The organism is Zunongwangia sp. L-65 (genome assembly GCF_056859415.1).
Genome location: NZ_JBSXOK010000073.1, coordinates 1 through 56,250, shown reverse-complemented (window position 1 = coordinate 56,250; position 56,250 = coordinate 1). Strand labels below are relative to the sequence as shown.

Annotated in this window: 34 protein-coding genes and 1 pseudogene; 16 read left to right on the top strand and 19 right to left on the bottom strand. The window is 35.5% G+C overall.

Annotation, left to right across the window (positions count from 1 at the left end):
* Positions 1 to 211: pseudogene (locus AC13DP_RS16010) on the bottom strand (IS4 family transposase); the annotation flags it as partial.
* Between the two features lie 243 nt (positions 212 to 454).
* Entirely contained in the window at positions 455 to 1,072 is a 618-nt protein-coding gene (locus AC13DP_RS16005) for a toxin-antitoxin system YwqK family antitoxin (protein ID WP_347406613.1), read from the bottom strand.
* A gap of 274 nt (positions 1,073 to 1,346) precedes the next feature.
* Here AC13DP_RS16005 and AC13DP_RS16000 point away from each other — a divergent pair, with 274 nt between their 5' ends.
* Positions 1,347 to 2,321, top strand: coding sequence for a fasciclin domain-containing protein (locus AC13DP_RS16000; RefSeq protein ID WP_347406614.1), 975 nt, complete (start codon positions 1,347 to 1,349; stop codon positions 2,319 to 2,321).
* Between the two features lie 177 nt (positions 2,322 to 2,498).
* Here AC13DP_RS16000 and AC13DP_RS15995 read toward each other — a convergent pair whose 3' ends face one another.
* Positions 2,499 to 2,792, bottom strand: coding sequence for a hypothetical protein (locus tag AC13DP_RS15995; protein ID WP_013072342.1), 294 nt, complete (start codon positions 2,790 to 2,792; stop codon positions 2,499 to 2,501).
* An 83-nt stretch (positions 2,793 to 2,875) separates the two neighbouring features.
* Here AC13DP_RS15995 and AC13DP_RS15990 point away from each other — a divergent pair, with 83 nt between their 5' ends.
* A complete protein-coding gene (locus tag AC13DP_RS15990; protein ID WP_347406615.1) occupies positions 2,876 to 3,799 on the top strand; it encodes a LysR family transcriptional regulator in 924 nt (307 codons plus the stop codon).
* Between the two features lie 138 nt (positions 3,800 to 3,937).
* Here the strand turns inward: AC13DP_RS15990 and AC13DP_RS15985 are convergent, their stop codons facing one another.
* From AC13DP_RS15985 to bshC, 4 genes are all read right to left on the bottom strand, one after another.
* Complete coding sequence (locus AC13DP_RS15985) at positions 3,938 to 6,268, bottom strand: DUF2309 domain-containing protein (RefSeq protein ID WP_347406616.1); 2,331 nt, start codon at positions 6,266 to 6,268, stop codon at positions 3,938 to 3,940.
* Between the two features lie 120 nt (positions 6,269 to 6,388).
* Positions 6,389 to 7,819 (bottom strand): proton-conducting transporter transmembrane domain-containing protein, encoded by a 1,431-nt coding sequence (locus tag AC13DP_RS15980; RefSeq protein WP_347406617.1) that lies wholly within the window; start codon positions 7,817 to 7,819, stop codon positions 6,389 to 6,391.
* A 737-nt stretch (positions 7,820 to 8,556) separates the two neighbouring features.
* On the bottom strand, positions 8,557 to 9,921 hold the full coding sequence (locus AC13DP_RS15975; protein ID WP_272959162.1) for a pyridoxal phosphate-dependent decarboxylase family protein: 1,365 nt from the start codon (positions 9,919 to 9,921) through the stop codon (positions 8,557 to 8,559).
* A 1-nt stretch (position 9,922) separates the two neighbouring features.
* Positions 9,923 to 11,539 carry a bacillithiol biosynthesis cysteine-adding enzyme BshC gene (gene bshC, locus AC13DP_RS15970; protein WP_483068104.1) on the bottom strand — a complete coding sequence of 539 codons (1,617 nt, stop codon included), beginning with the start codon at positions 11,537 to 11,539 and terminating at the stop codon, positions 9,923 to 9,925.
* A gap of 116 nt (positions 11,540 to 11,655) precedes the next feature.
* Between bshC and AC13DP_RS15965 the strand changes: the two genes are divergently transcribed.
* From AC13DP_RS15965 to AC13DP_RS15935, 7 genes are all read left to right on the top strand, one after another.
* On the top strand, positions 11,656 to 14,127 hold the full coding sequence (locus AC13DP_RS15965) for a M14 family metallopeptidase (RefSeq protein WP_483068103.1): 2,472 nt from the start codon (positions 11,656 to 11,658) through the stop codon (positions 14,125 to 14,127).
* Between the two features lie 75 nt (positions 14,128 to 14,202).
* Positions 14,203 to 14,745 carry a hypothetical protein gene (locus AC13DP_RS15960; RefSeq protein ID WP_228251208.1) on the top strand — a complete coding sequence of 181 codons (543 nt, stop codon included), beginning with the start codon at positions 14,203 to 14,205 and terminating at the stop codon, positions 14,743 to 14,745.
* 203 nt (positions 14,746 to 14,948) lie between these two features.
* Complete coding sequence (locus AC13DP_RS15955) at positions 14,949 to 17,765, top strand: M16 family metallopeptidase (protein WP_483068102.1); 2,817 nt, start codon at positions 14,949 to 14,951, stop codon at positions 17,763 to 17,765.
* A 527-nt stretch (positions 17,766 to 18,292) separates the two neighbouring features.
* Positions 18,293 to 22,075 carry a hybrid sensor histidine kinase/response regulator transcription factor gene (locus AC13DP_RS15950; RefSeq protein WP_347406011.1) on the top strand — a complete coding sequence of 1,261 codons (3,783 nt, stop codon included), beginning with the start codon at positions 18,293 to 18,295 and terminating at the stop codon, positions 22,073 to 22,075.
* Between the two features lie 101 nt (positions 22,076 to 22,176).
* Entirely contained in the window at positions 22,177 to 24,567 is a 2,391-nt protein-coding gene (locus tag AC13DP_RS15945; RefSeq protein ID WP_347406010.1) for a glycoside hydrolase family 31 protein, read from the top strand.
* Between the two features lie 397 nt (positions 24,568 to 24,964).
* A complete protein-coding gene (locus AC13DP_RS15940) occupies positions 24,965 to 27,955 on the top strand; it encodes a SusC/RagA family TonB-linked outer membrane protein (protein ID WP_483068101.1) in 2,991 nt (996 codons plus the stop codon).
* Positions 27,956 to 27,973: 18 nt separating this feature from the next.
* On the top strand, positions 27,974 to 29,569 hold the full coding sequence (locus AC13DP_RS15935; protein ID WP_483068100.1) for a RagB/SusD family nutrient uptake outer membrane protein: 1,596 nt from the start codon (positions 27,974 to 27,976) through the stop codon (positions 29,567 to 29,569).
* A 260-nt stretch (positions 29,570 to 29,829) separates the two neighbouring features.
* Here AC13DP_RS15935 and AC13DP_RS15930 read toward each other — a convergent pair whose 3' ends face one another.
* Together AC13DP_RS15930 and AC13DP_RS15925 are read right to left on the bottom strand one after the other, a co-directional pair.
* Complete coding sequence (locus tag AC13DP_RS15930) at positions 29,830 to 31,683, bottom strand: glycoside hydrolase family 2 protein (RefSeq protein WP_483068099.1); 1,854 nt, start codon at positions 31,681 to 31,683, stop codon at positions 29,830 to 29,832.
* A gap of 364 nt (positions 31,684 to 32,047) precedes the next feature.
* Positions 32,048 to 32,710 carry an SDR family oxidoreductase gene (locus tag AC13DP_RS15925; RefSeq protein WP_483068098.1) on the bottom strand — a complete coding sequence of 221 codons (663 nt, stop codon included), beginning with the start codon at positions 32,708 to 32,710 and terminating at the stop codon, positions 32,048 to 32,050.
* A gap of 214 nt (positions 32,711 to 32,924) precedes the next feature.
* Here AC13DP_RS15925 and AC13DP_RS15920 point away from each other — a divergent pair, with 214 nt between their 5' ends.
* Together AC13DP_RS15920 and AC13DP_RS15915 are read left to right on the top strand one after the other, a co-directional pair.
* Entirely contained in the window at positions 32,925 to 33,344 is a 420-nt protein-coding gene (locus tag AC13DP_RS15920) for a hypothetical protein (RefSeq protein ID WP_228251215.1), read from the top strand.
* A 147-nt stretch (positions 33,345 to 33,491) separates the two neighbouring features.
* Positions 33,492 to 33,905, top strand: coding sequence for a hypothetical protein (locus AC13DP_RS15915; protein ID WP_347406005.1), 414 nt, complete (start codon positions 33,492 to 33,494; stop codon positions 33,903 to 33,905).
* Between the two features lie 97 nt (positions 33,906 to 34,002).
* Here the strand turns inward: AC13DP_RS15915 and AC13DP_RS15910 are convergent, their stop codons facing one another.
* Both AC13DP_RS15910 and AC13DP_RS15905 read right to left on the bottom strand, forming a co-directional pair.
* Positions 34,003 to 35,697 carry a ribonucleoside-diphosphate reductase subunit alpha gene (locus tag AC13DP_RS15910; protein ID WP_013072360.1) on the bottom strand — a complete coding sequence of 565 codons (1,695 nt, stop codon included), beginning with the start codon at positions 35,695 to 35,697 and terminating at the stop codon, positions 34,003 to 34,005.
* 34 nt (positions 35,698 to 35,731) lie between these two features.
* On the bottom strand, positions 35,732 to 36,706 hold the full coding sequence (locus AC13DP_RS15905) for a ribonucleotide-diphosphate reductase subunit beta (protein ID WP_013072361.1): 975 nt from the start codon (positions 36,704 to 36,706) through the stop codon (positions 35,732 to 35,734).
* A gap of 641 nt (positions 36,707 to 37,347) precedes the next feature.
* On the opposite strand from AC13DP_RS15905, the gene AC13DP_RS15900 reads away from it, so the two are divergent.
* The 4 genes from AC13DP_RS15900 to AC13DP_RS15885 all read left to right on the top strand — a co-directional run bounded on the left by AC13DP_RS15900 (position 37,348) and on the right by AC13DP_RS15885 (position 42,273).
* Positions 37,348 to 37,521 (top strand): hypothetical protein, encoded by a 174-nt coding sequence (locus AC13DP_RS15900; RefSeq protein WP_483068097.1) that lies wholly within the window; start codon positions 37,348 to 37,350, stop codon positions 37,519 to 37,521.
* Between the two features lie 344 nt (positions 37,522 to 37,865).
* Positions 37,866 to 39,470: an ABC transporter transmembrane domain-containing protein gene (locus AC13DP_RS15895; protein WP_228251216.1), complete on the top strand. Its 1,605-nt coding sequence runs from the start codon at positions 37,866 to 37,868 to the stop codon at positions 39,468 to 39,470.
* Positions 39,471 to 39,485: 15 nt separating this feature from the next.
* The gene (locus AC13DP_RS15890) at positions 39,486 to 40,868 is read left to right on the top strand and encodes an HlyD family secretion protein (protein ID WP_483068096.1); all 1,383 of its coding nucleotides are present in this window, start codon (positions 39,486 to 39,488) and stop codon (positions 40,866 to 40,868) included.
* Position 40,869: 1 nt separating this feature from the next.
* Complete coding sequence (locus AC13DP_RS15885) at positions 40,870 to 42,273, top strand: TolC family protein (RefSeq protein ID WP_228251217.1); 1,404 nt, start codon at positions 40,870 to 40,872, stop codon at positions 42,271 to 42,273.
* A 229-nt stretch (positions 42,274 to 42,502) separates the two neighbouring features.
* Here the strand turns inward: AC13DP_RS15885 and AC13DP_RS15880 are convergent, their stop codons facing one another.
* Positions 42,503 to 45,898 (bottom strand): VCBS repeat-containing protein, encoded by a 3,396-nt coding sequence (locus AC13DP_RS15880; protein ID WP_483068095.1) that lies wholly within the window; start codon positions 45,896 to 45,898, stop codon positions 42,503 to 42,505.
* A 532-nt stretch (positions 45,899 to 46,430) separates the two neighbouring features.
* On the bottom strand, positions 46,431 to 46,832 hold the full coding sequence (locus AC13DP_RS15875; RefSeq protein WP_483068094.1) for a carboxypeptidase-like regulatory domain-containing protein: 402 nt from the start codon (positions 46,830 to 46,832) through the stop codon (positions 46,431 to 46,433).
* A 403-nt stretch (positions 46,833 to 47,235) separates the two neighbouring features.
* Between AC13DP_RS15875 and AC13DP_RS15870 the strand changes: the two genes are divergently transcribed.
* Positions 47,236 to 48,255, top strand: a complete 1,020-nt coding sequence (locus AC13DP_RS15870) for a LacI family DNA-binding transcriptional regulator (protein ID WP_013072368.1) — start codon at positions 47,236 to 47,238, stop codon at positions 48,253 to 48,255.
* On the opposite strand, the gene AC13DP_RS15865 is transcribed toward AC13DP_RS15870, so the two are convergent.
* The 6 genes from AC13DP_RS15865 to AC13DP_RS15840 all read right to left on the bottom strand — a co-directional run bounded on the left by AC13DP_RS15865 (position 48,250) and on the right by AC13DP_RS15840 (position 54,903).
* Positions 48,250 to 49,866 (bottom strand): UxaA family hydrolase, encoded by a 1,617-nt coding sequence (locus tag AC13DP_RS15865; protein WP_483068093.1) that lies wholly within the window; start codon positions 49,864 to 49,866, stop codon positions 48,250 to 48,252. The two genes, AC13DP_RS15870 and AC13DP_RS15865, sit on opposite strands and share 6 nt — an antisense overlap.
* Positions 49,867 to 50,019: 153 nt before the next feature.
* Positions 50,020 to 51,462: a tagaturonate reductase gene (locus tag AC13DP_RS15860; protein WP_483068092.1), complete on the bottom strand. Its 1,443-nt coding sequence runs from the start codon at positions 51,460 to 51,462 to the stop codon at positions 50,020 to 50,022.
* A 23-nt stretch (positions 51,463 to 51,485) separates the two neighbouring features.
* A complete protein-coding gene (locus tag AC13DP_RS15855; protein WP_483068091.1) occupies positions 51,486 to 52,775 on the bottom strand; it encodes a TRAP transporter large permease in 1,290 nt (429 codons plus the stop codon).
* Complete coding sequence (locus AC13DP_RS15850) at positions 52,772 to 53,242, bottom strand: TRAP transporter small permease (RefSeq protein WP_013072372.1); 471 nt, start codon at positions 53,240 to 53,242, stop codon at positions 52,772 to 52,774. The genes AC13DP_RS15855 and AC13DP_RS15850 overlap by 4 nt, the downstream gene beginning before the upstream one ends.
* A 6-nt stretch (positions 53,243 to 53,248) precedes the next feature.
* Positions 53,249 to 54,235: a TRAP transporter substrate-binding protein gene (locus AC13DP_RS15845; protein ID WP_347405995.1), complete on the bottom strand. Its 987-nt coding sequence runs from the start codon at positions 54,233 to 54,235 to the stop codon at positions 53,249 to 53,251.
* Positions 54,232 to 54,903, bottom strand: coding sequence for a bifunctional 4-hydroxy-2-oxoglutarate aldolase/2-dehydro-3-deoxy-phosphogluconate aldolase (locus tag AC13DP_RS15840; protein ID WP_347405994.1), 672 nt, complete (start codon positions 54,901 to 54,903; stop codon positions 54,232 to 54,234). Before AC13DP_RS15840 ends, AC13DP_RS15845 begins: the two co-directional genes overlap by 4 nt.
* Positions 54,904 to 56,250 lie beyond the last annotated feature (1,347 nt).

Here is a 56,250-nt window from a genome sequence, read left to right as displayed (position 1 = left end):
CAGAATCATTGAAGGTATCCTCTAGCGTACGTTGGCTCAATTTTTCATTATCCAGGATCCCGAACAATAAAAGATAAAACATTTTTTTACCATGAAGGACCTTTGAATAATGATCGACTTTCGTCTGGGTAGCTAGTTGGGGTAACAGGGCTTCAGGTATAACTTGAAGTAACTCATTTACAGTTACCTTATGATCTTTAAAAACTGACATATAAGACTGATTATCAATATTAAAGATACAAAAAACAAAGAATAAAAGCAAGTTATTTATCTGATAATCAGTAGGTTATTCATATATTTCCTTCGGTATTATAATTAAGAAAAAAGTCTTTATAACAAAAAAGTCGGAAGAATAATCTTCCGACCATGACTGGACGAAAGCCACCTTTTGATTTGTATCTAATTTTACTCGATAATCATGATCACCGGGTTGAGTTAGGCCTGAATGATATTATTATTTTCTTTGTTGATCTTCAATTCGTCTCCCGTTTTTATAATCACCTTCTGCCACTAAACTACCTTCAGGATTATAATAAGTTTGATGACCGTCTAATTCTCCATTTTTATAATTAAGATCTTGTAAAAGCTGCCCATTATCTGCGTAAATCTGACTGCTTCCATTTTTAATTCCGTTAAGGTAATTTGTCTTTTCTCCTACTTTTCCATTTTTAAAATAAGTGGTTTGCAAACCATTTAACTCATCATTTTTGTAATATTCCGTCATCATTATTTGGTCACTTTTATGATGGTACGTGATCCATTTGCCCGCTCTTTTTTTATTCAGCATCATTCCCTCGCTAATTACCTCTCCCTGCTGGGTGTAATACTTTACCGCAATAGAATCGCTACCAGTATCAAAATCCATAATTGCACTTGGATGCTTTTCGTAACCTTTTTTATAGAATTTGAACTTTCCCGTTTCCTTTCCATGATTAAAGGTTCCTTCGAATTTAGTTTGATTGCTTCCAGGAAAATTTACTTTCCATTCGCCGTGCCTTTTGCCCTGCGCATCATTCAAATTTGGTCCCTCCTGAGCATTTAAGTTTTGCAGAGTCAAAAAAAGTAAGCTCAAAATTGCGATTTTAGATATTAGCCTTTTTGAAGTTAAATGAAATAAGCTCATTATTTTGTTGATTTTTAAGCGAATAAATTTAGTTTAAACATTGGGTTTTGAAAAATTGAATCTTTCAATATAGCTTTAACTCTTCGAAACCAATATTTTATCAAGATGGGTATAATTGGTTTTCCAATTTTAAAAGCCTCAATCAGGTTTTTCATATTAACAGAGATTACACAAATATTAATTATTCTCTGCTTATTTTAGTCTTTATTTAAAACTAAAATTGATGAAATTTATTCTGAAATTAGCAAAGATCATACTAATTTTTATTTTTTGCAGCATAATAATCTCCTGCGGTACATCAGATGATCCCGGCGATGTCATTATTCCTGATAATACGATAAACAATTTTATTCTTAATAATTCTAATTATTCGGTTTTAGCCACTGCTTTAAATCGCACGAGCCTGGATTCAGTTTTAAATAGTACGATGCAACAGTACACAATTTTCGCCCCAAATAATTCGGCATTCAATAGTTTCCTTTCTGAAAATGATTATACCAATATCAATGACGTTCCTCTAAAGGAACTAGAAAATTATCTTCGTTATCATATACAGCCGGGAGCGAGTAAGTTAAGTGAATTTCCAGATGGGTATATACGAAGTCTGGGGACTGGGAATGCTTCAGATAGATTGCTTAGCATGTATACTTCAACTTTAGATGATAGCTTTTATATCAATAATGAAGCTGAAGTAGTAGTATCTCAGGGTAATATTTTACTGGATAATGGATATCTGAACCCTATCAGTACTTTTTTGTCCTTACCCAGTATAACTGATTTTTTATTGGTTAGCCAGCAAAGTTCAGATGATAGTTTTGCCAATATTTTATCTGAATCCACTTCTGAAAATTATTTGGCCCGATTGGAAGATGAAGATGCGGTGTTCACTATTCTTCAGGCCTCAGAAGAAGCTATCGCAAATTACTTATCAGAAAACAATTATGCTGTTATTAACGATATTCCACAGGCTAACCTGCAAAAAATTATTGATAATCATATCATTCCGCAAGAAAATGTACGGACCGAAGCTATTGAAGATTCACTGCAGGTTACTGCAAATAGTGGTGCACTACTGAACTTTTACGAAGATAACGGTCCAAAAATCAAATTGGAAAATAATGAGATCATAAATATTATTACGCCAAATATTCAGGCTGTAAATGGAGTAATTCAGATAGTTGATCGTGTAATTGAATAATTGTTATACAAAAGAATATGCTGTTATTATTTAGCTTTTGTATGCGCGATTATCAACAGCTTTGTTTTGTCAGATCTGATAGAAGATGTTTTCAATAAAGACTTGCTACTAAATTTTGATGTATTTTGGTAGTAAAACTCCATGCATTAGATGTTGAAAAAACATTTTCATAATTTTTTAGTTATCTGTAATTTCCGGCTTCTCTTTAATAACAATAGAACTTTCTATACTTAAGATTTTATTTTCCGCTTTGCTACGATTAATAATAGCTGCGATTTTGTCTTTAGACTGCTGTAGTTCCTCTATCCTCTTGTTATAGCGTTCTGCTCCGTCGATCCCACGTTCTTCATAACTAAATATTTGCCTGCTGTTAAAGCGTATCTTATCTTCAATAATGCTAAATAAAATTTCTTCGGCTTCGCCGGGCTTAAATTCCCCGGTGATTAACTTAACTTCATTAAAGTCGTCCATATCTGCTTTTTTAAGAAGTAAATATAATGATGAAATTCATAAGTTATTATTTATATTTACTATACGATACATTAATTAATTTTATGAACTATACTTTAAATCAACTAAAGATATTTTTAAAAATAGCGGAGTTGAAAAGTATTACAAAAGCTTCAGAATCGCTGCATCTTACGCAGCCCGCAGTTTCCATTCAGCTAAAAAATTTTCAGGATCAGTTTGATATCCCACTAACCGAAGTTATTGGCAGACAATTATACGTTACCCCTTATGGTGAAGAAATTGCCAAAGCCGCTGAAAAAATTTTATTGGAGGTTGAAAATATGAAGTATAAATCTTTGGCTTTTAAAGGTAAACTGGCAGGACAACTTACTATAGCCGTAGTTTCTACAGGCAAATATGTGATGCCTTTTTATTTAGCTCCCTTTTTAAGCAAACATAATGGTGTCAACCTGTTTATGGATGTAACCAACCGTTATCAGGTATTGGAAGCTTTAGAAAGAAATGAAGTAGATTTTGCTTTGGTTTCTGTACTACCGGAAAATTTACAAGTCGAAAAAAGAACCTTTATAGACAATAAACTTTTCTTGTTTGGTAGTCCTTCTTTAATAAAATCGGTGCCAATCAAAGGCCAAATAATTCCTGAAAACTTACCTCTGATTTATAGGGAAGAAGGTTCTGCTACCCGACAGGCTATGGAAAAATTTATAAGTCAGAATAAAATTCCAGTAACCAAAAAAATTCAGCTTACTTCTAATGAAGCGGTAAAACAAGCGGTCTTGGCGGGACTGGGCTATAGCATTATGCCTATAATTGGTTTAGAGAATGAAATAAAGAACAACCAGATACAAATTGTGCCTATCCAAAAACTACCCATTGTAACCTCATGGAATTTAATCTGGTTAAAAGGCAAAAAATTTTCACCTGCGGCTGTCGCATATTTAGATTTTCTTACCAAACATATTGAAAGTATTAATGAAGCAAATTTTTCCTGGTTATCTACTTATTAGATTACCAGGAAAAATTTTATATTATGAATAGACCATTGTATTGATTTTGTATCAAAATGGAAGCTTCTATATAAAATCTTTTACACAGATTTCACTCTGTCTCTGGTGCTTCTTAAATCCAACTCAGGTTTATACGATTTAAACAGCAAGTTTTACATCGTCAGTTGTCGAATTGTTATCCAGGTTTTCCCAGTTTAAACCAGGAGCATAACGCTTTATTTCACGGTTTTCTTCAGGATTGATTACCAGTAAGTAAATCCATTCGTTATCCAGTAAGTTTTTTAAGTGAGGTTGTTCTTCTAAAATCTTTTCTACCCTATTCGTAGGTGTTTCAATTACGACCGATAATCGTAAAGGCTGATGATACATCTCTGAATCACTACGCTTTAAAGATTGCAAGGGTAAACCTTTGGTTAAATCACTTCCATTCCCCTGCATCACCCCAAACTTGCCGGTTATATTATGGGTAATTTTAGAGCCTGCACCAAATTTTTCATTGTCTACTGTGCTAAAGTAATAGTGATTATTAATCCATTGGGTAACCACCATAGGTCCTTGCATGATTGCAGATAAAGCAGTTCCGTCTTTATCGGTTTTCCAATCGTAAGATTGCAGAAAACATCTCCCGTTTAAATTGAGCCCTTTGGTAAGTCCCCTTGGGGCAATGATAAAACTGGCATTTTTGGCCAAGCCCCATTCAGGTCTGGTTTCCGACCAGTTATGTGATTTTTTGTGAGCTAACTTTAAACTCTCTTTTTTGCTTCCCAGTCGTTCGCGGCTCGCTTCTAGCTGTGCCAGCTTCAGACTTTCAGTAATTTTCAAAAGTGCTTCTTTATGATTTGGAGCAAATTCGGTATCAAAGATCTCTATTTCATCGGTAACCGTATTATGCTCGGCTCCCAGGAAAATTGTATTTTCCGGTATATCGATTCCAAAATTATTTTTTAATGCTAGCCTTACTTCTTTTTCATTAGCAATAGAGGCTAAAGTCCGTGCATTGTGCCTTCCAGGGTTTCCTGCACAGGCACCGCAATCTAAACTGGAAGCAAATGGATTATTAGAAGTGTGACTACCGTGACCGGTAAAAATGATAACGGGAGCAAAGATTTTCCAACCGGTTAAATCAAAAGTGGCTTTTACAAGGCTTACTTTTTCTTCTAAAGAAATATCGTGTTTATGCTCCTTTTTTGCCAGTTTAGGCTCGTAGCTTTTTTCTGAAGCTATCTTATCACCGTTCATTAGTTTATGGTATTTGGTAGGTAGCAAGGTTCTACCAAGCAAAGACAAACCATAAAGAATTCCTGTCCCCTCTACATACCCAAAGGCAGAAGGCAGCATATTTTTCAATCTTTTAAAGAAATAGTTTTTAAACTTGATTTTTTTGAGTTGCTTTTTATAAGCTTTTGCCTGAGTCTCTTTTCCTGGTTTTACATCATAAGAAACCTTGTAAGCAGAATTCAGAATTGGAGGGCAGGATTTTCTTGTTAAACCATCTTCAGTGCTTTTATAATCCATTGCGATGCCAAAGAAACCTGCATATCCAAATGTTTCATAATTGCCTGTTTCTTCAATTTTTCTTCTTATCAGTTCAGACCGTGTATCGATACAAAACACCATTTGTGCATCTGGTATGTTATTGTTTGTTTCAGGCACTCGATTATGGATATATTTTTCAGTAAGCTCTTTTTGCCAGCTTATTTCCCAGGCTTTTAGAAACAAATAAGACAGTTCCTGTTGTTCATTGGCAGTTTCAAAAGCAGGTGCTACATCTATAAGTAAGTTTAATTTTTCTGCAATCGTAAGCCTAACCGCCAAGTACTCCAAAATAGTAATGGGCGCTTTTTTTCTCCATCCCGAGTCTGAAGTTTGGCGTTGTTTGATATACCCCACCCATCCCGGCAGACTGGTTAAATGAAACTGAATGCTATTTTGTACCTCTTCTTTAGAAAAATTCTGAAATAATTGGTCTAAAGCTGCAGTAGCTGTTTGTGGCGTATCTTTATATATTTGATAGTCCTTGTCGTATTTGGCTAAACCTAACCAGGCTTTATAAAAACCCTTTTCCCTGTTGGGCATAGGCCATTCTGCCACGCCTTCATCCATAAAAATAGAAAGCCACTTGAGCATTAATCTATTTAGTTTTAAGTTATCCGGCTGTTCTTTTATTGCTGAAACCTGACCAAGAATCTTTAGATAAGCTTCTATAGAATCCTGATAGCCATTTTCTATTAATAAATTCTCTAATTCAGCACTATAAAGTTCTCTGCTATCCAGCGCTTCCCTGAATACTTCGGCATTAGGATATCCATGCGCATTATAAAATGTGGAAGCTCTGCTTACGGCTTCCTTAAAATGATATTCCTCAAAACCTGAAAGTTGATTGGAGGTTATATAAGCATATAATGGCGAAGTTTTATCTACGATTTTAGAGATTTCTTCCAGGGATTTTTTCCATTCAGTTGTTTTCACGAGAATACATTTAGATTAAACATTGGATGCTAAACTTTTAAAGCGATCAATAGATATTAATTGGTTTATTGCTTTTCACTAGTTTCAGATAATCATCGGGATATGAATAAGGTTCGCATCCTAATTATTTTTTGAATTGAAAATAGTTTTATGATGGGGTTGCGAATCATTGATTAACTTGAGGTAAAGCCAGGGATATTTTTGGTAAACCCCTAATTTCATTAAGAAAAAGCCAATTAAAAATACAATTCCAAAAACGATATGGACCCAAGAAATATCTACAGGATTATCAATTAGTGGTAATGGATGCATTAAGTAGGTAACCGCATTATAAAGCCCTGCATACAAAACGATACCCAACACAAACATGAGTGTGGGATAAAATACTTTTTGATAGGTTGTCAAACTCTTCTCTTTAAAAATGTTATAAGCTACTTGACCTACCGTTATGGCTACAACCAGCGTTAAAATAATTCCGCTATCGGCACTGGTCCCTTTACCGGTTAAGAAAGAAAACAGAATGGCACCCAAACTTCCAAAAATTAGTACCGCAAACGCCTCTGCTGCTTTTATTTTTATTTTTAATCTTGAAGAAGGTTCACTTTTTTTAATTTCTTCACCTGCTGAAAGGAATAGATAAGCCTTGTAAAAGCCGTGTAAAATAAGGTGAGCTACAGCCGCATTAAAAAACCCCAAACCACATTGCATAATCATAAAGCCCATTTGTGCGATGGTAGAACAAGCTAATTTTTGCTTGATATTTACCTGCAGAAGTTTGGTAAACTGCGCCGTAACTGCGGTAATACCGCCTACCACAAAAAGGATCGTTAAGGTGTTAGAAGCAAAAAGCAAGCTTGAAAAGAAGGCCAGTAAAATTCCGCCTCCGTTCACAAAACCGGCGTGCATTAAGGCTGAAGCTGGCGTAGGTGAAGTCATCACCGACATTAACCAGCGCTGAAACGGAAATATGGCTGATTGAATAATGGCTGCTAATATTAGGGCTAAGGCTGCACCAATTTTGGCAAATAAAGGTAAATCATCTACCTGCTCACTTATTTGTACGATGGTATATTCATTGGTATACCAGGCCAATAAAAATAATCCCACCCCAAGGCAAAAAGAACCTAAGAGAAAAAATTTCTGCGCGTAAATTGCAGCCGCTTTGGCCTCCGGCCAATCTTTATTAACACCTATTAAATTGGCCATAAAAACTCCCATAAACACCCAACAGCCTAAAAACAGGAGGATATGATTAGCCATAACCAGACTTATAACTGAAAGTGTAAAGCCCAAACAATTTAAAATAAAACTTCTCCTAAATTTAAATCCTACCAGGTAATTTTTGGAATAGCTAGTGATAAGTGCCGCAAAGAATAATACAACTGTCCAGATTAGAAAACTAAAACTATTGATATAAATAATCCCTCCAAATTTCCATTCCGGTAAGTTAGAGTAAGAAATAATTATAAATAACAGATTAGCCGCAAAAAGTGCCCAAAGCACCAGGTTTGCTAATGAAAAAAGGCCCGTAGATTTTTTGTTTGCGTTCACTTGTTGAGCTTTCACGAATATTTTCAGATTTAAATTATTTATCGTTGCAAATGTCTAAAACATAATTTATATATTTTTATTTATATATTCTATATAAATCATTAATTAAATTTATGCTTTTATTTTTACGGATTTTAAGTTAAAACATTTCTGAAGAAAACTATGCTTTTTTAAAAATTAAGAAGACATAAAATAGTATCATAAATCATGTACTTTATAAAAAATAGTCATTATTAACCGCTAGCTACTTTAATAGTTCCCGGGTATAAACCGAAAAATATTAAAACTTTCGAAGTGACATCGATATTCATCGGCACCGGAATATTCTAACTTTTATCGATATTCATAAAACAAAGGCTATCTAAGAAAGATGATCATCTTTTATTATATACACAATTTTATTTATATCTAATGATCTATAAATAAATCTGGTTATATTCCTCATGTTATGGATTAACACAACGCAATGATTATGAATCGGACTTTCTGAGCAACGATGTAAAAGAAAAAATTAAAAAATCTCTCCATTTAGGTCGTTTTATGGATAAGGCAGGATATATTATAATTATAAAAGCTCTAACGTGAAGGAACCAAGAAGCCTCCAACGAGGACTTTACTTTTAAATGAACAAAAACATCAAAAGCTTTATTATGCACAAAAAATTGATCGCAACCTCAAGAAAGATCAAGGTTGGAGCTGAGTTTATTAGTTAAATGCTTTATTGCTTCAACCGAATCCTATTTCATCGATGCTAGGATCTTATCGATATCGTCTTCCGTTGTATCTGGATTGATAAAGCAGAAACGCGCTACTGTTTCTTTTTTCCAGGTGGTTGGCGTAACCAATGCGAAACCAGAATTGTGATTTTTATAGGTCCAGTCTTTATATTGATCTGGCGTCCAGTCTTTTCTTCTAAATAAAACCACCGATAAGCTAGAAGGTCGCACCACCTCAACATGCTCGCTTTCATTTATTTTGTTCTCAGCAATTTTAGCAAGCTCAATACCTCGTTCAATGGCCTGCTTATATTTATCTGTTCCGTGCATGGCCAAAGAAAACCACAAAGGCATACCGCGTACACGACGTGTTAATTGAATTTGATAATCTGCTGGATTAAAGCCCTGTGCCCCTTCATCTTTAAAAATTTCTAAATACGCTCCTTTTTGAGAATGGGCATTTTTGGCATGTTTTAAATCCTTATAAATTACCGCCCCACAATCATAGGGAGAAAAAAGCCATTTATGAGGATCTATCGTAATGCTATCGGCTTTTTCGATACCGTTAAATAAATGTCGAACTGAATTTGCTGCTAAAGCGCCACCACCGTAAGCACAGTCTACATGAAACCAAACATTTTCCTGTTCGCAAACACTAGCTATAGAATCCAGTTCATCTATTATTCCGGCATTGGTTGTTCCTCCGGTAGCCACAACCGCAAATAAACGTTTTCTATCTTTTTCTTCAAGCTCTTCAATCGCTCTACGAAGTTCTGCGCCAGTGATCCTTTCATCGTGATTATCGATCATCACTACATCGGCATCAATAACCTTAGCCATAGCCTGTACCGAACTATGTGCCCCATCTGAAGTTAATAGCAATCCGCGTACACTTACATTATCTGAAGATCTTCTTCGCCATTCTTCCCTTGCCGCAACCATAGCCGAGAGATTTGCTGCCGTACCGCCACTGGTAAAAACCCCAAATGCGGTTTCCGGCAAACCGGTAAGAGAAACCAGCCATTTCATCGCCTGGTTTTCACAAAAAATTCCACCGGCACCTTCCATCCAATATGCGCCATGAATACTGGAAGCCGAGGTTACCAAATCGAACATAATAGCTGCCCGGGTTGGTGCTGCAGGAACAAAAGCTAAATGCCTTGGATGATCAATAGGCACACAGGCCTTTACCAGAACATCTTTAAAAAGTTTAAAGGCATTCTCCCCTCCAATCCCATTGGGTGTGATGGTCTCCCCTACAATTCGTAATAATTCTTCTTCCTTTTTAGGAGCGCCAAGCTCTGGTGTTATATTCGAGATACGATCTATGGTATATTTCATAACGTCTAGCGTCATTTCTACCAGATCCATATCTATCGTATGCATCTTATTTTGTTCCAAAAGTGAGAATTTTAAAATGTTGTTCTAAAGGATTTAAATGCTCAAAAAGTGTATCTAAAAGCTCCTGACCGTACATGGCATAAACTTCAGAAAAATTGGTTTGTCGCTCTTGTAAACTCTTATTGGGGAAAAGTTGATTTTGTAAAGCTGCGATTCGGCTTACCTCATCTTTTAATTTTCGTTTTTGCGCTTTCAGCAATCGTTTTTCCAGATGATCTAATCCTTTTAATTGTTTTACTTCCTGTGCCTTGACTGCACCAAGAAAAGATTTATCGGTTTTTTCAGCTAAATCGTACATTTCTTGAAACTGATTTACCAAATATTCCTTTTGTTTGCTGAAATCAATATCGATATTCGATATTTTACGAACTTTTCTATTGATTAATTCGTGCTGCTTTAAAAAAAGTTCTTTGTTAGAAATATCTAATTTCTTCCGCTTTTCTTTTTGCTTTTCGGTTTGTAGTAAGGCTGAATTTCGCAGCAGTAGCATCGGGAAAGGCACGTTTTCAGCTTCAAAATAATCTTTTAATTCCATCCAGTAAGCCAATTCGCCGCCACCACCGATATAACATAAGTTAGGCAAAATAACTTCCTGAAAAAGTGGTCGCATCATCACGTTTGGGCTAAAATGCTGCGGTTGCTCATGCAACTCAGCAATAATCTCCTCTTTAGTCCATTCTATTTGCTTCTCGTGTACATAAAATCTTCCGTCTCGTTTTATAATACGTTCACGATACCCATTATTTAAATAGAAAAGGTTGATTTCACGTGGATTCACCTGTACATTATAGCCTAGATTGGATAATTTTTCGGTGTTTTCTTTAGTTGTTTTAAAAGAGCGTTGCTCAAGCAATTCATTTTCAGCAAAAGGAATAAACAATTTTTTAAGTTCGGGTTGTTGTGCGCCCATAATGACTAGCCCATATTCCTTAAAAAGTTCATTGGCCAGATAACGTGTTGCCTCAGTTAAATTGCTGTGTTTTAAATAGGTGTTTTTAAACAAGAATTTCAAATATTCAGCATCCTTACCACCCCCAATTTCTGAGGAAAACAGTTCAAAAACCTCCTTCAGGCCTTCCGTTGATAAATAACCTACCGCATCAATACCCGCACCTTTTTCTGTAGAATTCCATTGAAATTTCTTCCCGTTTAAATTAAAATAATTAATTTCAGCAAAATCATGATCTTCAGTAGCCATCCAGTAAATCGGTACAAAATCATATTCCGGATGCTTCTTTTTAAGGATTTTAGTAAGATTGATTACTGAAATGATCTTATATAAAAAATACAGCGGCCCGGTAAACAAATTTAGTTGATGTCCGGTGGTGATGGTAAATGTAGTGTCTTTAGAAAGTGCTTCAATATTGTCCAAGGTAGCATCAGAAATTTCAACTCCGTTGTATTGTTTCTTAAGGCTTTCTACCAGAACCTTTCTATTTTCCGAAGAAAAACTTTGTTGCTTTTCTTTAATTTGAGCTTCAAAATTTCCAATTTCAGGAAATCGATGATAAAATGGAGATAATTCTTCCTTCTTTTCCAGGTAATCCAAAATAAGTTTGGAAAAATAATTGGTTTCGGAATACGAAATACAATCAGTAGGCATACACTTTTTTTGAGTTTGCTAAGATACCGAAGATATAACTTTTATCCACTAAATTTTAGTTAATTCCCCTGTCTACCCTATCTTTACTACAATTAATTAAACCCCTCACTCATTTTATGAAGAATAAATTACTCCTAATTACCTTTACGATCCTGAGTTTTGTAAATGTAAAAGCACAGGTAAAATCACCCTCAGATTTTTTAGGATATGAACTTGGAAGCCAATTTTCAAGACATGCCGATGTTGTAGATTATTTTAAATATATCGCAGAAAAATCTCCTTTAGTTACTTATCACACTTACGGTAAAACCAATGAAAGACGACCACTTACCTATGCCGTGATTTCTACAAAAGAAAATCTTGGAAACATCGAGGAAATCAGAAAAAATCACTTGCGCCAAACCGGCATCTTAGACGGCACTCCCACAACCGATAAAGCCATCGTTTGGTTAAGTTATAACGTGCATGGTAATGAAGCATCTAGTACGGAAGCTTCGATGAAAACCCTTTATAATCTTATTACTGAAAAGCAGGACTGGTTAAAAAACACCATCGTTATTATCGATCCTTGTGTGAATCCCGATGGACGTGATCGTTATGCCAACTGGTATAACCAGGTAAAGCAAACGCCATTTAGTACTTCACAAGATGCTGCTGAACATTACGAGCCATGGCCCGGTGGCAGGCCTAACCATTATTTATACGACCTAAACCGTGATTGGGTTTGGGCCACACAGGTTGAAACAAAAAGCCGTTTAAAAATCTATAATCAGTGGATGCCGCATATTCATGTCGATTTTCATGAACAGGGAATTAACAACCCCTATTATTTTGCTCCCGCAGCCGAGCCATTCCATGATATTATTACGCCTTTTCAAAGAGACTTCCAGACAAGAATTGGTAAAAACAACGCTAAATATTTTGATAAAGAAGGATGGTTATTTTTCACTAAAGAAAGTTTTGATTTGCTTTATCCAAGTTATGGTGACACCTATCCAACATATATGGGAGCTATTGGGATGACCTACGAACAGGCAGGTCATGGCCGTGGCGGATTAGGAATCAAAACCGACCAGGGTTATATTTTAACCTTAAAAGACCGAATTGAACACCATTTTACTACAGGAATATCGACCATAGAAATGGCGTCAAAAAATGCAGAAGAACTTTCACAAGAATTCAGTAATTATTTTAGCGATCTTGATAGAAAATATCAAACTTTTGCACTTAATGGCGATAAAGACAAAATTGATGCTTTAAAAGAATTATTAGATCGTCATGAAATTAAATATTCTAACGCCAGATCTGGCGAAAAAATATCAGGGTACAGCTTTACTGAAAACAAAGATGGAAATTTAATCACCACAGATCAAACCTTACTGGTGAGCACCCAACAACCAAAAGGACATATGGTTGAAGTACTTTTTGAACCTAAAACAAAATTAAACGACTCGATCACCTATGACATCACGGCATGGAGCTTAGCTTATGCCTATGGTTTAAATGCTGTTGCAAGTACTAAAGCTTATTCCGGAAAAAATACTACGGAAACATCGAATATAAATAATACAGTAAATGCTGAAGGTGCAGGATATATCGCCAAATGGAATAGCATGAAAGATGCCGAATTTTTAGCGGCTTTATTAAAGCAGAATGTAAAAGTTAGGTTTAGCGAACTTCCTTTTTCTTCGGAAGGGAAAAAATTTAGTGCTGGTAGTTTAATTATTACAAAAAGTGATAATAAAAATCTCGAAGATTTTAATGAAATTGTGATTGCAACCGCAAATGAATTAAAAAGAGAACTGACCATAGCCAATACAAGTTTTGTAACCAGCGGACCCGATTTTGGATCTCCAGATGTAAAATTAATCGGTAATCCTAAAATTGCCATTCTTCGCGGTGAAGGGACTTCTTCCCTTAATTACGGGGAAATCTGGTATTTCTTTGAGCAGGAATTAGATTATCCTGTAACCGCTATCGGTACCGATTATTTTAACCGAATCGATCTTGATTCTTACGATATTTTAATAATCCCGGAAGGTTATTACGCAAGCGTGTTAGGTGAAAATGCTGTAAAAAAGATACAAGACTTTGTTCGCGCTGGTGGAAAAATGATCACCATTGGAAGAGCTGTTGGTTATTTTGCGGGTAAAGATGGTTTTAATATCAAACAAAATCATGATGAGGAAAATAAAGATGATGCTGATAAGCCGAATCTTACGCCTTACAGCATGAGACAACGAGAAAGCATTAAAAATAATAGTCCAGGAAGTATTGTTAAAACCACAGTTGATAATACGCATCCACTGGCTTTTGGATATGATAAAACGTATTTCAGTCTTAAACTGGGCAGTAGTAATTATGGAATACTTAGCAAAGGTTATAATGTTGCTTATATGCAGGAACCTCAGGTAGTTTCTGGATTTGTAGGAAGCGAAGCCTATAAAACACTTGAGAATTCTGTTGTTTTTGCTGAAGAAAATATGGGGCGCGGTAGCGTAATCTACATGGTAGATAATCCATTATTCAGATCGTTCTGGCAGAATGGTAAATTGTTTTTTGCTAATGCCTTATTTATGGTTGATTAGTTATTAATTAATTCAGCTTTCCTCGATGCTCAGTACTTGGCACTATCATTAAAAAAACATATAAACACTTTAAATTTGAATTTAAAAATAATAATAATTTCAGTATTACTTTGCTTTCCTTTATTCACTCAAGCCCAAGAAGATAAAAAAATTTACACTTCTACAAATATCCTAGAAATTTATAAAAACACAGAAGGAACTTTGATTCATCAACAAAATAAGCTTAATAAAGGGTGGGGTTTTGAATTGAATTCTCTTCACGGGATTTTTATTTTGAAAAAATTTATTTTGTCTGCAGGAATTGGAATAAATTTTAATATTGATGAAGAATACAAATCGATTCCAGCTATATTGGAAGTTAGGTTCAACCTTTATGATTACGGACTTAACAGTCCTTTCGTTCTATTGAATACAGGGAAAAACATAAAAATCGGTAGCTTTTTACCGGGTCAGACTGCCAAATTAGGTGTAGGCTATAATTTCGAGAGTGATTACAATTTTCAGTATACAATCGAAATTTTCAAAAAATCTAAAACCTATTATACCAGCGAAGTCCAGGATGTTAACTATAATTATCCTGCCGACGGCTATGGAGTTTCTGTGGGAATAACGTTTTAACTAGCTGATCCAAAAGAAATATGCACCAAAACTGATATGAGCAAGCAATTCTTAAATTAGTTTTTAGCTGAATCTCTGAGTTGGCGTTCATCACTTAATTGAGTATATTTTATAATTCGGAAAGCAAATCAAAATTACATAAATACTTTATACTTTTTACTGGCTAACTGTAAACTGTTAACCGTTCACTGAAAACTCAAACAATGACATTAAAAAAAATACTTATACTTTTTTATGTGCTATTCGTTTATACGCTAAATGCGCAGGAAGATAGTTCGCTAAAAGTAAACTTTGAAAGTTTTACATTGCCTAATGGCCTTACCGTTATTATGCATACCGATCATTCAGATCCTGTAGTTGCAGTGGCGCTAACTGCACACGTAGGATCGGCGAGAGAGAAAGAGAATCGTACCGGTTTTGCTCATTTATTCGAGCATTTATTATTTCTGGAATCTGAGAACCTGGGTAAAGGCGGACTCGATAAAATGAGTGCAAGAATTGGTGGTTCTGGTGCCAATGGATCGACTAGTCGCGATCGCACCAACTTTTTTCAAACAGTACCTAAAGATGCTCTTGAAAAAATGATCTGGGCAGAAGCCGATAAATTAGGCTTCTTTATCAATACGGTAACCAAACCGGTCTTGGCCAAAGAAAAGCAGGTGGTTAAAAACGAAAAAAGACAGAGTTATGATAACCGGCCTTATGGACATACGATGTATGTTATCGACAAAAATCTTTATCCTAAAGATCATCCATACAACTGGCAGGTCATTGGTAGTTTAGAGGATCTTCAAAATGCTACACTTCAGGATGTAAAAGATTTCTATAATCAATGGTATGTCCCTAATAATGTGATTTTAACGATTGCCGGTGATTTTGATAAAGAAAAGGCAAAACAATGGGTGCATAAATATTTTGATGAAATCCCTTCTGGAGAAGAAATTAAAAGACAGGAAAAGCAATTAGTAGATCTCGAGGAGACCAAAAAATTGTATTACGAGGACAACTTTGCGCGTCTGCCCGAATTAACTATGGCTTGGCCTAGCGTTTATTCGTATCATGAAGATTCTTATGCCCTCTCTATTCTGGCTGAATATTTAAGTAGCGGAAAAAATGCGCCTTTGTACAAAAAACTTGTAGAAGAAAAAGAATTCACGGGATCTGTTAACATGTACAATTATAGCTCTGAACTTGCCGGGGAACTATTGCTTCAGGTTAGAGCTTACGAGGGAAAAGATTTAGATAGTGTAGCTGCGGCAATCGAAGAAACTTTTGCTGAATTTGCCAAAAACGGAATTTCAGATAAAGACCTTAAACGTATAAAAGCCGGACAGGAAACCAGTTTTTATAATAGTATTAGTAGCGTCCTGGGAAAAGGCTTTAAGCTAGCCCAATATCAGATTTTTGCCAACGATCCTAACTTTATCAATAAAGAAATGAACAAGCTCCTGGCGGTAAGCAAGGAAGACGTGATGCAAGTTTTTAATAAATACATCAAAGATCAGAATTATGTGGCTACAAGTTTTGTACCTAAAGGGCAAAAAACATTAGCACTGGAAAATTCTAAACCCGCAGAAATTGATGAAGAGCAAATCGTTGAAGGGGCTGAAGAGGATTTTGATGCCTCCCAACAAGCCGATTACGAAAAAACTCCATCCAGCTTTGATAGAAGTCTTGAGCCTCCCTATGCTGCCACACCACAGCTTACTACTCCTGCAGTTTGGAAAGATTTTATGCCTTCAGGAATGCAGGTTTATGGAATCACTAATAGCGAGGTTCCCCTAGTGAAATTTGAATTTCAGTTGGAGGGTGGATTACTCTTGGAAAACCCAAACAAAACTGGAGTCTCTAATTTACTGGCAGAAATTTTAGGGGAAGGAACAGCGAATAAAACCCCGGAAGAATTAGAAGAAGCCATCGCTTTGTTAGGTGCCCATATCAGGATTAATTCGAGCAAAACTCAAATTAGTGTTTCCGGTAGTACTTTGGCTAAAAACTTTACAGAAACTATCGCTCTGGTTGAAGAAATATTATTGCGCCCAAGATGGGACGAAGAAGAATTTAAACTGGCAAAACAGCAGGTGCTTAACCAGCTTGAAGAAGAAAAAGCAAATCCAGACGTTATCGCCAATATGGAATTTCAAAAACTGATCTATGGCGAAAGAAATATACTATCTAAAAATATACTTGGAACTAAGTCTAGTGTTGAGGCTATTAACATTCAGGATCTAAAGGATTATTACCAAGAAAATTTGACACCACAGCGCACCAAATTTTTAGTGGTGGGTGCGGTGGATAAAAGTCAGGCCACCGATGCTTTAAAATCAATTTCGGCAAACTGGCCGGCAAAAAATGTGCAGTTGCCCAGGATTACCAAACCTGAACTTCCAAAAAAATCGAAGGTATATTTCTATGATATTCCGGGAGCGAAACAATCTGTTTTTAGGTTTGGCTCACCGGCGATGGCAGCTACCAGTAAAGATTTTTATCCGGCAGAAGTAATGAATTACCGGTTGGGCGGTGGTAGTTTTGCTTCCCAGCTTACCCAGCAATTACGGGAAGGTAAAGGCTATACATATGGCATTAGATCGGGATTTTTTGGAGATAAATATGCAGGTTCGTTTATGATTTCTACCGGTGTAAGAACCAATATTACAGATGATGCTGCTAAACTTGTAAAGAATATATTGCAAAATTATCCAGAGAATTTTAATCAGTATGACCTGGAGGTTACTAAAAGCTATATGATAAAGAGTAACATGCGTAAATTTGAAACTTTAGATGCTAAACTTAATATGCTTAGTGAAATTAGTAATTACGATCGTGATTACGATTATATTAAGCAAAGAGAAGAACTGGTTAATAAGTTGGATATTCTTAATATTCAGGATTTAGCAAAAAAATATATCAATCCAAACCGGATGTATTATTTAATTGTTGGTGATGCTAAGACTCAACTAGATAAACTAGGGCAACTGGGCTTTGGAAACCCCATACTTTTAAACCCTGAACAGGAATAAGTTTAATCAAAATTCGTAAAATATGCCCCATTCTTTAATTATTAAGAATGGGGCTTGTTATTTAAAAAAATAATATATTAAAAGCTTATGCATTGAGATAACATCATATTTTATATTTTGTAATACTAATCTTCCTCTTTTGTACTGATTTGGAGAAGAGAAAAACAGCATTCAATGTTTAGACTTCCTAAAGACTGTTCTATAATAACACTTTAAACTTTCTAAAAAATAAATGTTTAAATAACATTTGTATATTTAACCTAAGCATCTGAAGCATTTTAAGGATCTTAAAATAAAACGCTGCAAAAAATCGCTATCTAATTTTAATACATTTTTGCGCACACCTAATAGAAAAATTTAAAGTGTATATTTCTAACCCTACATCATCATATCTCCTTAAGGAGCGATTTCGGCCGACTTTAAAATTTTTTATTTTTTTATTTTTTTCTGTTGAATTTTTATACCCACAATCCCCCCAATATGTCTTTTCAGAAATAAATGCGAGTGACGGCTTATCGGGAAATAAGGTGCGTAGCATCGGTCAGTTAAGTGATGGCAGGATGGTTATTGTTACAGAGGGTCTGGTAGACATTTATAACGGGAGCTCTTTTACTTATATGCACTATAATGAAGATAAAGATTATGAATTATCCGATTATTCCGGTTATCACCGCCTTTACATAGGTCCTAACGACGGTATCTGGCTGAAGAATACATACTCGCTTAAGTATATCGACATGAAAAAAGAAAAATTGATTACCGATGTGGATCAAATTTTTCAAAAATTGGGAATAAATGAAAAAGTGACTGATTTTTTTATTGATCCTAATAAAGACTTTTGGTATAAAGGAGAAAGCGGAAAGTTATTTTTTAAACCCAGGGATAAAGAAAAGGCTTCGGTTTTTATAGATAAACTGCCTAAAAACGATCCGCTTTATGACCTTACGGTAGCTAAAAATCAGGTTTTTCTATTTTATCGCTCAGGACAGGTAGACGCTCACCATCTCACTTCAAAAAAAATTAGGCATTTTAAAAATTCCATTCAAAATAAACCTTATCACAATACTTTATTGGTCGTTCCAGATAAACATTACATCTATCAATTAAGAAATGGGGATAGCTTGGGAATTGCACATCGGCTAAATATGAACAGTGGAGAATGGGAGATGCTTCTTAAAACCGATTATTTTCTAAATACATTGAGCATCGATTGGAATCGCAATATTTGGATTACCAATCCTAAAGGAATTATGCAAATAGATACTTCACTATTCCACAAAAGAACCATAGAAAAACTTAAACTGCTAAATGGAGATGTCATTAATTCTGAAATAAGTACTATTTTCTTTGACAAGAATAAAGGGGTATGGATCGGTACATTAAACAGAGGGCTTTTATATTATCACCGGGACCGTTTTAAATTTAAAAATATCGGACATAAGTTCTTTCCTCATACCTCAGAAAAAGATATCGTAATAAATGGGTTTTCTGAATTTGAGAATAAAGTTTTAGTAGCTACTGATAACGGAGTTTTTTTATATTATCCAAAAAACCAAAAAATAGAGCGATTTTCAAGATTTACAACTCCATTAAAATGCAGGTTTATTTTTACCGAGGAGGATGATTGCTGGATTGGCACATCCAATGGTCTCTATATTTCCAATAAAAAGACTTTCCAAAAACTAAAAACCCCATTCTCACAAGTTTACCAGTATCTTGACGCTTCAATTCATCAATATTTGTTGGCTACAGATCAGGGTTTGTTTTTATTGAACTCTAAAAATAATGCTATAACACAGGTAACAGAAAAATTAGCTCCAATTTTTAATATTTCAAGGATTGATTCTAATAAGTATGCCGGAGTTTCCAGGGAAGGCCTGTTTTTTTATAATCTTAAAGAAGATTGTCTCCAAACAGCAAAAACCAATACTGAAATTCGCTTTTTTCATCAAAAGAACCAGGCCATCAATGATTTGTATACGGATAGTCGTGGATGGTTATGGACCGCTTCTCAGGATGGATTAAGTGTTTGGTTTCCTAAAAAAAATAAACTTAAACATTTCTATGCAAAAGATGGCTTGGTAAACAACAGTATCCAATCGATTATAGAAGATGATAAACAACAAATTTGGGTAGCTACTTCTAACGGGTTGTCTTGTGTACATATATCTGAAGAAAAAAAGGACCCGGCCTTCTTTTTTACAAATTATAACCAATATGATGGTGTTGTAGATTATGAATTTGTAAAAAATTCAGTACTAAAAATGAACAATGGTAGTTTGTTATGGGGCGGCTTGGATGGTTTTAATATTTTTAATCCTGCCAATAATCTTTTAGAAAAAACCAAATTAGAGATACCAATTTTCACGCAGTTCGAATTATTTGGGAAGCTTATATCACCAGGGCAGGAATTTAACGGTAAAACCATTTTAGATAAAGCAATACAATACACCTCAGCAATTAAACTGAAGCACCGACAAAATTTCTTTTCGTTAAGTTTTTCTGGATTAAATTACACCAATGTATCGAAAACAAAATACAAATATAGGCTTGAGGGAATCGACGAAAACTGGCAGGAAATAGCACCGGATAATGGATTAGGAAAAGCTTCTTATACCGATTTAAGCCCGGGAGACTATACCTTAAAAGTGACCTCTTCTGCTAACGGAACAATATGGAGTGACATGGCCACTCTACATATTATCATTTTACCCCCATGGTGGAAAACCTGGCCGGCCTACCTGGGTTACATAGTATTGATTTTGTTCATTATATATCTATGTTTCCACTTACTTTTAAAATTTCAAAAGGAAAAACTTAAAGCAAAACAGTCGGAAGAATTACGGACTTTAAAAGATCAGTTTTTCACCAATGTAAGTCATGAACTAAAAACGCCCCTTAGCCTTATCATTACTCCTTTAGCCTCTATTCTAAAAACCGAAAATAGTTCGAATCGCTCTAAATTGACTAAAATTCATCAAAGTGCTATAGAATTGCTACAATTGGTAAATCAATTACTGGACGTTCGCAAAATCGAAACTACCGGGAAACTATCTGTAAATTCTGATTGCTGCCAGCTTAATCAGCTTTTAAACAACGTTACTCAGCCTTTTGATGAATTAGCACAGCATAAGGGAATACGTTTTAAAAGAGAAATTTCTAAAGAAGAAACCTTAATATTTATAGATAATGAAAAGTTTAAAAAAATAGTAAGTAACCTGTTATCTAACGCATTTAAATTTACACCGCAAGAGGGCAAAGTGAGCTTTATCGGGGAACTAGATGGAGAAATCCTTAAAATACAGGTTACGGATAATGGTAAGGGGATTGCAAAGGAAGAAGTACCAAAAATTTTTGAACGCTATTATCGATCTAATCCTGAAGGTGAGAATACCGGTACCGGTATTGGCTTGCATCTGGTTAAATCTTACCTGGAATTATTAGGGGGAACGGTAAATGTAACCAGTGCACCAGCTAAGGGAAGCACGTTTACCGTAAGGATTCCGGTAAGGATAAATATTCCTGCCCAACCTAAAATCCTAACTTCTTATAAAGATCCCAATGAGCGCTTTTCCATTTTAATTGTAGAGGATCATCCAGATTTTCAGGATTTCTTGTTTTCTGAACTTAAAGAGGATTTTAATATTTATACGGCAAAGAATGGGTTAGAAGGTTTAGAACAAGTAAAAAAACATCATCCCGATCTTGTGATTAGTGATATAATGATGCCCATAATGACGGGAATAACTTTATGCCATAATATTAAAAGTGATATTGAAATCTCTCATATCCCGGTGATTTTACTTAGCGCACGATCTTCAGAAGAATCTAAATTAAAAGGTTTTGAAGCTAAGGCCGATGCTTATATGGATAAACCTTTCAATCTGGAAATCCTTAAACAACGTATTGAAAATCTGGTACAGGAACAACAATCCCGAAAAGAAGTTTTTAAAAATTCGGCTGAAATTAAGCCAGACGAAATAACGATCGGTAAAACCGATAGCTTATTCATGGAAAAAGCGCTACAGAAGGTTCATGAAAATATGGAAAACACAGCTTATTCTGTTAAGCAATTAAGTAGTGATCTTAACATGGATCGTACCGGACTTTTCAGAAAAATAAAAGCTATTACTGGCCTATCTCCTACTGCCTTTATTCGCTCCATAAAATTAAAACATGCTCGCCAACTTTTGGATGAAGGAAAATCAGTTTCCGAAGTATCTGTTAAAGTAGGTTTTTCCAGCCTTAGCTATTTTGGAAAATGTTTCCAGCAGGAATATGGAAAAAAACCATCGGATTATAAAAACTGAGAAATTACAACGAAAATTCAACCAATATGATAATTGTTGCAACATTTGCACTACTCATTTTATGTATTTAAAAATAAATTTGATTCATAAAATTATTCTAAATGACTCATATTAAATACTTTTTAATGGGAATAGCATGTATTGCTTTTACCTTTACTTCTCTTGCTTTTAACAACGATCCTAATTATGAGAAAACCAAATTAGGCATAAAATTAAGTCTGGAAAATGCTAATCTTGAGATTCAGTTCTATACATCTTCCATGGTTAGGGTTATAAAAACCCCAAAGAATTCTTCTTTTGAAAAGAAAAGTCTTTCAGTTGTTTTAGAGCCTAAAAAAACATCATTTAAAATTGAAGAAAAAAAGAATGAACTCCTATTGAGAAGTGAAAAACTGGAGATCGCTATTAATACCAAAACAGGTAATATACGTTACAATTCTCCAGATCACTCGCTTCTTTTAAAAGAGAAAACAGGCGATCCTTTATTTACTCCATTTACAGATGTAGATCAGGACACCTACACGGTAAGCCAAAGCTTTAATTTAGATCCCAAGGAGACTATTTATGGCCTTGGGATTTTACAAAATGGCAAAATGTCACAACGCAACCTGGAAGTTAAAATGGTCCAGGCAAACCGCGAAGATTATATTCCGTTTTTCCAATCGGTTAAAGGATATGGTTTATTTTGGGACAATTACTCTCCTACTACGTTTAGCGACGATACAAGCGCCACTTCTTTTACCTCAGAAGTTGGTGATGGAATAGATTATTACTTTATGTATGGCGGTAATGCCGATGGTGTGATTGCTCACATGCGACAATTAACGGGACAGGCGCCTATGTTCCCACTATGGACATACGGCTACTGGCAAAGTAAAGAGCGCTATAAAAGTCAGGAAGAAACCGTTGGTGTTGTGAAAAAATATCGTGATTTAGGAGTTCCATTAGATGGTATAATCCAGGATTGGCAGTATTGGGGAGATAATTACCATTGGAATGCCATGGAATTTTTAAATGAAGAATTCCCAAATCCTCAAAAAATGGTAGACGATATCCATGCATTGAATGCACATATTATTATTTCAATATGGTCTTCTTTTGGACCAAAAACCCAACCTTATAAAGAATTGGAAAAAGATAACATGTTGTTCAACTTTTCTACATGGCCACAATCTGGTAAAAGTGACTGGCCACCAAACATGGATTATCCTTCAGGCGTAAGGGTCTATGATCCTTATAATCCAAAAGCACGAGATATCTATTGGAAATATCTAAAAAAAGGTTTATTCTCACTGGGCATCGATGGCTGGTGGATGGACTCTACAGAACCAGATCATTTAGATATCACACCTGAAGATTTTGATGAAAAAACCTATCTAGGCTCTTTTAGAAAAGTACGTAATGCTTTCCCATTAATGACGGTAGGCGGTGTATATAAGCATATGCGTGAAGCTACCTCAGATAAGCGGGTATTTATTTTAACGCGTTCGGCTTTTGCCGGCCAGCAACGCTATGCTGCCAATACCTGGTCTGGCGATACCGAAGCTTCCTGGAAAACACTAAAAGACCAGATATCCTCAGGACTTAATTTTTCACTTACGGGCATCCCATATTGGAATAGCGATATTGGAGGTTTCTTTATATGGGAGTTTAAGGATAAATTAGACGATCCGGAATATAGGGAACTCTATGCAAGATGGCTTCAGTTCGCAACCTTCACACCAATGATGCGATCCCATGGAGCCGATGCTCCACGCGAAATTTACCAATTTGGTAAAAAAGGAGAACCCGTATATGATGCCCTGGAAAAATATATTAATTTACGCTACAGCCTACTTCCGTATATCTATTCTGAGGCATGGCAGATTACAAATCAACAATCAAGCTTAATGCGTGCTTTGGTAATGGATTTCCCTAACGATGAAAAGGTCTTAGATCTTAATGATCAATATATGTTTGGACATTCCTTTTTAGTCGCTCCGGTTTTGAAATCGATGTATACCGAAGATAAAAAAGAAAACTTTCAACAAGATGGATATCGTCAAGTATACCTGCCAAAAGGAACAGAATGGTTTGATTACTGGACTGGAGAACGTTTTTCTGGTGGACAAACTATCGATAAAAAAGCGCCAATAGATATTCTTCCTTTATATGTGAAAGCAGGGAGTATCGTTCCCGTAGGCCCTAAAGTTGATTATGCTGAACAAAAAGACTGGTCTAACTTAAAAATAAATATATATCCCGGTGCTGATGCTGAATTTACTCTATATGAAGATGAGAACGATAATTATAATTACGAAAAGGGAGCCTATAGCGAAATAAAATTCGTTTGGGATAATAACAAACAACAGTTAACGATCGAAAAGCGTCAAGGAAAGTTTGAGGGAATGCTTAAAGATAGATCATTCCAACTACATATAGAAACTGCTGAAACAACCAAAACTACAAAGAAAATCACTTACAAGGGCGATAAGATGGTTATAGCATTTTAAAAGAAAAAAGAACCTCGCGGAATTCCCCCCTCTAATAGGGATTGAAAAATACACTTAAAATCATCCCCTCTATTTTAAGTTAAAATTTATAACCCGATCCGGCTTTGCGTATTTGCTTAAAAATTAAGCGGCCCGAAGCCGGGGTTATAATAAGTTTCTAAAATAAGCGCCTACAACGTCAATTTTAGTAGTCCCAAATAAGCTAGCATATACTTTTAAGTCATCTGGCAGAACATGATACCTACAATACAAAAAAAGCATGAAAAACGAAAAGGTTTTCGTTTCGATCATTGATATAATAACATAATCAAAACGTAAAACTTAAAGATTAAACAATAGACTATTAATTTAAATCAATTTTTTTATGTGTAAATTTTATTTTTTTACTCATTACGTTATGTCAAGGTATACTCTCTCCTTGCTTGTCGTAATGCTTGTATGTTTCAACCATGAAGCCCAGGCAAAAATAGTAGATTTCTCCCATCAGAATGTTCAGGAACCAATAACGGGTAAGGTGACTTCAGAAAATGATGGTATGCCATTGGCCGGTGCTAATATTGTAGTTAAAGGAACACAAATAGCAACTTCTACAGATTTTGACGGCAACTATACCCTGGACGCTCCTGAAGGATCTATTTTGGTAGTGACTTATGTGGGTTTTGCTACTCAGGAAATCGCTGTAGGAAAAGATAGAGTAGTTAATATCTCCCTGCAAGAAGATACCAATGCCCTGGAAGAAATCGTACTTATAGGATATGGAAAACAAAAAGCAGGAGATGTGACCAGTGCTGTAGCTAATGTTAAAGCCGAGGATTTTAATAAAGGGCAACTAACCGATGCCGGACAATTGATACAGGGAAAAGTTGCTGGGCTGGCGGTTACCAATGCTAATGGAGATCCTACAGCAACAAGCTCAATCAAATTAAGAGGAAACAATACGCTATCTGGTGCATATTCAGACCCTCTGGTACTTATCGACGGTATACCAGGAGCTTTAAACACGGTTGCTCCAGAAGACATCGAAACCATAGATGTTTTAAAAGATGGATCTGCCGCAGCAATATATGGTGTTAGGGGAACGAATGGCGTTGTTTTAATTACTACAAAAAGGGCGAAAGGTGCGAAGATAAATACGGTAGAATATTCTGGATATATAAGCACTGCCAAAATTGCCAGAGAACTCGATTTTTTAAGTGCAGGACAGTTTCGGGAATTATATCCGGAATCAGATTTAGGGGCCAGTACCAACTGGCTGGACGAAATCACCAGAACCCCTATAACCCATGTGCATAATATTACGCTTAGAGGAGGCAGTTCACAAACCAATTATATTGCAAACATTAATTATAATTCACAGCAAGGCATCTTTTTAAAGTCAGATAACCAAACCTTTAGAGGACGCTTAGAAGTAAATCACAAGATGTTTGACGATAAATTGCATCTGCGATTTTCTTTATTAGGAAGAGAGAATAAATATACCTCTACCGGAGCAGGAAGTAGCTTTAGGCCCTGGATCTACTATCAGGCTATGCGTTATAATCCCACAGCACCTATTAAAAACGAAGATGGAAGTTGGTATCAGAACATCAGTAAATTAGGATACGAAAACCCGCTTTCCCTAATTAAAGAATCTGACGGAAATGTAAAAACTTCTGAAATGCGTTACGTTGGAACAGTAACCTATAATCCTATAGAAGCGCTTACGCTAAATGGTAACTTCTCGTTGACAAGGGAGCCAAGCACCAACGGTTACTCTGAAACTTTAAATCACGTTTCCAATATAAGGGATGGTTTTGCGGGCTACTCCAACATAGGAGGCTATACTGATACCGATAGGCAAATAGAGTTAACCGCAACCTATGATAAAGATTTGGAAAATCATGAGTTCTCAGTGCTTTTAGGGTACAGCTACTTAAGTAATGAAAGCGAATGGTATGGTATGAATAATTTTGGATTTCAGGACGATTATTTTGGTGGATGGCATAATATAGGCGTTGGAAATGCGCTTCAGGAAGGTTTTGCAGGAATGAGTTCTGGAAAATTCAAAAAAAATCTGATTAGTTTCTTTTCTCGTGCCACCTATTCCTATAAAGATAGATACCTGCTTATGGCCAGTATCAGACATGAAGGTGCAAGTCAGCTCTGGGGAACCAACAATGCCTGGGGAACTTTCCCTGCAGCTTCTATTGGTTGGAAAATCACAAATGAAGAATTTATGAGTGACCAGAATCTTTTTAATGAAATTAAATTGAGAGCAGGCTATGGGGTGACCGGTTCCCAACCAGCAGATTCTTTTTTAGGTATAGGAATGCTTAAATATGGAGATTATGCCTATGTAAATGGTCAATGGTTAAGAACTGTTGTTCCTGCCTCTAACCCTAATCCCGATTTAAAATGGGAAGAAAAAAGAGAAACCAACCTTGGGGTGGATTTCTCACTTAAAAACGGTCGGCTTTCGGGTTCAATAGATGCTTACGAACGCAATGTGGTAGGCCTTTTATATTCTTACAACGTTTCTATGCCTCCTTACCTATATCCTACGATAATGGCCAACGGTGGAAATATGGTAAATCGCGGAATTGAAGTTTTGATTAATACTACACCTGTAGAAACCGAAGATTTTAGTTGGAATAGTACCATTACCTATTCTGTTAACGAAAATAAATTGAAAAGCCTAAATGGCAGTGTATTCAAAACCGATTACGACTTTTTTGATACAGGAGATGTTTATTACGAAGGACAAACGACAAGGTCCCATCGTGTCCAGGTAGGACAATCTATAGGAAATTTCTATGGATTCAGAGTAACAGATGTAGATCAGGATGGAAAATGGATATATGAAGATGCCAATGGGAATCCCGTAGCTTACGATGATTTTAGCCATGCTCCGGAAGACCGCCATTATATAGGTAATGGTATCCCTAAATGGTACGCCGGTTTCAATAACACTTTCCGTTATAAAAACCTGGATTTAACGGTAAATATGAGAGGGGCGTTTAATTTCCAGATTATAAATGAAGCTAAAATGAACTTTGAAGGTACTCAAAACGGATATAGGGACAATCGTCTTTCTTCGGTTACTGACAAAGTATTCGGAAAAACAACGCTTAGCCCAGAAGTACAGGCAGAATATAATAGTTACTATGTTGAAGATGGAGATTACTGGAAAATCGATAATATCGCTTTAGGGTATACTATAGATAAATTTAATACTGAAATTATCAAATCTCTAAGGGTATATGGATCGGTGAATAATGCATTTACGATAACCGGCTATAATGGTATCGATCCAGAAGTAAATACTTCAGGATTAAACCCGGGAATAGATCGAAGGGAGAAATTCCCCACCGTAACCACTTTTACTTTAGGTCTTAGTGCCAGATTTTAAAATTAAAAAGCAATTCTAATGAAAACTAAAAAAATAAGTGTAGCCATTGGTATTTTACTGATAATGTTTAACATATCCTGTACCGAACTTTATGATGATAGCTATGGCAGTGTAGTAAGCGAAAATTTTAATCCTGAATCAGAAGATGATATTAGCGCATTGGTAAATGCTGCCTATGTTCCCTGGCGTAAAACAATGCTCTTATGGAATGGCGTGGTTAGAGCTCAGGAATTAAGTGCAGATCAGGATGTAATTCCTGCACGTATTGGAATAGGATGGATCGATGGATATATTTATAAAAGATGGCATCAACATACCTGGACCACCAACGATGATAGTGTTTACCAATCCTGGAGCAGGACTTTTGAAGGGATAAATACCGTAAACCGATTATTATATCAAATTGATCAGGGCGTTATCGTTTTACCTGATGGAGATACCCAAAATGCCTTAATATCTGAGTTAAAAGTACTAAGGGCGTCATATTACTATATTTTAGTAGATCTTTATGGCAATGTTCCTATTGTAACCGATTACAGCGACACAAGTTTACCACAACAGTCCAAGCGTTCTGAAGTTTTTGATTTTATCATTGAAGAAATCACAAATAATATCGACAATTTATCTGAAGAAGCCAGAGGCTATTATTATGGACGAATGAATAAATGGGTTGCCCACACCCTACTTGCTAAAATGTACCTTAATGCAGAGGTTTGGAAAGGAGAGGCAATGTGGCAAAAATGTATCGAAGAATGTAATGCGGTAATGGCCTCCGGAAACTATAATCTAGAAGCTAATCAAAAAAATGTATTCATTACCGAAAATCAAGATTCCAGAGAAATAATTTTTGCGCTACCCATGGACGAAAAATATGTAACTGACTGGAATGCCTTCGATTTCCATATGTACACATTAGCGCAAGAAAATCAACAAACCTACGATATGGCATACGCGCCCTGGGGTGGTGTTTGCGCAACCCCTCAGTTTATAGATTCTTTTAATCCTAATGATAAAAGGTTAAAAGAAAATTATATAAAAGGGCAACAATATGCTTTATCGGGAGAGGAATTATCTATAAACTACACCAACTCGGTACCTTCTATCGACGAATCTGATAAAGACGATGGCTATCGCTGGGGTAAATTTGAATATAAAATAGGCAGTACCAACAGACTTGGTAATGATTTTCCTGTATTTAGATACGCAGATATTTTACTAATGAAAGCTGAAGCTTTAATGCGGTCAGGGCAGTCTGGCGCAGGAGAACTAGTTAGCGAAGTTAGGATGAGAGATTTTGACTCAGCTCAGGAAGCCACAGTTACCGATGCGGAACTTAGCATGGGAAGTAACTATGATTACGGACGTAGAGATAGCTACTCCCAGACCTTTGAAGGCGGTTCAAATATTACTTATGGTCGGTTTTTAGATGAACTTGGATGGGAGTTTTGCCAGGAAGGAAGACGCCGACAGGATTTGATAAGATTCGGAGTTTTTACTACAAAATCCTGGTTTTCTCATGATGCCTCAGATATCAATAAGCAATTATATCCTATCCCATACGATGTCATGCTTACCAATAGTAATCTGAAACAAAATCCTGGGTATAGCGAATAATCCAAAAAATAAAACTAATCTAAAGCATCTGTTTTTAAAACCACATATTCTTTCTAAAAAACCAAACCTTCAAAGCTTTTAAATTGAGCGGCCTGTTAGTAAGTATGGGAATGTGAAGAATCTCCCTCTATTTAAAGATTAAAAATTAAGCTAAAGTAAATCCTACTATTTTATATCCTGAAAACGAAAGCAGGCTTCCAAAATTAAAAGCCCGATTTTCAAGTTGAAAATCGGGCTTTAACTATTCATAAATAGTACTATTATCTCTTCTTGTACTCCTCTTCTTTTTTCTCATAGTACTTTTTTAGCGTAAAAAAGGCCTTCTTTTTATTTCCTTTATCGTCTATTAAACCTTTGCGGTTCCAGCCCTCCTGATATTTAGGATTGTTACGCTTTGGGGATCTAAAATCTACCAGAATCCATGGAGACAAGCCCGTAAAATTCGCTGGCATATTTTCCATCATTTTAAGGGTCTCTTCAAAATACCATTCCTGAAACTCTTCACTCCATCTGGTTTCTTTATCAGCATGAAATCCTCCTTTTGCACCTGCTCCTGTTTCACTAAAAAACAGGGGTTTATCATAAGCTGTTTCCCATTTTGATTTTACTTTAGCGTGAGGTAAATCACCATACCAACCTAAATATTCATTTACAGAAACAATATCTGTATATTCCCCAAGAGGATCATCGATATAATTTCTACCACGATTATAACCAACTTCTAATGCCGCTGAAATCAATCGTGTATCATCCTTTTCTTTAGCATGCATCACCAAACTTTTCATGAATTTAGTTCTGGCTTCACTAACCGGAGTTTCGTTACCAACAGACCAGATTATTACAGAGGCTTTATTTTGATCTCTGATAATCATTTCATCCAATTGTTTTTTAGCTTTTTCTAAAACCTCATCATTCTTAAAATCAATGGTCCAGTACACCGGAATTTCGCTCCAAACCAAAAGCCCCAAAGAATCTGCCGCACGTGTCATATATTCGTTATGCGGATAATGTGCCAGGCGAACCATATTAACGTTTAAATCTTTAGCCCAACCAAAAAGCTTATCTGCATCTGCACTATTTTTAGCTCTACGAATTTCAGGAGCTATTTCTTCGTGAATACTAATTCCGCGCATAAAGATTTCCTTACCGTTAAGCAACACATCTTTACCAGAAACTTCCACCTTTCTAAATCCGATTTTATCGGTTAAAGTATGTTCTCCCAACGTAAACATTACTTTGTAAAGCTTTGGATTTTCTGGTGACCATAACTCTAATTTTTTCGCTTCCAAATCAAAAGAGCCTTCAGAATCACGAATATCCACATCCTCTTTAAATCCAATTTCTGGAATTTCTATCGTTATTTTTTCTTCAGCAGCAGTAGTATTTAATTTGAAGTAACCCGAAATATTAAATCTCTTACGCTTTAAAGATTTTTCTATATCCTGTGACTGTTTTAAGTGTATCGCGTATTGCTGAATGAAATTTTGTGGCGTAATTATTAGTTTGACATCACGGGTTATTCCGCCGTAATTCCACCAATCAGTATTTAATGTAGGAACTTCGTCTGCATAGCGTTTATTATCTACTTTAACCACCAAAAAATTACTTTTATCTTTCAGCATTCCTGGTGATATTTCAAAATTAAACGGTGTAAATCCGCCTTTATGCATTCCCAGCTTTTTGCCATTTAAATACACATGAGCCTCATAATTTACCGCACCGAAGTATAAAAAAATGCGTTCATTTTCATCTAATTTCGGCTTATCAAATTCTCTTTGATACCAAACGGTACCTTCATAATACTTAAACACATCGTCCTGCGAATTCCAATCTCCGGGAACCTGAATGCTGTAATCATTATTGTAACCATGCTCTTTTCGATCGGTTTTTCCATTGGGTTCCGGATTGTTCCAATAAGCTTCAGCATCTTTTTCACCTTTCTCCTTATATCTATAATCATAAAAACCGGTTTCATAAGGATCGATAATGTAATGCCAGGTGCCGTTTAAAGAAACCTGTTTACGATTCTGTGTATTAACAATCAAATTTTCCTGAGCAAATGCAGTAACAGCGCATAATACTAAAAATGTAACAATAATTTTTTTAAATATCATTTAAAACAGAATTTGGTTATAATACTTTTTAGGTTTAAAAAGTAAAAAAAACTAAAAAGATAAATGTAAATTTTACATTTACTAATATAATAAAATTATTGAATTCGCAATCGATATATTTTTTAGAGATTACGTCTTGATTATGTAGAGAAGTAGTAGGAAAAATCAAGAATCTTGGGACAAGCCTTTTGAGGTGTAAAAAAACCTTTTCTACAATTTCGAGGCAAGCAACGGTGTCTTATACACTTTTAGCGGTACCGATAAAGATTTGAAGGTCATTTGTATAATTTCCTGGAAGGCTGATAATCAAAAAACTCCTGCCAAATTATCAGCAGGAGTTCCCGGTAGACTTTACAACTAGGAGCTATGACAAAAATTTTGCTAAAGCTTCAGCTATTTCATCGTCTCCTTTACTCATTTCGATTACTTTGCCATAGGTTTTCGAATCTTTTAGCACCTCTAAAACTGTTTCTGCGACAGCTTGCCTTGGAATTTTAGAATTTACTTTATCCGGATTACTGGTCATTATTACTTTCCCGGCTTCATCATTATCAGTTAAAGTTACCGGACGTAAAATGGTGTAATCCAACGTACTTCTTTTCAGCTCTAAATCGGCATAATGTTTTGCCGTATAATAAGGCTTCATTCCATCTACTTTTCCCCAATAAGAGCGATCGTCACTATGTGAAGCGCTTATCATTACAAAACGTTTAACGCCATGTTTATCGGCTTGATTAATCGACTTAATTGCACCATCCAAATCTATCTCTATGGTTTTATCATCACCGGTTTTCCCGCCAGAACCTGCGCTAAATACCACAGCATCATAATTTTTAATCACTTCGCCAATGGCTTCAGGAGTATTTTCTAAACTTTCTACAGCTGTATTTACGCCCATTTCTTCAAAAATCGGTTGTTGCTCTTCTTTTCTAATAAAGGCGGTAGGTTCAAAATCTTCAGAAGCACTCATCGCTTTTGCTATGCGTTGTCCAACTTTTCCGTGTGCTCCAATAATTAAAACTTTCATATCAATTTTTCTTTTTCGTTTATTCTCAAGTTAGGTGTTCCTGAAAGATATTAGACTTAAAATTCTATTAAAACTAAGTTTAACTAAATTATAGGTTGAGTTTACCATACAAATCACCTTCCAGTGATAAAACAAATGAAGATAAAATACATTACAGCGAATACTATTTTATACGGTAGCGCTAAATATTATTTTTTATTATATTTAAAGGACTATGAAGCGAATACTATTTGACAGACTAGATAATTGGTTCAATACCACCATAGTATTTATTTCTATAGCGCTATTATTTACTTCGGCTATTTTTGGAGAACGTCTTGGGGTTTATGAAATTATCATTGATAAAGCTTTCTTTATTTTCCAGCTGATGTTTTTTGGGAAATATTTTATTCATAAACGCACGGTAAATTGGAACAAAGCCGGAATAAACATTCGGCTAAAATGGTTTAAAGATGCAAACATTCCATTTTCAAAGATAGCATCCTGTACCTACCATAACGAAATCCTGGAAGTTATAAAAACAAATGCTAAAAGATATCAATTTGATTTATCTCAAGTTCATCCTGATGATAAAGAAAAATTAGTTGAAATTTTTAAGCGGTATACACCGAATCATAAATTCAAATTTGTTTAAAATCTAAATCATTTTAAAATTATCAGAATATGTTAGTCTTTACAGAATTGCTTATATTAACTCTATAAATAACTTTAACAAGTTATTTTTTGAATCCGATTTAAATACTCAAAAAAGTATTATAAAGATTTATTTTAAAATTAGATTTTGAAAAAAAATTTAGCTATCCTCATTATAGTTTGCCTTTTCTTAACTTCATGTAAAGAAGAAAAAAAGTACTCAGACTATAAAAAAGATGATTTTTACGAAGTTCAAGGTATTGTTACTCATGCGCCACCTACAGATGATCCTTTTGACCTTTCTGTTGCAAAAGATGTGCATTATGAATATTTCATTAATCGCGAGAAACCGCTTAAAGGAATTGAAGAAAATTTAGAAATTCTAGAAAACGTAAATGGCTATCCTGTCGTAATACTTGTACATAAAGATAATGAAACGATAAATTTTTATAGCCGAATTGGTCTTACTGAAAATTTAACAATGGATGAAAAAAAGGTTTTGGAAAAACATTTTCAAGAACAAATGGATTTAGAAAAGAAGAAAATAAATAAGGGGATTTAAAATTGCCCTTTAGCAGTACAAATAAATAAACCTATTCTTTTAAAATAAAAAAGCCATCTGAATCAGATGGCTTTTTTATTGTTATTTTGACTTAAAATCAAGCTTCACAGCTTGAACAATTTACAATGTTAGATACAAATTCTTTAGAAACGCTCTGGCTTCTTTGATAATATAAAGTTTTCACCCCTAATTTCCAGGCTTCGATCATTAGCTGGTTTACATCTCTTACCGGAACTCCTGCTGGAATATTAAGATTTAAACTTTGCGCCTGATCGATAAATTTTTGCCTAACCGATGCCTGTTGAATAATTTCTAACTGGCTAATTTCTTTAAAGGTTTTAAAAATATCTTTTTCTTCCTGTGTTAAGGTTTCTAAGTGCTGAACACTACCATGATGTAGCATGATACTTCTCCAGGTATCTTCGTTATCCAGTCCTTTTTCTTCCAATAATTGCTTCAGGTATTTATTCTTACGCATAAAGTTTCCTTTAGCAAGACCGGCCTTATAATAATTACTACTAAAAGGCTCTATCCCTGGTGAAGTTTGTCCTAAAATTGCCGAAGACGAAGTGGTAGGTGCAATCGCCATTAAAGTGGTATTTCTTAGACCATAACCTTTAAGCATTTCTGGTTCTCCATAAATAGTTGCCAGTTCTTTACTCGCTTTGGTTGCCTTAGCACTAATATCTTCAAATATTTGATGTGTTAAACCTTTAGCGCGCATTCCTTCAAACGGAATTCTGTTTTTCTGCAAATAAGAGTGCCATCCCATAGCTCCTAAACCAAGTGCTCTGTGATTTTTGGCAAACCTATTGGCTGAAGCTAAGTAATGATTTCCTTCGGTTTTAGCGATAAATTCCTGAAGAACTCCGTCTAAGAAATAGATTGCTAATTTCACCGCTTCAGTATCTTTCCATTCATCGTAAAGCTCCAGGTTCATGGAAGACAAACAACAGATAAAAGATTCATCTTCAGTAGAAGGTAATGCAATTTCAGAACATAGATTACTGGAGTGAATAGTTCTGTTTTTATCTTTATAAACCTGAGGTTTAAAGCGGTTGATATTGTCTTTAAATAAAATATAGGGTAACCCTTTTTGCTGGCGACTTTCTAAAACCTTAGCCCAGATTTCACGTTTTTCCATATCACCTTCAATCATCTCCTGCATCCAGTAATCTGGTACACAAACCCCATAAAATAAATTCTGAATGGGGTTACCGATATTTTTAATTTCCAGAAATTCTTTAATATCCGGATGATCGATATCTAAATAAGCAGCAAAAGCTCCACGACGTACACCACCTTGAGAGATTGTATCCATTGCCGTATCGAAAAGCTTCATAAAACTGGTTGCTCCACTACTCTTTCCATTATCGGTAACGGCACTACCACGACCACGTAATTCTCCAAAATATCCAGACGTTCCTCCACCAATTTTTGTTTGCATAATAACCTCACCAAGCTTGTGGGTAATTCCTTCAATATTATCTGGCACATAGACATTGAAACATGAGATGGGTAAACCACGCTCGGTCCCCATATTTGCCCAAATTGGTGAACTTAAACTCATCCAACCACGCTCGATCATTTCGATAAAAGCTTCGGCTAATTCCGGCTTATATAATCTTTTAGCCGAGGCATTTGCTATACGTTCGATAGCCGATTTCACGGTTTCTCCTTTTAGTAAATATCCACGGTTAAGGATTTGCTGACTTTCATCATTAAGCCACCAAAGTCTTTTATTTTTTGGTTCGTCTGCGATTAAAGGCTGAGTTTCTACGTTCGTTGTCATGGGAGTTTCGGGTATTTAGTGTTTGGCGATTATTTTAAAAAAGGTCTGATGCAGTAATACTTTTATCGTGTTTGGTATAATCTACAGGACGTCTGGCAAAGAAATCATCTAAACTATTGGCAAAAACTTCTTCTTCAAACCAAAGCATTGGCTGATATTCAGCTGCAGTAATATTGTATTGCTTCGGGAGTCCTATGCTTTTTAAACTATCATCTAATCTAAATTTCATAAAATCCATTAGATTCTTTTTATTGATATTTTCTAACTGCCCGTTTTCAAAGATCCAGTCCAGAATTTCTTCTTCTACTTCAATAGATCTGGTTACCACATCTGTTAATTTACGGGTCATTTCTTCATTAAAATAATCCGGATATTCCTCGCGAATCTGATTAATGATATAAATTCCGGCATTAGCATGAATCTGCTCGTCTACTGAAGTCCAAGCGATAATATTGCTCACATTCTTCATTACTCCCTTAAAACGGTTAAAGGATAACACAATGGCAAACTGACTAAACAGGGATACATTTTCAATCAAAATTGAAAATAAAATCAAAGAAGACACATAATCCTTGGGATCCTCAGCTTTGGTATGCTCCAAAGCTTCGGTTAAATAAGCAATACGTTTTTTAATAGCAGGAACTTCTACCACTTTGGCAAATTCATTATTATACCCCAACACTTCTAAAAGTCTTGAATAGGCTTGTGAATGTCTAAATTCACATTCGGCAAAAGTACTTCCTAATCCATTAAATTCCGGTTTTGGTAAATGTTTATATAAATCACCCCAAAACGATTTTACAGCAACTTCAATTTGTGCAATTGCCAGTAAACTTTTCTTTACCACATCCTTCTCTCCTGTGGTTAAATGCGAATGAAAATCCTGTACATCTGCGGTAAAATCCACCTCAGAATGTACCCAAAACGATTGATTAATAGCATCTGTAAAATCTAAAACTCCCGGATACTCAAAAGGCTTATAATTTAGCCGCTTGTCAAAAATACTCATACTGCTGTTGTGTTGTTAATGAAACAAAAAACCAAGGGCATAAAATAAAATGGAAGGATGCTATTCGATAAAATTTTGTTCTAAAAAACTCGAATCTTAATATCCACGACCATCACTTTTTATGCGAAAGCAAAAGTCATTGAAACGAAAAACAAGGTATTCTGGCTTATCAGCAACGCTAATTTACAGTTGCGCAACAGCTCATGATTTGCACATGATTCCCCTAAATTTTCAATGAAATTTCGTTCAATAATTTCAAATCAAAATTACAATCTAAGAGCACACTTTTTTCAAAAATCTTATCATACTTATTCACAATTTTGTAAACAATTTAGAACCTTCTGATTTTTAAAGTTTTACGTTTTATTTTATAAAAAACTAGAAATAAGCATTTTACAAACGAAGCAATAACAAATTGTTTACAAAAAATGTAAACTTTTTGTAATGTAAATATTTTATAACTTAAAATAATGGATATTTAATTATCTGGAAAGAAATACGCAAGCGCAGTACAAATATAGAAAATCCTATCCTTGAAATTCGTTATTATAAAGCTAAAATTTTATAAAAAATAGACCGCAAAATACACTTGTCTAATTCTAAACATTTTATAGCACTTACAAATTAAAAATTAGTTTAAAATGAAGAGCGTCTTTTTTGTAAACCATGCAGCCGAATACAAAAATATGGCCAATGCCAATGCGGTTAAAAAATTTACAATTTTTTTAGATACCTTTCAACCAGAAATGTTTTTTTCAACGGCATCATTTATAATAATCAAAAACCTATTTTACCATTTAAGAGCACAGGGATAATTTCGGTACTAAGGCATCATCTAACTTTTAGGATGCCAATAAAAGAAATAGTATACGCTCGCTACTATGTTAATAAATCGTAAGTTTACCTTATTTAGATGTTATACCAAAAAACCCAGATAAAAACAGGGAGTAAACAAAAAATTTAATGCTTATTAAGAAATTCTAATGGTATTTTAATCTCGATATAAAGAATTTTTAATAATCCCATTCTATTTTCGCACACGGATAAGGAATGTTATAAAATTCTGAAGCTTTAGACAAGGACGCAACTTTTAATTACATTTACAGATTCGAAATCTATATCGATCATTTTTAAATAGTTACAAATCACTTAATAATATATGGCCAAAAGTTCAATTTCACCCTGGACTAAACTATGGAATCTGCTAAAACTCGAAAAACGGGATATTTTACACGTTTTATACTATGCGATTTTTGCAGGTCTTATTAGCTTAACCCTTCCCTTAGGAATACAGGCAATCATTAATCTTATTCAGGGTGCTGAAGTTTCTACTTCCTGGATTTTATTAACCTGTCTGGTAACTCTTGGAGTTGGATTTAACGGCGCTTTACAGGTGCTACAGCTCGATCTTGTAGAGAATATTCAGGAAAAAGTATTTACCCGTGCTTCTTTCGAATTTATCTACCGGTTCCCAAAAATGCGTGTGAGGGAATTAGAAAATTACTATCCTCCTGAATTATCCAATCGGTTTTTTGATGTGCTCACGCTTCAAAAAGGATTGCAGAAATTACTATTGGATTTTCCGGCAGCGGTAATCCAAATTATTTTTGGCCTTCTATTACTGTCGTTTTATCACCCGTTTTTTATTGCTTTTGCTATCCTATTGATAGTGCTTATTTATATTATCTTTAAATTCAGTCTTTCAAAAGCTTTAGAAACAAGCATTCTGGAATCCAAAAAGAAATACCATATCGCTTTTTGGATTCAGCAGGTCGCTGCAAATTTTAGAACTTTTAAAATTTTTCCAGACGAATACGAACAAAATAAAAATAACCATCTTGTAGAGAAATACTTAGAGAACAGACAGTCGCATTTTGGTACGGTTAAAAATCAGTACAAACAAATGGTCGTTTTTAAAGTTATCGTGACTTTAGGATTACTTTTAATAGGTGGTTTGCTGGTGATTAATCAACAAATGAATATTGGCCAATTTGTTGCCGCTGAAATTATTATCGTCCTCGTCATAAATTCTGTAGAAAAAATAGGGCTTAGTCTTGAAACTATTTACGACGTTGTAACCGCTGTTGAAAAAATTAGTGAAGTAACTTCAAAAAAATTAGATCGTAAAACAGGTGTTCATGAAAACGATGTGCATCTTTTCCCTATTAAGATAGAAAATCTTCATATTGAAGAAAGCGTGGTACCAGATATTGTGGTCAACAAAGGTGATCTTATCAATATCGTGGGCGCAGAAGTTGTTATAAATGACTTTTTCCATTACCTCTCTGGAATGAAGAAAACCAAGAATGGAAGAATTTATTTTAACCGTGAAGAGATTGCAAATGTTAACCTGGACAGCTATCGCAATAAAATCGCGTTACTTTTAAATACCGATAGTATTTTTGAAGGCACCATCTGGGAGAACTTAACCCTTAGTAATCCTAATATGAGCTCAGACCGGGTATACCAAATGCTGGAAGATTTTAATGTCTTAGACCATATTAATAAACTCCCAGAATCTTTAAACACTTATATCTTTTCTGGAAATAAAAAAATAGGCGCTAAAACAGCTAAAAAGATTTGTTTGATAAGAGCTTTACTTAAGGACCCTAAACTTCTGATGATAGAGAAAGGCTATATTATTTCAGAAAATGATAAGAAAGCACTAATGAAACATGTAAACAGGGAAGACACCTGTATTTTCCTTGCAGATGATGCGCATCGATTAGACGAATTTGAACCGCTTTACCTAGAACACAAATAAAAAATTAAACAATAAATGCTTAATCTTTCTAATACAAAATTGGGCGAAAAGATAAAACTCGAAGAGTTTAGTGCTTTTTCGCTGATCGTGAAGAGAAGTCATCACAAGCTTCTTTCCAGGATTTTATTAGGAACTTTTGTGTTTTTACTAATTCTACTGTTTTTCCCATGGACGCAAACCATAAGCGGTAGAGGTTACGTAACTACCCTAAAACCTGATCAAAGACCCCAAACACTGCAATCACCCATCCCGGGACAAATCCAAAAATGGTATGTTCAGGAAGGTGATTATGTAGAAAAAGGGGATACTATCTTACATATTACTGAAGTAAAAAACGAATATTTTGACCCCCTTTTGGTGGAAAGGACAGGAGATCAATTAGCTTCAAAAAGTAATTCCTTCGCATCTTATGGACAAAAGATTGATGCCTTACAACGACAGTTGGCGGCTATACAACGTGAAAGAGAATTAAAATTAGAACAAACCAGGAATAAAAGAAAACAGGCCGAACTTAAAATTAATAGTGACAGTATTTCTTTAGAAGCTGCCAGGGTAAACTTAAGTATTGCCGATAGGCAATATACCCGTACTACCGAATTATACGAAGAGGGCTTAAAATCAAGACTGGATTTAGAAACCAAACAATCAAAATTTCAGGAATCCCAGGCCAAAGTTATCGACCTGGAAAATAAATTATTAAGCAGTAGAAACGAGTTGCTTAATGCGATTATGGAGGTTAATCGTATAGAAGCCAATTATATCGATAAAATCAATAAGATTGAGGGAGAGATCTCTACGGCTAATTCATCGAGGTTTGATGCCCAGGCACAAGTCTCTAAATTAGAAAATTCGCTATCCAATTATCAAATCCGAAAAAATCTGCTTTATATCCGTGCGCCGCAAAATGGATACATTAACCGCGCCTTAATTAAAGGTTTGGGAGAAACCTTTAAAGAAGGTGAAAAACTGGTGACTATTATGCCATCAGACATTGATATTGCCGTGGAAACTTATGTAAAACCTATCGATTTACCATTAATAAGTATCGGTGATCATGTAAGGGTTCAGTTTGACGGATGGCCAGCAATCGTATTTAGTGGATGGCCTAATGCTTCTTACGGTACATATGGAGCAAAAGTCGTGGCGATAGAAAATTTTATAAGCGATAATGGTAAATATCGAATTCTACTTGCCCCAGATCTAAAAGAACGAGAAAAACACGCATGGCCGGAGGCTTTACGTGTAGGCTCTGGTGCAAGAACCCTGGCTTTACTGGAAGATGTTCCAATTTGGTATGAGCTTTGGAGAAATTTAAATGGATTCCCTCCAAACTATTATACCAGCGCGGAAAAAGAAAAAGACGGAAAGAAAAGCGATTCGAAAGATGCTAAGAAGTAATATGCGAAAATTTATTTGTTTATTTTACTTTTCTGTTTTTTGTATTTTCTTCGGAAATGCGCAAGAACAAGAATCGGAAATCTTTACGCTGGAAGAGTTCCTTGCTATGGTAAAACGCTACCACCCGATCGTAGCACAAGCTAATCTTGAACTCTCAGGTGCCGAAGCAAAATTATTAAAATCGAGAGGGGCTTTTGATCCCAAGCTTGAAGGCGGAATGAAAGAAAAAAACTTTCATGGAACTGAATATTACTCACTATGGCACGGAACTTTTAAAATTCCTACCTGGTATGGTATTGATCTTAAAGCAGGCTACGAACAGAATGAAGGATATTATCTAAACCCGGAAAATAACACGCCCGACGATGGTTTGTGGAGTGCCGGAGTAAATATTAGGCTTGCGCAGGGATTGCTTTATAACGAAAGAATGAACAATCTTAAACAGGCAAAAATCTTTCAGCAGCAATCACAATTAGAGCGGAACATCCAGGTAAACCAGGTGCTGGCCGATGCTACAAAAGCTTATGCAGATTGGGTTTACTATTTTCAAAACACATCGGTTTACGAAGAGTTTTTAGAAAATGCCCTAATTCGGTTTGAAGGTATTGCTACATCCAGCCGACTTGGGGAAACCCCAGCTATAGATACCGTAGAAACCATGATTACGGTGCGAAGCAGGAAACTAGATCTTAAGCAGGCAGAACTAAAACTTCAAAAAGCCAAACTTGCCTTAAGTAACTATCTCTGGATAGAAGATATCCCGTTGGAACTGGAAGATCAAATGAAACCGTCTCCCGAGACCGTAGATTTTACTTCAGTTTTAGGAATCGAACAGCTATTAGGCAATGCCACAACTATAGAAGACCACCCAAAATTACAGTCTTTAAATTATGATTTAGAAGCTTATGATCTTGATATTAGACTCAAAAGAAATAAACTTCTTCCAAAAATCGATGTAGAGTATAACTTTCTTTCCGAAGAGATAAACGAGCCGGACTATATAAATACAAATAATTATAAAGCCGGAGTTAAAGTGAGCTTTCCATTATTTCTACGGAAAGAACGTGGAGATTTAAGGCTTTCTAAAGTTAAAAGAGAACAGGCAGAATTTAAGTTATCTGAGAGTGCCTGGAAATTGAGCAACAAAATAAAAGCTACAGAGAGGGAGATTCTTAGTTTACAAGAACAAATGGCCATAGTAAGCAATATCGTAAACGAAAGCGAAATTATGGTAGAAGCTGAAAAACGCTTATTCGAAATGGGCGAAAGTTCTATATTCTACATCAACACAAGGGAAAATAAGCTTATAGATTCTATTCTTAAAATGAACAAAATCAACAACGAACTAAATATTGCGATCGCAAAATTATTTGAAACATTGCGAATTGAATATGAGAATGACTAATTCTTTTTATTGAAAATAAAGACTGAGGCGCATTTTTAGAATATTAAAATTCTAAATTTCATTTTTAGAAATCCAATACCACTATAGTTCTAAAACGATTTTTATATCAATTAAAATTGATTTCGTCAATTTGAATATAGAACATAGATATTTTCGCATAGCGTATCATCCTGCAAAATCTAAAAACTTTTCAATTCCAATAAATGAAAACCATTCTCATATATCCGGTTTAATAAGTAAACAGGCCAGGACGGTCATTATTTCGCGAAACCAGCAATTGTTTTTTACCTGATTTATGCTTTAAAATATGGAGGGACTTAATATCACCATCTAACCAAAGCTTATCTGATTGGGGCATAAGTCCGAAATTATTCTTATTGAATTTTAAAAATGCTCCGAAAGAGGCATCAAGTGCCCCCTGGCTTACTCTAAATGGGAATAAATTGCCAGCGGTAAGGACCTCAGCATTACCATCTCCATCAAAATCAGAATACACAAAATCCTGAATAGCAGAATCCTGAATAGGTTTTGGCAGGGATTTTACACTAAAAGTCCCATCGCCATTGTTCTCTATAAAAGAAGAGGCCAGTGTATAAATTTCTAAGGTAAAACGAGGCTCTATATTATTGATTTTTAAAAATTGATCGGTATTGGTTTTTGCATAACTATCGTAAGAAACGTATTGCTTTTTTAGGGATGAAACCTGCGCCATTAATTCATCACGTGTAGGCCATGGATAGCTCACTCCATCAATATAATAGGTTAAAATGGGATCAATACGTCCATTATTATCAATATCCTGAATATAATAACGCATAGGCTCTGTAACCGAAGCTCTAAACTGAGTATTTTCTCCAAGATTACCTGCCAAAAAATCAATATCACCATCGTTATCAAAATCACCCGCTTCCAAACTAAACCACCATCCATTTGAGTTTTGGAGACCTGCTTCCTCAGTTTGATTTTTTAAAACACCTCGATTATTTTTAAAGATGCTTACAGGCATCCATTCTCCGGTTAAAACCAAATCGGGCCAGGTATCACCATCCAGATCTACCCATTCTGCATCGGTCACCATCCCCACCTGCTCGAGATCATAGCTTCGGTTGACACTAAATTTTACTGTAGTTTCTGTACTTTCATTTTTAAGCAAGGTACTTCTAGGCGGCATTGGATAATTTCCACCGGAAATTCTTCCCCCCACAAACAAATCCAGGTCACCATCTTTATCATAGTCTGCTGCTTTAACAACACCTCCGCTAAACTTCATATCAGGTAAGGCATTTTCATTTTTGCTGAATATTCCATTACCCTCATTAAGGTATAGGCGATCCTGATAATAGTTATCGCCATTAAACTCTTCATTTCCTCCGCTTACCACATACAAATCCAGATCACCATCACCATCAGCATCAAAAAACAGAGCATCGTAATCCTCATGCACAATATCTTCAGCACTACCCCATGGTTGATTGGCATTAAAATCTTTAAACTTTCCATTCTCAAGCCCTAAATATAACTTAGAAGCCTGTCCCCTTGCTCCCAGGAAAAAGATATCATCATTACCGTCATTGTTGACGTCACCTACAGCTACCTTCCCACCGGTTTTAGATACCTGATACGGAATAAGACTTTCATAATTAAAATCGACATACGCATTTTCCTTATGTGCAAAATCTATATTAGAAGTTGCGGTAATGTCTTTAAAAAATCCATCTGAAGAAATGGTATCGTATTGATAAATATCGGTTGCATCTGCTTCATTTAATGAAAGCAGTTGATTGATCTGCACATTTTCAATATGGCTAAGCTTTTTAGAAGGCCAGATCACATCGAGACTTTCCAGACTTCTGCTCCTACCCAAGCCAATGTTCATTTTAGGTTCTACCGAAGATTGAAAACCTCTTATATAATAGGCCTCCTGATAGATATGGCTTCCGTCTGCAAAATTAAGAATCACCTTAGTACCTAAAGCTTGTGTATTTTTACCTTCGCCTCTCAAGGTTAGCGAAAGAAAGTTATTTGAAAACTGCTCATTTTCGAGGTTTTCATAAAACAAAATCGGATCATTAAGATTATTGATAATTAGATCAAGATCACCATCATTATCAAAATCGGCATAAGCCATAGCATTAGAAACCGTCTTAAGCTTAAGCCCCCAGTCTTCAGTTTTATTTTCAAAAAGTAGCCCATCAACATTTTTATAGATATAATTGGAAACCTTAGTAGAAGGAATTTTACTGATCAACAGTCCTAAATCGAGCTTTTCCCCGGTAGACTGAGCACGTGCATAGGCTTCATGGACCGTATAATTGTTGAAATCGAGGTTGCTATAATCTCTAAGATATCCATTACTAATAATAACATCTTTAAATCCGTCATTATCATAATCAGCAAACAAAGGTGCCCAACTCCAATCGGTATTAGAAATCCCTGCAAGTTGTCCTACCTCTGTAAAACGCAAGTTTCCCTTGGGATCCAGACCTTTGTTTAAATGTAGGTTATTCCGCATATACTGCTGGTGATAACCACTATCAATAAGACGTTGCGTTTTATTATATTCATCTGGTCCTTTCAGCACTTTTTGTCGGTAATTATCTTCGGGAAGCATATCTACCACAAACAAATCCGGATTTAGATCATTATTGATATCGGCTACGTCAGATCCCATGGAGTATTTCGAGAAATGTGCAAAAGAGGCTTTTGAGGTTTCGGTAAAAGTACCGTCACCATTATTCAAATAACAAAAGTCCTGTTCAGAATAATCATTTGTTACAAAAATATCAGGGTATCCATCTTTATTTAAATCACTGATTGCCGCACTCAGACCAAAGTTGATTCCTGTACCATCAATTCCCGCTTTTTCAGACACTTCTACAAATTTATCACCCTGATTTTCATAAAGTTGATTACCATAATAAGGATGTCGCTTGCTCCGCAACATAGTCACATTAAAAAATATATTGTAAAATTTATTAGCGTGATTGAGCAAAAATAAATCAAGATCTCCATCCAGGTCATAATCCAAAAAATAAGCCTGTGTGCTAAAAGTGCCTATAGCATCAACACCATACTCCTTGGCCTGCTCTTTAAAAGTAGGTAAACCATTTTTATCGAGTCCCTGATTTATAAATAACTGATTTGATCTGGGCTTATAATCATTAATCAGGGGGGCTGTCATCCCTTCCTGTGGAGCATTGCCGGAATAACATAAATAAATGTCAATAAGGCCGTCACCATTAATATCTGCCATTGCTGCACCAGTTTTCCAGCCTTCTTTTTCTTCTAATTGAATTTTTGTGGTAATGTCTTCAAATTTCAAACCTCCTTTATTTAAGAAAAGCTTATTTTTCACTTGATTCCCAGACAAGTATATATCAGGAAAACCATCATTATTCACATCTCCTATGGCCACTCCACCACCGTTATAAATGTATTCGTAAGTAATGATATTATTTTTTTTGGTTTCCGTGAGCGTATTTTCGAAATCAATACCGGTTAGAGAAGGACTTAGAAGATTAAATAAAGGAGATTTTTCGGTTGATACTAATTCTTTATCTTCAGTACGACAAGCCGTAAAAACCAATAAAAACAATAAGTAAATTCTCGAAGTTTGAGTATTCATAAAAGATTATTTAAATATCTGCCACAAACTGCAATGCACAGATAAAAAATTTTAGAAGGCATTGACACTGCAAATATCCAAACATAATAATTTTAATAAAATTTTAACATATAAAACATTTAAATTATAATAAAAATATTAAAAATTAAACGGTATCCTTATCGTATTTTACCGATCATATTTACGCCATCCATAATAATCCGGTTTAGGGAAATAAAGCGAAACTAGCCTTAAAAATTAAAGCTAAGTAAATAGACAAGAAAAACTATTAAAATCCTTTTTTAGAGATTACACATATATTAATAGCAATTAAAATACTTAAGGGAAAGCTAATAAATCAAATTATGTTTTATTTCTGGACGTCCAGATCCCGATAGAAGTTTTCGAAACCAGATCGGATCATTCAACCTCGATTATTGAGTCAAAGAGAAGCATGTACATACAGGCTTCTCTTGTAAATAACTAATTCAACTTAAATAATCTAAACATCAACCCAACTATTGATAAATTGCGCTGTTGTTTAAAATCTTATCTATTCTATTTTTAGAATCCGAGATTTTGGTTTTCCTACATCCTTATTATAACTCACAATAATTGTATCTTCCTGCATACTTTTTTCTTTTTGCAATTTCAACTGAAAATCAGTTGTTTTTGACACATCAATCGTTTTCGTTTCAAAACCAATATAGGTAAGAACAACTTTTGAATCTTCCGGAATTTGCAATTCAAAATTTCCTTCAGCATCGGTAACACTACCAAAACTGGTATTAGGAACAAAGATATTTACTCCTTTTAGGGCTACTCCTTCTTCTGAAGTAACACTACCCGCTATAGTTTTAAAATCCTGTGCATTAATTTTATTAAGCATGCCCATTCCCAACATTAAGGCAAAAGCAATTAGAAATGTGCTGTAATCTTTATTTACCTTTCGCATTATTCTTTTATATTAATAATTAGTAATTCAGTTTTCCATAGCTTTTATAAAACCATTATCCCTATCTATCTACGATAACGTTCTAGTAATTCAAAAGAATATCAATATCAGTTTTTCAAAAGTTCCTTTTCTTATAAAACTTATATTCTTTAGCTTGAGATTTTTAGAGCTGAATATTTATAAGTTTTCCGATCTCCCTGTAATCGATTACACTAATTTATAGTTTAATTATCAATATGCCAAAAAAATCCATTTTAAAAATATCTCTGAAATAAATTACTGTTGAAAAATAATGATTCTTCAATACTAAGAATAACTGAGTCGCAACAAAGCTTATTAAATCGAATTCTTATATTGTGGCATATTTTATTTAAAATTAAATTTAATCCTGGATTAAAAATACATGGCTGAAAAGGTTACCATATATGATATTTCTAAAAAGCTTAATATAAGTGCGGCTACAGTTTCAAGAGCCTTAAACAACAATCCAAAGATTAGCCAAAAAACTCGTGAGCTTGTTTTAAAAACCGCTGCCAAAATGAACTATAAGCAAAACAGATTGGCACAAGCTTTAAAAAGTGGACGCACCAATAATGTTGGAGTGATCGTACCTTTTATAAATCGAAGTTTTTTTTCTAGTGTAATCCGTGGTATCGAGGAAGAACTTTCTCCACATGGATATCATGTTATTATCTGCCAGAGTCATGAAGATGTAGATAATGAAATTAAGCAAATCGATACTCTTTTAAATACTCAGGTAGATGGTATCTTTATGTCGGTTGCTAAAACCACACAAGATACCTCCCATATTCAAAAAGCACTTGCTGAAAATACGCCTTTGGTGTTTTTTGATCGGAAAAAAGATGTGCCCGGTTTAAGCTCAGTAATCATCGACGATTTTAAAGGCGGCTATCTTGCCACACAACATTTAATCAAGCAGGGATGTAAAAAGATCGCTCATTTTTCAGGTGATCTTAGTGTTGAGATATACAAAAACAGGCATCAGGGATATTTAAAAGCATTAAAAGATCATGGTATAACTCCTCTAAGTCGCTTTAGTTTACAGGTAAATAGTAAACTCGAATCAGGAATTTCTGCCGTAAAAGAATTATGGGAATTTGAAGAAAAACCCGATGCAATCTTTTCTGCTAGTGATTACGCAGCTTTGGGAGCGATTCAGGAATTAAGAAAAATAGGCATCAAAATCCCCAAAGAAGTTTGCGTAGTAGGCTTTAGTAATGAACCCTTTACAAAATATATGGAATTACCGATTACCTCGGTAGATCAGACCCCTTTTGAAATGGGAAAGATTGCAGCTCAGGTATTTTTAGAACAAATCGAAAGCCAAATACTCACTGCCGAAAAAAAGGTGGTACTTGCTCCCGAACTTTATATTAGAGATTCTTCTAATCGAAATTTATAGAGAAACTCCTCTTTTCCATGGAATAAAATCGTTTTGATCATTCTGATCGGCTTTAGCGGTGATTTTTCCACTAGCTACGTCGATGATATATTCCAGGATTTCTTCTCCCATTTCCTCGATTGTTTTTTCACCTTTGATAACGGCACCACTATCAATATCGATAATATCTGGCATTCTTCCTGCTAAAATGGAATTGGAAGCTACCTTAATTACCGGCGCAATTGGATTCCCTGTGGGTGTCCCCAATCCGGTGGTGAATACGACCACATTAGCGCCCGAACCTACCATTGCGGTAGTACTTTCTACATCGTTACCTGGGGTACACAATAAATTTAATCCAGGTTTGGTTACGTATTCGCCGTAATCTAAAATATCCTGAATAGGTGAAGTTCCTCCTTTTTTAGCTGCTCCGGCAGATTTCATCGCATCGGTAATTAAACCATCTTTGATGTTTCCGGGAGATGGATTCATATCAAAACCTGAACCGGAAGCTTCAGCGGCATCTTCATAGGCACGCATTAGTTTTAGAAAACGTTTTGCTTTTTCTTCATCCACACATCTATTGACTAACTCCTGCTCTACTCCACATAACTCGGGGAATTCTGATAGAATTGGTGAACCGCCTAATGCTGCAAGTAAATCGGATGCATAACCTAAGGAAGGATTTGCTGAAATTCCCGAAAAACCATCAGATCCTCCACATTCTAAACCTAATTTCAGTTTAGATAAGGGAGCGGGTTGACGCTGAATTTCATTAGCTTTTTTAATGCCATCGAAAGAATCCCGAATAATCTTATTCAACATTTCATCAATCGTGCCTTCTTGCTGCTGTTCGTAAATTAAAACAGGTTTATCTAACTCTGGATTAATAGCATCTAAAGCATTTTGAAAAATATCGATCTGAAGGTTCTGACAACCTAAACTCAATACTGTTGCTCCGGCCACATTGGGATTATTTACATAACCGGCCAGTAATTTTGATAAAGAAACCGAATCCTGTCGAATACCGCCGCAGCCTCCTTGATGCGTTATAAAGCGTACTTCTACATTATCAAAAATAGGCTCTTCATCTGGGGTTTTATCTTCACTTAATTCAATATTCTCCCCGCTAATTAAATTGCGAAGTAATTTTCGTTGTTTACTGGATTTATGAAAAGAGAGTTCTTTTTCGAAAACGTCTTTCAGCAATTCTACATTTCTGTTTTCACAAAAAACCAATGGAAAAAACAACCATACATTTTGTGTTCCTACCTGTCTGTCATTACGATGGTAGCCCATAAACGTGCGCTCTTTCCACTTTGAAATATCAGGCGCTGTGTACGAAACAGTTGCTGTTTTTTCGGTAGTTGTACTGGCTTGGTGTTTTACATTATCTACGGTGAGCACATCACCGCGTTTAATGCTTGAAGTTGCTTTACCTACTAAAACGCCATACATATAAATCTTACTTTCTGGTTCAAGATCGACCATCGTGATTTTATGCTTAGCTTTTACATCAGACAAAACGATCACTTCTTCACCTTCAAAATCTAACTTATCACCTTGCCATAAATCGGTTAGCGCAATGGCGACATTATCTTCGGGATGTACTTTTATTAATTTATTCTTCATCTTCTTCAATTTTTAGTCCTTCAAAGTTTTGGGCTTCGTAGGATTTTTATTGTCCTCCAGGCCTCAAAAATTTTAAAAACTCTGTCATTTTTTGTTCCAGACCTCACAGGTTTCAAAAACCAGTGAGGTCTAAATTGATCTAAAATTGCAGGTTTACTTCCCTGTAAATTTTTTATAGCCTTCTTCTATGCCTTTGGTTTCGATCAATTCCAACGCCATTGCTACCTGATCTTTTAATCCCGGAACTTGCGTTAAATCCTGATCCCAGAATTTTTCGTTTTTCAGTGCTTGCTCACTTATTTCCTGATAACTATGCAACTCCCAAATCCGTTTTAATTCGGTCACGATACTTTCATCATCATTGATGGGAAGGTTTTGATTGTTCCATTCTCCTCTGTAAAACCGAATTAAACAAGCAAAAGCAAAGGTTAAATGTAAAGGTAATCGATTACATTTCGTTTGGAAAGCTAACAAACTTGGTAACACCCTGACCTTAAATTTTGAAACGGAATTTAAAGCGATACTCGCCAATTGATGTTTGATAAACGGATTTCTAAATCGATCTAAGACCTCTTCAGCGAATGTTTTTAATTCTTCTTCAGGTAAGGAAAGTGTGGGAATAATTTCATTAAAAATAGCTTCTCTTACAAAAGCTCCGGTAAATTCGTGATCTACGGTTTCTTTAACGGTTTCATTTCCGAAGAGTAAAGAAAAAGGAACCATCGTGGTATGTGCACCATTTAAAATTCGAACTTTTCGGGTTCGGTAAGGCTGCATATCTTCTACCACTAAAATGTTTTCATCGATTTGATCGAACGGAATTTTTGCTTTTAATCCTTCCCCGCCTTCAATCACCCACAGTAAAAATACTTCTGCAGAAACAATTAATTTATCTTCTAATTCTAATTTGCTTTGGTAACTTTCGATATCATCTTTTGGATAACCGGGGACAATACGATCTACCAGCGTGTTATGAAAGCTGTTGCTGTTATTGATCCAATTTACAAAATCGGATTCCAACTCCCATAACTCGGCATATTGAAGGATAATTTTCTTTAAAGTATCGGCATTGTAATTAATTAATTCACAGGGAATGATCGTTAATCCTTTTGCTTTATCTCCTTTAAAATGTTGAAATCTTTTATACAATAATACAGTTAATTTGGCCGGAAAACTGTTGTGCGGCTTTCCCTCTAAAGTGTCTGACTCGTCATAAGCGATTCCGGCTTCTGTAGTATTCGAAATAATGAATTCTAAGCTTTCTTCTTCGGCTAATTTTAAATATTCATCGTAATCCTTATAGGGATTTATTCCTTTCTGAACACAGGAAATGGTACGCTGCTCCTGAATTTCTTCGCCTTCCTTCACACCTTTCATAAACAGGTTGTACAACCCGTCTTGTTCATTCAGTAGTTCTAATAATCCGCCAGCTAAAGGCTGAATTACGGCTACACCGGCATTAAAATTGGCTTCTTTATTTAATTTATCAATCACAAAATCAACAAAGGCCCTTAAAAAGTTTCCTTCGCCAAACTGAACCACTTTTATAGGTAAAGGCTCTGTGATATTGGCGTTTTGTCTATTTAATATTTTCATTTTGTATAAATTCTCTAAGCATTTTATTCAAATAAACTTGGTAACCAAAGGCTTATTTGTGGTAAATAAGTAACCAATAACAGGATAATTGCCATGGCTATATAAAGTGGCAGCAAGGGTTTCATTAATTTTTGAATAGTGGTTTTGGCCACTCCTACTCCAATAAATAATACCGATCCTACCGGCGGTGTACATAAGCCTACACATAAATTCATGACCATAATCATCCCAAAATGAACCGGATCTACCCCTAGACTTTTCATAATAGGTAAGAAAATAGGGGTGAAAATTAAGATAGCCGGCGTCATATCCATAAATGTCCCTACAAAAAGCAATAATAAATTAATGATAATAAGAATCACATATTTATTATCACTCAAACCTAGTAAGGCATCGCTTACCGTCTGCGGAATATTTTCAAAAGACATCACCCAGGACATTCCCATGGAAGTGGCGATTAATAATAAGACAATTGAAGTGGTGACTACCGAACTTAAAAAGATTTTGTGTAATTTATTTAAGTTGATTTCCCTGTAAATAATGGCCAGAATTAGAGTGTATAAAACGGCAATTCCGGAAGCTTCTGTCGCGGTAAAAATCCCGGAAACGATTCCGCCTATCACGACTACCAGCAATAATAAACTGGGTAAGGCATCTAAAAAGGTAGTGGCTATTTTCTTGGCACTGGTTTTTTCTCCCGGTGGGTATTTTTTCTTTTTAATCCAAACAGCAGCAACTAACATTAGCGCTAATCCCATTAAAATTCCTGGAATATAACCGGCTAAAAATAAACTCGCAATCGAAACTCCACCACTCGCCAATGAATAGACAATTAATACGTTGGAAGGCGGAATAATCAATCCGGTGGTGGATGCAGTTACATTAATGGCAGCACCAAATTCTTTGGAATAATTTTCTTTTTCCATCGGTGGCCCTAAGATTCCTCCAATGGCTGAAGCGGCTGCTACTGCTGATCCTGAAATGGCTCCAAAAAGCATCGCGGCAATCACATTTACATAAATCAATCCGCCAGGCATCGAACCAATAAGGGCTTTCGCAAAATTAATAAGCCGATGCGCAATCCCACCCTGATTCATAATTTGTCCTGCGAGAATAAAAAACGGAATAGCCAATAAGGAAAAACTGTCCAGCCCCGTTGCCATGCGTTGTGCCATTGTAGTAAATGCCGCAAGCGAATCTATAGAAACGGCTAAAGTTAATAAACAGGAAATACCAATAGACCAGGCTACAGGAACCCCTATACTTAACAGGATTAAAAACGAAATGACCAATAATAATATTTCTGCAATCATAGCAAGTATTTTTTAGGCTTGAACACTTCATTCAATTTATAGACAATAATCAGGATACCACTTATAGGCAACACCGCATACACTACCGATAAGGGTAAATTTAAGGCCGCGGAAGTTTGCCCCAACAAATAACTGATGTACACCAAATTACCGCCACCAATAATTAACGCAGATACCGCAAATAGAATAATTAGAATGTTGATGCCTATTCGCAGGCGAATACGATTGCGCTCATTTAACTTAGGCGGAAGTATATTAATGGCTAAATGTTCTTGCTGTCCTGAAGCATAAGCGGCTCCTAAAATTCCGATCCAAATCATTAAATATCGGGCAATCTCCTCGGTTACGGAACTTGGATTCTGTAGCACATATCGAGAAAACACCTGCCATAAAACGGCAAGTACAATAAAAGCCATTAAAAAGACCAATATGCTTCCCAATATTTTATCTAATATTTTTTTCATCATTCACTATTATTTTACAGCTTGAATGGCTTCAATGGTTTTCTTCATCTGCGGGTCTTTCTTAAATTCATCATACATTGGTTGAACCATTTCCCTAAATTGTTCTTTTTCTGGATAAGTAACTTTTACGCCAGCCTTTTTTATTTCTTCTAAGGCATGCAATTCGGCTTCACGCCAAATCTTTTTTTCATATTCTGAAGATTCCATCGCTGCTTCCTTTAACCATTTTTGCTCTTGTTTTGAAAGTTTATCCCAAACTATGGTACTTATTAAAAGTTCATCCGGAAGCGCCGTATGCTCATCGACCATATAATGCTTACACACTTCGTAATGGTAGGACAGGTAAAAACTGGGCAGGTTATTTTCAGCGCCATCTACAATTCCCTGTTGTAATGCGGTATACAATTCTCCCCAACTTACGGGGGTTGGCGAACCGCCCAAGTATTTTACCATATTGATAGCGGTCTGGCTTTCCATTACCCGTATTTTCTGCCCTTTTAAATCTGCAGGGGAATTTAATGCTTGGGTACTGTAAAAACTTCTACTTCCGGCATCGTAAAAAGTCAATCCTTTCAAACGATTTCGCACACTGGCCTCTAATAAATTTTCACCTATTTTACTTTCTAAAACTTTAAACCGATGTTCTCTACCTTCAAATAAAAATGGTAATCCAAAAATCTTTAATTCCGGCGCAAAATTTTCTACGACCCCAGTTGAAACTTTGGTCATTCCTAAACTACCGATTTGTAAAAGCTCTACCAGTTCCCTTTCGGTGCCTAGTTGCTGACTTGGATAAATGACAACTTTTAATTGGCCTTTGGACTTTTCTTCAACTCGATCTGCCATAAATTTCATGGCTTTATGTACGGGATGGGTGACGTCCAAGCCGTGCCCCAGACGAATGACCTGGTTTTTTCTTTCTTCTTTACAAGCTGAAAAAACCAAAGTAAAAGCCAGTAGAACACTTACTGCTGTTTTCCTTTTGGTTGAAATCATTTCTTTAAACTTTCTACAATTTGAAGGGTTTCCTGGACCTTCTCCTCTATTTTCTTCAAATCGAAACTACCGTCTTCTTTTTTTTGAAATAACTTAGAACCAATACCTACGCAATGAACTCCGGCCAAAAACCATTCTTTTAAATTTTCTTCGGTAGGAGAAACACCACCGGTAGGCATAATACTAGACCAGGGTAAAGGGCCTATTACGGCTTTAACAAACGAAGGACCACCGACCTGGGAACCGGGAAAAATCTTAACGACTTCAGCGCCCAGTTCCTCAGCATAATTAATTTCGGTTACGGAACCGCAACCCGGCATCCAGGCTACTTTTCTACGGTTACAGGTTTTGGCCATTTCAGCATTGATCAATGGGGAAACGATGAAGTTCGTGCCCAACTGAAGGTATAAAGCGGTAGTTCCTGCATCGATCACCGAACCTACGCCCAACATCATTCCAGGTAATTCTTTAGTGGCGTATTTCACCAGCTCGGCGAATACCTCGTGGGCAAAATCCCCGCGATTGGTAAACTCGAACACACGAGCGCCGCCATCGTAGCAGGCTTTTAAAATATCTTTACAGGTTTGCACATCGGCGTGATAAAACACAGGAACAATTCCTGTTGCTTTCATTTGCTCTGCTACTGCTATTCTTGAATATTGTGCCATTTAATAATGGTTATAGGTTAATTTATTGTTTTTTTATTACTTCTCTCTACTTTTTTGTCATTACCAAAAAAGCAGCAACCCCACCTGCTGGACGGGCAGGTTTCCGGATAAAGCGAACGTTTTGATTCTTTCTTACTGTTACTAAAATCTAGCGTCTCTAGTATATATTCTATTCTCTCTTTTCTCAATTCTTGTCAGGTCAAGTAAATTTCAATCACTATTGAAATTTGTATCGAAACCTCGTCCCCCAATTACTTCTCGATACTATTTTATCTCCGCTAACGCTGCAATAAAATCACTCGAAGTGACAGTAGCGTTTAAGGTTGAAAGGTTCAAAGTTGTGTTTTCTTATCTACATCTTCACATCAACGTATCTTCAAATTTTCTTGTTTCTAGAGTCTAGACTTTATATTCTAAATACTCAATTCTCATTACTTAATTCTAATTTCAATTTCCGCTCTGGCTTCGATACCATTGCTCCTACATCGTAATTACTTAGCCGTCGCTACAGTTGAGTTCAAAATTAAAAAGTTAAAGATTTAAAGTTATGTTTTTCATTTTCAAATCAACACATTTTCAAATCATCTTTCTTTTCTCGGTTGAATTAGATCTCTCTCCCGATAGCTATCGGGATTGTTGATATGACACTCATCTTATTTCTTGTTTCCTGCTTCCAGAATCAAGACTCTCTCGTCTATTCTCTATATTCTATTTTCTATTTTCTATTTTCCTCATCTACCGTCAGGTCGAGTGAATTTCGATGATAATTGAAATTTGTATCGAGACCTCGTTTCTTATTACTTCTCGATACTATTTTATCTCCGCTATCGCTGCAATAAAATCACTCGAAGTGACAATAGAGTTCAAGGTTGAAAGGTTAAAAGTTGTTTTTTCTTATCTACATCTTCACATCAACATATCTTCAAATTTTCTTGTTTCTAGAGTCTAGACTTTATATTCTAAATACTCAATTCTCATTACTTAATTCTAATTTCATTTTCCGCTCTGGCTTCGATACCATTGCTCCTACATCGTAATCGTTTTAACGCTTGTCTTGGTTCTTTACTCCTGATTCTTATTCCTCCAGTCTTTTCTAGTTTCTCAATTCTTGTCAGGTCGAGTAAATTTCAATCACTATTGAAATTTGTATCGAGACCTTGTTTCTTATTACTTCTCGATACGATTTTATCTCCGCTAACGCTGCCATAAAATCACTCCTTTAGACTTGTATTGTTATTTTTATAGCAGTATTAACAAAGAAAAGAGAGCTGAACTCGGGTACACTAATATCGCTCAGAACATAAAGTTCATCGTTCGATTCAGACCCAAGTTCAGACTTTCATCAAC

What these genes read in the sequence shown, in the direction of transcription:
- AC13DP_RS16000 (WP_347406614.1), top strand. Translation starts at nt 1,347, where the DNA reads ATGAAATTTATTCTGAAATTAGCAAAGATCATACTAATTTTTATTTTT.
- AC13DP_RS15995 (WP_013072342.1), bottom strand. Translation starts at nt 2,792, where the DNA reads ATGGACGACTTTAATGAAGTTAAGTTAATCACCGGGGAATTTAAGCCC.
- AC13DP_RS15990 (WP_347406615.1), top strand. Translation starts at nt 2,876, where the DNA reads ATGAACTATACTTTAAATCAACTAAAGATATTTTTAAAAATAGCGGAG.
- AC13DP_RS15975 (WP_272959162.1), bottom strand. Translation starts at nt 9,921, where the DNA reads ATGCATACGATAGATATGGATCTGGTAGAAATGACGCTAGACGTTATG.
- bshC (WP_483068104.1), bottom strand. Translation starts at nt 11,539, where the DNA reads ATGCCTACTGATTGTATTTCGTATTCCGAAACCAATTATTTTTCCAAA.
- AC13DP_RS15965 (WP_483068103.1), top strand. Translation starts at nt 11,656, where the DNA reads ATGAAGAATAAATTACTCCTAATTACCTTTACGATCCTGAGTTTTGTA.
- AC13DP_RS15955 (WP_483068102.1), top strand. Translation starts at nt 14,949, where the DNA reads ATGACATTAAAAAAAATACTTATACTTTTTTATGTGCTATTCGTTTAT.
- AC13DP_RS15945 (WP_347406010.1), top strand. Translation starts at nt 22,177, where the DNA reads ATGACTCATATTAAATACTTTTTAATGGGAATAGCATGTATTGCTTTT.
- AC13DP_RS15940 (WP_483068101.1), top strand. Translation starts at nt 24,965, where the DNA reads ATGTCAAGGTATACTCTCTCCTTGCTTGTCGTAATGCTTGTATGTTTC.
- AC13DP_RS15935 (WP_483068100.1), top strand. Translation starts at nt 27,974, where the DNA reads ATGAAAACTAAAAAAATAAGTGTAGCCATTGGTATTTTACTGATAATG.
- AC13DP_RS15930 (WP_483068099.1), bottom strand. Translation starts at nt 31,683, where the DNA reads ATGATATTTAAAAAAATTATTGTTACATTTTTAGTATTATGCGCTGTT.
- AC13DP_RS15925 (WP_483068098.1), bottom strand. Translation starts at nt 32,710, where the DNA reads ATGAAAGTTTTAATTATTGGAGCACACGGAAAAGTTGGACAACGCATA.
- AC13DP_RS15920 (WP_228251215.1), top strand. Translation starts at nt 32,925, where the DNA reads ATGAAGCGAATACTATTTGACAGACTAGATAATTGGTTCAATACCACC.
- AC13DP_RS15910 (WP_013072360.1), bottom strand. Translation starts at nt 35,697, where the DNA reads ATGACAACGAACGTAGAAACTCAGCCTTTAATCGCAGACGAACCAAAA.
- AC13DP_RS15905 (WP_013072361.1), bottom strand. Translation starts at nt 36,706, where the DNA reads ATGAGTATTTTTGACAAGCGGCTAAATTATAAGCCTTTTGAGTATCCG.
- AC13DP_RS15900 (WP_483068097.1), top strand. Translation starts at nt 37,348, where the DNA reads ATGAAGAGCGTCTTTTTTGTAAACCATGCAGCCGAATACAAAAATATG.
- AC13DP_RS15895 (WP_228251216.1), top strand. Translation starts at nt 37,866, where the DNA reads ATGGCCAAAAGTTCAATTTCACCCTGGACTAAACTATGGAATCTGCTA.
- AC13DP_RS15890 (WP_483068096.1), top strand. Translation starts at nt 39,486, where the DNA reads ATGCTTAATCTTTCTAATACAAAATTGGGCGAAAAGATAAAACTCGAA.
- AC13DP_RS15885 (WP_228251217.1), top strand. Translation starts at nt 40,870, where the DNA reads ATGCGAAAATTTATTTGTTTATTTTACTTTTCTGTTTTTTGTATTTTC.
- AC13DP_RS15880 (WP_483068095.1), bottom strand. Translation starts at nt 45,898, where the DNA reads ATGAATACTCAAACTTCGAGAATTTACTTATTGTTTTTATTGGTTTTT.
- AC13DP_RS15875 (WP_483068094.1), bottom strand. Translation starts at nt 46,832, where the DNA reads ATGCGAAAGGTAAATAAAGATTACAGCACATTTCTAATTGCTTTTGCC.
- AC13DP_RS15870 (WP_013072368.1), top strand. Translation starts at nt 47,236, where the DNA reads ATGGCTGAAAAGGTTACCATATATGATATTTCTAAAAAGCTTAATATA.
- AC13DP_RS15865 (WP_483068093.1), bottom strand. Translation starts at nt 49,866, where the DNA reads ATGAAGAATAAATTAATAAAAGTACATCCCGAAGATAATGTCGCCATT.
- AC13DP_RS15860 (WP_483068092.1), bottom strand. Translation starts at nt 51,462, where the DNA reads ATGAAAATATTAAATAGACAAAACGCCAATATCACAGAGCCTTTACCT.
- AC13DP_RS15855 (WP_483068091.1), bottom strand. Translation starts at nt 52,775, where the DNA reads ATGATTGCAGAAATATTATTATTGGTCATTTCGTTTTTAATCCTGTTA.
- AC13DP_RS15850 (WP_013072372.1), bottom strand. Translation starts at nt 53,242, where the DNA reads ATGATGAAAAAAATATTAGATAAAATATTGGGAAGCATATTGGTCTTT.
- AC13DP_RS15845 (WP_347405995.1), bottom strand. Translation starts at nt 54,235, where the DNA reads ATGATTTCAACCAAAAGGAAAACAGCAGTAAGTGTTCTACTGGCTTTT.
- AC13DP_RS15840 (WP_347405994.1), bottom strand. Translation starts at nt 54,903, where the DNA reads ATGGCACAATATTCAAGAATAGCAGTAGCAGAGCAAATGAAAGCAACA.